The 55725-nt window shown below is 71.0% G+C and carries 51 protein-coding genes, 1 tRNA gene and 1 pseudogene (1 of these 53 only partly in view); 24 read left to right on the forward strand and 29 right to left on the reverse strand.

The window, feature by feature from the left end; genetic code table 11:
- Positions 1 to 353: 353 nt before the first annotated feature.
- Positions 354 to 527: a hypothetical protein gene (locus tag ACWGJY_RS00345; protein ID WP_453258557.1), complete on the reverse strand. Its 174-nt coding sequence runs from the start codon at positions 525 to 527 to the stop codon at positions 354 to 356.
- Positions 528 to 771: 244 nt separating this feature from the next.
- Between ACWGJY_RS00345 and ACWGJY_RS00350 the strand changes: the two genes are divergently transcribed.
- Both ACWGJY_RS00350 and ACWGJY_RS00355 read left to right on the forward strand, forming a co-directional pair.
- Positions 772 to 1311 carry a hypothetical protein gene (locus ACWGJY_RS00350; RefSeq protein WP_453258558.1) on the forward strand — a complete coding sequence of 180 codons (540 nt, stop codon included), beginning with the start codon at positions 772 to 774 and terminating at the stop codon, positions 1309 to 1311.
- A 180-nt stretch (positions 1312 to 1491) separates the two neighbouring features.
- Positions 1492 to 2112: a hypothetical protein gene (locus ACWGJY_RS00355; RefSeq protein ID WP_453258559.1), complete on the forward strand. Its 621-nt coding sequence runs from the start codon at positions 1492 to 1494 to the stop codon at positions 2110 to 2112.
- Here ACWGJY_RS00355 and ACWGJY_RS00360 read toward each other — a convergent pair.
- Both ACWGJY_RS00360 and ACWGJY_RS00365 read right to left on the reverse strand, forming a co-directional pair.
- Complete coding sequence (locus ACWGJY_RS00360; protein WP_453258560.1) at positions 2090 to 3058, reverse strand: recombinase family protein; 969 nt, start codon at positions 3056 to 3058, stop codon at positions 2090 to 2092. The genes ACWGJY_RS00355 and ACWGJY_RS00360 overlap by 23 nt on opposite strands.
- A gap of 117 nt (positions 3059 to 3175) precedes the next feature.
- Positions 3176 to 3436, reverse strand: coding sequence for a DNA-binding protein (locus ACWGJY_RS00365; RefSeq protein WP_453258561.1), 261 nt, complete (start codon positions 3434 to 3436; stop codon positions 3176 to 3178).
- A 152-nt stretch (positions 3437 to 3588) separates the two neighbouring features.
- On the opposite strand from ACWGJY_RS00365, the gene ACWGJY_RS00370 reads away from it, so the two are divergent.
- Positions 3589 to 5214 (forward strand): tyrosine-type recombinase/integrase, encoded by a 1626-nt coding sequence (locus ACWGJY_RS00370; protein WP_453258562.1) that lies wholly within the window; start codon positions 3589 to 3591, stop codon positions 5212 to 5214.
- A gap of 104 nt (positions 5215 to 5318) precedes the next feature.
- On the opposite strand, the gene ACWGJY_RS00375 is transcribed toward ACWGJY_RS00370, so the two are convergent.
- The 3 genes from ACWGJY_RS00375 to ACWGJY_RS00385 all read right to left on the reverse strand — a co-directional run bounded on the left by ACWGJY_RS00375 (position 5319) and on the right by ACWGJY_RS00385 (position 6045).
- A tRNA-Arg gene (locus tag ACWGJY_RS00375) sits at positions 5319 to 5391 on the reverse strand.
- A gap of 169 nt (positions 5392 to 5560) precedes the next feature.
- A complete protein-coding gene (locus tag ACWGJY_RS00380) occupies positions 5561 to 5884 on the reverse strand; it encodes a hypothetical protein (RefSeq protein WP_453258563.1) in 324 nt (107 codons plus the stop codon).
- Positions 5881 to 6045 (reverse strand): hypothetical protein, encoded by a 165-nt coding sequence (locus tag ACWGJY_RS00385; RefSeq protein ID WP_030986377.1) that lies wholly within the window; start codon positions 6043 to 6045, stop codon positions 5881 to 5883. The genes ACWGJY_RS00380 and ACWGJY_RS00385 overlap by 4 nt, the downstream gene beginning before the upstream one ends.
- 103 nt (positions 6046 to 6148) lie before the next feature.
- Between ACWGJY_RS00385 and ACWGJY_RS00390 the strand changes: the two genes are divergently transcribed.
- Positions 6149 to 6820, forward strand: coding sequence for a TetR family transcriptional regulator (locus ACWGJY_RS00390; RefSeq protein ID WP_453258564.1), 672 nt, complete (start codon positions 6149 to 6151; stop codon positions 6818 to 6820).
- Between the two features lie 280 nt (positions 6821 to 7100).
- On the opposite strand, the gene ACWGJY_RS00395 is transcribed toward ACWGJY_RS00390, so the two are convergent.
- On the reverse strand, positions 7101 to 8348 hold the full coding sequence (locus ACWGJY_RS00395) for a M6 family metalloprotease domain-containing protein (RefSeq protein WP_453258565.1): 1248 nt from the start codon (positions 8346 to 8348) through the stop codon (positions 7101 to 7103).
- A 464-nt stretch (positions 8349 to 8812) separates the two neighbouring features.
- Between ACWGJY_RS00395 and ACWGJY_RS00400 the strand changes: the two genes are divergently transcribed.
- A complete protein-coding gene (locus ACWGJY_RS00400) occupies positions 8813 to 9475 on the forward strand; it encodes a TetR/AcrR family transcriptional regulator (RefSeq protein WP_453258566.1) in 663 nt (220 codons plus the stop codon).
- 192 nt (positions 9476 to 9667) lie between these two features.
- On the forward strand, positions 9668 to 11224 hold the full coding sequence (locus ACWGJY_RS00405; RefSeq protein ID WP_453258567.1) for an MFS transporter: 1557 nt from the start codon (positions 9668 to 9670) through the stop codon (positions 11222 to 11224).
- A 127-nt stretch (positions 11225 to 11351) separates the two neighbouring features.
- On the opposite strand, the gene ACWGJY_RS00410 is transcribed toward ACWGJY_RS00405, so the two are convergent.
- Both ACWGJY_RS00410 and ACWGJY_RS00415 read right to left on the reverse strand, forming a co-directional pair.
- Positions 11352 to 11849 carry a MarR family winged helix-turn-helix transcriptional regulator gene (locus ACWGJY_RS00410; protein ID WP_453258568.1) on the reverse strand — a complete coding sequence of 166 codons (498 nt, stop codon included), beginning with the start codon at positions 11847 to 11849 and terminating at the stop codon, positions 11352 to 11354.
- A gap of 454 nt (positions 11850 to 12303) precedes the next feature.
- Positions 12304 to 13353, reverse strand: a complete 1050-nt coding sequence (locus ACWGJY_RS00415) for a questin oxidase family protein (RefSeq protein ID WP_453258569.1) — start codon at positions 13351 to 13353, stop codon at positions 12304 to 12306.
- A gap of 27 nt (positions 13354 to 13380) precedes the next feature.
- On the opposite strand from ACWGJY_RS00415, the gene ACWGJY_RS00420 reads away from it, so the two are divergent.
- A complete protein-coding gene (locus tag ACWGJY_RS00420; protein WP_453258570.1) occupies positions 13381 to 13845 on the forward strand; it encodes a pyridoxamine 5'-phosphate oxidase family protein in 465 nt (154 codons plus the stop codon).
- An 84-nt stretch (positions 13846 to 13929) separates the two neighbouring features.
- Here the strand turns inward: ACWGJY_RS00420 and ACWGJY_RS00425 are convergent, their stop codons facing one another.
- Together ACWGJY_RS00425 and ACWGJY_RS00430 are read right to left on the reverse strand one after the other, a co-directional pair.
- Positions 13930 to 14505: a hypothetical protein gene (locus ACWGJY_RS00425; protein WP_453258571.1), complete on the reverse strand. Its 576-nt coding sequence runs from the start codon at positions 14503 to 14505 to the stop codon at positions 13930 to 13932.
- Positions 14506 to 14789: 284 nt separating this feature from the next.
- A complete protein-coding gene (locus tag ACWGJY_RS00430; RefSeq protein WP_453258572.1) occupies positions 14790 to 15389 on the reverse strand; it encodes an N-acetyltransferase family protein in 600 nt (199 codons plus the stop codon).
- A gap of 185 nt (positions 15390 to 15574) precedes the next feature.
- On the opposite strand from ACWGJY_RS00430, the gene ACWGJY_RS00435 reads away from it, so the two are divergent.
- The 6 genes from ACWGJY_RS00435 to ACWGJY_RS00460 all read left to right on the forward strand — a co-directional run bounded on the left by ACWGJY_RS00435 (position 15575) and on the right by ACWGJY_RS00460 (position 22008).
- Positions 15575 to 16576 (forward strand): sigma-70 family RNA polymerase sigma factor, encoded by a 1002-nt coding sequence (locus tag ACWGJY_RS00435; RefSeq protein WP_453258573.1) that lies wholly within the window; start codon positions 15575 to 15577, stop codon positions 16574 to 16576.
- Between the two features lie 478 nt (positions 16577 to 17054).
- A complete protein-coding gene (locus ACWGJY_RS00440) occupies positions 17055 to 17837 on the forward strand; it encodes a DeoR/GlpR family DNA-binding transcription regulator (RefSeq protein WP_453258574.1) in 783 nt (260 codons plus the stop codon).
- Positions 17834 to 18781: a 1-phosphofructokinase gene (gene pfkB, locus ACWGJY_RS00445; RefSeq protein ID WP_453258575.1), complete on the forward strand. Its 948-nt coding sequence runs from the start codon at positions 17834 to 17836 to the stop codon at positions 18779 to 18781. The genes ACWGJY_RS00440 and pfkB overlap by 4 nt, the downstream gene beginning before the upstream one ends.
- Before the next feature lie 57 nt (positions 18782 to 18838).
- Positions 18839 to 18982, forward strand: coding sequence for a hypothetical protein (locus ACWGJY_RS00450; RefSeq protein ID WP_453258576.1), 144 nt, complete (start codon positions 18839 to 18841; stop codon positions 18980 to 18982).
- A 180-nt stretch (positions 18983 to 19162) separates the two neighbouring features.
- On the forward strand, positions 19163 to 21286 hold the full coding sequence (locus ACWGJY_RS00455) for a fructose-specific PTS transporter subunit EIIC (protein ID WP_453258577.1): 2124 nt from the start codon (positions 19163 to 19165) through the stop codon (positions 21284 to 21286).
- Positions 21287 to 21423: 137 nt separating this feature from the next.
- Positions 21424 to 22008 (forward strand): hypothetical protein, encoded by a 585-nt coding sequence (locus tag ACWGJY_RS00460; RefSeq protein WP_453258578.1) that lies wholly within the window; start codon positions 21424 to 21426, stop codon positions 22006 to 22008.
- 161 nt (positions 22009 to 22169) lie between these two features.
- Here ACWGJY_RS00460 and ACWGJY_RS00465 read toward each other — a convergent pair whose 3' ends face one another.
- The gene (locus ACWGJY_RS00465; protein ID WP_453258579.1) at positions 22170 to 22961 is read right to left on the reverse strand and encodes a TetR/AcrR family transcriptional regulator C-terminal domain-containing protein; all 792 of its coding nucleotides are present in this window, start codon (positions 22959 to 22961) and stop codon (positions 22170 to 22172) included.
- Between the two features lie 204 nt (positions 22962 to 23165).
- Here ACWGJY_RS00465 and ACWGJY_RS00470 point away from each other — a divergent pair, with 204 nt between their 5' ends.
- Positions 23166 to 24809: an MDR family MFS transporter gene (locus ACWGJY_RS00470; RefSeq protein ID WP_453258580.1), complete on the forward strand. Its 1644-nt coding sequence runs from the start codon at positions 23166 to 23168 to the stop codon at positions 24807 to 24809.
- A gap of 89 nt (positions 24810 to 24898) precedes the next feature.
- Here the strand turns inward: ACWGJY_RS00470 and ACWGJY_RS00475 are convergent, their stop codons facing one another.
- Both ACWGJY_RS00475 and ACWGJY_RS00480 read right to left on the reverse strand, forming a co-directional pair.
- Positions 24899 to 26230, reverse strand: coding sequence for a L,D-transpeptidase (locus tag ACWGJY_RS00475; RefSeq protein WP_453258581.1), 1332 nt, complete (start codon positions 26228 to 26230; stop codon positions 24899 to 24901).
- Positions 26231 to 26311: 81 nt separating this feature from the next.
- Positions 26312 to 27565 (reverse strand): CaiB/BaiF CoA transferase family protein, encoded by a 1254-nt coding sequence (locus tag ACWGJY_RS00480; protein WP_453258771.1) that lies wholly within the window; start codon positions 27563 to 27565, stop codon positions 26312 to 26314.
- A 412-nt stretch (positions 27566 to 27977) separates the two neighbouring features.
- On the opposite strand from ACWGJY_RS00480, the gene ACWGJY_RS00485 reads away from it, so the two are divergent.
- Positions 27978 to 28310, forward strand: a complete 333-nt coding sequence (locus ACWGJY_RS00485; protein WP_453258582.1) for a hypothetical protein — start codon at positions 27978 to 27980, stop codon at positions 28308 to 28310.
- A 30-nt stretch (positions 28311 to 28340) separates the two neighbouring features.
- On the opposite strand, the gene ACWGJY_RS00490 is transcribed toward ACWGJY_RS00485, so the two are convergent.
- On the reverse strand, positions 28341 to 28964 hold the full coding sequence (locus ACWGJY_RS00490) for a YIP1 family protein (protein ID WP_453258583.1): 624 nt from the start codon (positions 28962 to 28964) through the stop codon (positions 28341 to 28343).
- Between the two features lie 84 nt (positions 28965 to 29048).
- Between ACWGJY_RS00490 and ACWGJY_RS00495 the strand changes: the two genes are divergently transcribed.
- Complete coding sequence (locus tag ACWGJY_RS00495; protein WP_453258584.1) at positions 29049 to 29765, forward strand: VIT1/CCC1 transporter family protein; 717 nt, start codon at positions 29049 to 29051, stop codon at positions 29763 to 29765.
- Positions 29766 to 29769: 4 nt separating this feature from the next.
- Here ACWGJY_RS00495 and ACWGJY_RS00500 read toward each other — a convergent pair whose 3' ends face one another.
- The 5 genes and pseudogenes from ACWGJY_RS00500 to ACWGJY_RS00520 all read right to left on the reverse strand — a co-directional run bounded on the left by ACWGJY_RS00500 (position 29770) and on the right by ACWGJY_RS00520 (position 33832).
- A complete protein-coding gene (locus ACWGJY_RS00500) occupies positions 29770 to 30912 on the reverse strand; it encodes a P1 family peptidase (RefSeq protein WP_453258772.1) in 1143 nt (380 codons plus the stop codon).
- A complete protein-coding gene (locus ACWGJY_RS00505) occupies positions 30905 to 31738 on the reverse strand; it encodes a L,D-transpeptidase family protein (RefSeq protein WP_453258585.1) in 834 nt (277 codons plus the stop codon). Before ACWGJY_RS00505 ends, ACWGJY_RS00500 begins: the two co-directional genes overlap by 8 nt.
- A gap of 440 nt (positions 31739 to 32178) precedes the next feature.
- Complete coding sequence (locus ACWGJY_RS00510) at positions 32179 to 32400, reverse strand: hypothetical protein (RefSeq protein ID WP_453258788.1); 222 nt, start codon at positions 32398 to 32400, stop codon at positions 32179 to 32181.
- A gap of 61 nt (positions 32401 to 32461) precedes the next feature.
- Positions 32462 to 32680: pseudogene (locus ACWGJY_RS00515) on the reverse strand (low temperature requirement protein A); the annotation flags it as partial.
- Between the two features lie 120 nt (positions 32681 to 32800).
- Complete coding sequence (locus ACWGJY_RS00520) at positions 32801 to 33832, reverse strand: methyltransferase (protein ID WP_453258586.1); 1032 nt, start codon at positions 33830 to 33832, stop codon at positions 32801 to 32803.
- 243 nt (positions 33833 to 34075) lie between these two features.
- Here ACWGJY_RS00520 and ACWGJY_RS00525 point away from each other — a divergent pair, with 243 nt between their 5' ends.
- Together ACWGJY_RS00525 and ACWGJY_RS00530 are read left to right on the forward strand one after the other, a co-directional pair.
- Positions 34076 to 35416, forward strand: coding sequence for an amidohydrolase (locus ACWGJY_RS00525; RefSeq protein ID WP_453258587.1), 1341 nt, complete (start codon positions 34076 to 34078; stop codon positions 35414 to 35416).
- A gap of 337 nt (positions 35417 to 35753) precedes the next feature.
- Positions 35754 to 36863, forward strand: coding sequence for a MerR family transcriptional regulator (locus ACWGJY_RS00530; RefSeq protein ID WP_453258773.1), 1110 nt, complete (start codon positions 35754 to 35756; stop codon positions 36861 to 36863).
- 148 nt (positions 36864 to 37011) lie between these two features.
- On the opposite strand, the gene ACWGJY_RS00535 is transcribed toward ACWGJY_RS00530, so the two are convergent.
- From ACWGJY_RS00535 to ACWGJY_RS00545, 3 genes are all read right to left on the reverse strand, one after another.
- Positions 37012 to 38226, reverse strand: a complete 1215-nt coding sequence (locus tag ACWGJY_RS00535) for an FAD-dependent oxidoreductase (RefSeq protein WP_453258588.1) — start codon at positions 38224 to 38226, stop codon at positions 37012 to 37014.
- An 82-nt stretch (positions 38227 to 38308) separates the two neighbouring features.
- Positions 38309 to 39382 (reverse strand): sulfite exporter TauE/SafE family protein, encoded by a 1074-nt coding sequence (locus ACWGJY_RS00540; protein WP_453258589.1) that lies wholly within the window; start codon positions 39380 to 39382, stop codon positions 38309 to 38311.
- Positions 39367 to 40167 carry a GntR family transcriptional regulator gene (locus tag ACWGJY_RS00545; protein WP_453258590.1) on the reverse strand — a complete coding sequence of 267 codons (801 nt, stop codon included), beginning with the start codon at positions 40165 to 40167 and terminating at the stop codon, positions 39367 to 39369. Before ACWGJY_RS00545 ends, ACWGJY_RS00540 begins: the two co-directional genes overlap by 16 nt.
- A gap of 341 nt (positions 40168 to 40508) precedes the next feature.
- On the opposite strand from ACWGJY_RS00545, the gene ACWGJY_RS00550 reads away from it, so the two are divergent.
- The 4 genes from ACWGJY_RS00550 (at position 40509) to ACWGJY_RS00565 (ending at position 45346) form a co-directional block, all read left to right on the forward strand.
- The gene (locus ACWGJY_RS00550; protein ID WP_453258591.1) at positions 40509 to 41987 is read left to right on the forward strand and encodes an MBL fold metallo-hydrolase; all 1479 of its coding nucleotides are present in this window, start codon (positions 40509 to 40511) and stop codon (positions 41985 to 41987) included.
- Between the two features lie 563 nt (positions 41988 to 42550).
- Positions 42551 to 43084, forward strand: coding sequence for an AMP-binding protein (locus ACWGJY_RS00555; protein ID WP_453258592.1), 534 nt, complete (start codon positions 42551 to 42553; stop codon positions 43082 to 43084).
- A 1253-nt stretch (positions 43085 to 44337) separates the two neighbouring features.
- Entirely contained in the window at positions 44338 to 44907 is a 570-nt protein-coding gene (locus ACWGJY_RS00560; RefSeq protein ID WP_453258593.1) for a MepB family protein, read from the forward strand.
- A gap of 190 nt (positions 44908 to 45097) precedes the next feature.
- Entirely contained in the window at positions 45098 to 45346 is a 249-nt protein-coding gene (locus ACWGJY_RS00565; protein ID WP_453258594.1) for a hypothetical protein, read from the forward strand.
- 46 nt (positions 45347 to 45392) lie between these two features.
- On the opposite strand, the gene mscL is transcribed toward ACWGJY_RS00565, so the two are convergent.
- From mscL to ACWGJY_RS00590, 5 genes are all read right to left on the reverse strand, one after another.
- Positions 45393 to 45896: a large conductance mechanosensitive channel protein MscL gene (mscL, locus tag ACWGJY_RS00570; RefSeq protein ID WP_453258595.1), complete on the reverse strand. Its 504-nt coding sequence runs from the start codon at positions 45894 to 45896 to the stop codon at positions 45393 to 45395.
- Between the two features lie 743 nt (positions 45897 to 46639).
- Entirely contained in the window at positions 46640 to 47473 is an 834-nt protein-coding gene (locus ACWGJY_RS00575; protein ID WP_453258596.1) for an S-methyl-5'-thioadenosine phosphorylase, read from the reverse strand.
- Positions 47474 to 47685: 212 nt separating this feature from the next.
- A complete protein-coding gene (locus ACWGJY_RS00580; protein ID WP_453258597.1) occupies positions 47686 to 48045 on the reverse strand; it encodes an FmdB family zinc ribbon protein in 360 nt (119 codons plus the stop codon).
- Between the two features lie 112 nt (positions 48046 to 48157).
- Positions 48158 to 49459 (reverse strand): MFS transporter, encoded by a 1302-nt coding sequence (locus ACWGJY_RS00585; protein WP_453258598.1) that lies wholly within the window; start codon positions 49457 to 49459, stop codon positions 48158 to 48160.
- Positions 49460 to 49780: 321 nt separating this feature from the next.
- The gene (locus ACWGJY_RS00590; RefSeq protein WP_453258774.1) at positions 49781 to 51301 is read right to left on the reverse strand and encodes a potassium/proton antiporter; all 1521 of its coding nucleotides are present in this window, start codon (positions 51299 to 51301) and stop codon (positions 49781 to 49783) included.
- Positions 51302 to 51481: 180 nt separating this feature from the next.
- Between ACWGJY_RS00590 and ACWGJY_RS00595 the strand changes: the two genes are divergently transcribed.
- Positions 51482 to 54196, forward strand: coding sequence for a penicillin acylase family protein (locus ACWGJY_RS00595; protein WP_453258599.1), 2715 nt, complete (start codon positions 51482 to 51484; stop codon positions 54194 to 54196).
- Positions 54197 to 54355: 159 nt separating this feature from the next.
- On the opposite strand, the gene ACWGJY_RS00600 is transcribed toward ACWGJY_RS00595, so the two are convergent.
- Positions 54356 to 54988: a 5-formyltetrahydrofolate cyclo-ligase gene (locus tag ACWGJY_RS00600; RefSeq protein ID WP_453258600.1), complete on the reverse strand. Its 633-nt coding sequence runs from the start codon at positions 54986 to 54988 to the stop codon at positions 54356 to 54358.
- Between the two features lie 87 nt (positions 54989 to 55075).
- Between ACWGJY_RS00600 and galU the strand changes: the two genes are divergently transcribed.
- Positions 55076 to 55725, forward strand: the 5' portion of a protein-coding gene (gene galU, locus ACWGJY_RS00605; protein WP_453258601.1) for a UTP--glucose-1-phosphate uridylyltransferase GalU. The gene runs 253 nt beyond the window's last position; 650 of the gene's 903 nt are visible here — the first part of the coding sequence; its start codon is at positions 55076 to 55078; its stop codon lies off the right edge, out of view.

Raw genomic sequence — 55725 nt, forward strand, 5'->3', positions numbered from 1 at the left:
TGTTTTTTTTTTTTTTTGTCGACCCCTGGGGGGCGCGCCCCCCGGGGGGGCGGCCAACCCCACCCGCCGTGGGGTTCTGTGGGGTGCGACCCCGTGTCCCCCCGCCACGGCGATACGCCGTGGCGGGCTCACTCCCACACGCACCCCAATGGCCGCACCGATACGGCCGGCTCCTCGCGGGCGGGGCGCGGGGGGTCGGCCACCCGCGAGGAGCAGGGAAGGACGCCACGCAAGGCGGCGTCGCCAGCGCAAGCCCTGCGGCTGCCGTGCTTGCGTCGGCGAGTCAGAACGTACCGCAGCGAATCAAGAATGTCACCTATCTCGCGCCCCGGGGAGGTGATGCCGCCGGTGCATCAACCACCCGAATCCTCCGGGGTGCTCCCCTCCCGCTGCTCGCAATTCATCAGGGCCTGCTGCTCCAGGAGCTTCCGCGCCTCGACGAGCGCCCCCGGACCTGCCACGCCTCGGAGTACCCGCGGGGGTTCCTTCGCCAGTTCGGCGATCCTCCGCTCATCAACCTCGGACATGTGATCCCTCCGGTGAACGGCGTGCGCGACGCCATCACCCGCCCAGATGTGGACTCCCCTTCGCGCCCGCCCAAGGCAGGCACGGGTGCACCGACATTCCGCCGCACACTCGCCGGCGCACCCCTGAGGAAACTGTCCGACGTATCTTATAACCCTCGCCACCTGGAGGTACGGTGGAGGGCAGGAAGATTGTGACCGGGTAGACACTCGCGGCGAGCCTACGACACAGCCAGGGAAGACGGACATGGCAAACACTCCAGACCGGCTCCAACCACTCAACCTGCGCTCGAAGTTGCTCGCTCTTCTGCGCCTCCGGCGGGATGCGGGCGGGTTCACTCCCAGCGCGCGGGATGTCTCGGTGGCAACGACTCCGGAAGGCCAGCGAAAGCCGCTTCTCTCGCACGGTCAGGTCAACAGCCTGATGAACGGGACCAGTAGCAACCCCACGGCGTCCACGGTTGTTGCTCTCGCTGCGGCGCTCGACGCTCCGGCCGCGTTTCTTCTCCCCGGAGAAGAGTGGGATGATCTCGCGGCGCTCACGGTGTACCGGGAGCGGCCCGAGGCACGTCAAGCCCTGCGTTTAATGAGGGGACTTGAGGTGCAGGACATTCTTGAAATCTGCACGATGCTCCGGGAGGCTCGTCGTCGTGCGGGACTGCCTGAAGACGTCTCCTCGATCCCCGCACCTCCCCCCGGTGTCGACCAGCCACGCGAGGGCCGACCTCGCCGACTGAGCCTGAACGAAGCCGCTGAGCGAGCAGCTGATGATTTGGAAGGACGTTGACTCTTGGCTGGCCTCATATTCGGCGTGTGTGCCGTGCTCATAGCTGTCAGTTCCGCCGCATATCTGGCTTGCGCTTCCCAGCCTCGCCGCCAGGAGGCGTTCTACACCGCTCGCCGCGCGAGGGTATGGGCTTTCACCGGCTGCTTCGTGGGCTCCCTGTTGACGGTCCCGTCTGTCGCCGTGACCGTCGATGCGTTCGTGGGACGCAACGGGATTGCTACCCTCGGGGGCAACCTCTCTGCGATCCTCGCGACGTTGAGCTTGGCGATCGTTAGTGTGAACTGGACGCACCCAACCACCCGCATACGCAGGGCCGTTGTAGGCCGCATCTTCGTTGTCGGCTGCGTCATGGCGACGTTGACCTGGGAGTTCCACCTCACCAACGTGACGTCGGCCGAGCTTGCCTCCATGTCCCCCAGCAGCGGCAAGGTGGCTGGCTATATGCTGACCCACCTTTGCTACATCGCCGCCGCAGCCACGGCAATCACGGTCCGCTACGCTTCGCTGGCTCGCGCTGCCTGGGTACGTCGACGTGTTGCCGCTGCCGGTCTCGCAGTCACCGCTGTTGGGACGCTGAGTGGCGTGGCGTACGCGGTAAGCCGCGCAGGAGCTGCCGTCGCCCACCTTAACGGGCGCGACTGGCCACCACTGATGGAAATGTACGTCGTGCCCGCCGCAGGTGCCCTCGCAACGCTGTTCATCACCATTGGGCTTTCGCTGCCCATGATTCGGCAGCGGGTCATCCTGCCCCTCCACCGATGGGTAACGGCCTGGAGGACTAAGCAGACTGCTCGCCCGTAGCGACTTCCGCATCCCAGAGTCGCCACTTCAACGCCACCCTGTCCGCGTCCACACGACGAGAGCCCCTGGCCACAGCCGGGTACACGACCACCCGCTCCAGCAGGAGGACCATAACGCCCCTCTTCGCCTTCATCGGCGTGTGCTTCCACCAGCGCACGAGATCGGGGATGGCACCCACAGGTACGTGCCTGACCTGCTCCAGGAACCGGGCCTTCACGTCGCTCTCGCTGATCATCTGCTTGAGCTCGTTGTCGGCCGTTTTGAATGCCTTGAGCGACATCTCCGGCAAGCGCGCGTAGTCCTCTCCCAGCTCCTTCTGCCGGCGGCGAGCAGCGGCTGCCTCCTTGCGCAGACCGGCAGCCTGGGCCAGCAGTTCATCGCGCGCCTGATCCATCAGCGTGCTGACCTCAGGCTTGGCCAACTCCGCCAGCACATGTTCAGCCACATACGTCTCCAACAGGTCAGCGTTGATGCGTACCTTGCCGCACCCGCCCGGACGCTGCGCCGTGCTCGGCATGCACCGGTAGCCGCGACTGCCAGCGTTCGATGGAGAGGCGCCGAGCGGGCCCCCGCACAGGCCACACACACCAGTCGGGCCGGGAATCAGGTACTCGCGCTGCTCGGCCCGCGGCTTGTCGCGGCGCATGGCACGGATAGCCTCGAAGTCCTCCCGAGGGATGATCGCGGGGCCGCCCCTCTCGACAAGGCTGCCGTCCTCGTCCTCCTCCAGGCCAGCGATGGCCGGGTGGTCGAGCACGTTCGCCACGACATCCGGCCTCCACGGGCCACCGCGCGTCGTGCGGTACCCCGCTTCGTTCATCCACTCCGTGATGGCGTTGTAGCTCTGCTGGAGCAGCCGCCGGGAGGCGGCAGCACGAATGCCCTCCGCCTCCCCCTCGCGCACCCGTCGGTACGCCATGTCCTCAAAGCCATACAGCCGCGGCATCTGCTGGTCTCCTCGCCTCTGAGCCGACCCCCTTACATTGCCCAACCCTATCCGAGATAGGTCACATCATTGAAAAGCAACCGAACACCTCGAAAAGACACGCATCGCCTGCATCGATCACGTACCGACCTCCGCTTCCCGCCGCCGCTCAACGCCGAGAACCTTCCAAAGCTCCGCCGTCGGCACGCGGACCGTGCTGCCCAGCAGGAGCGTCCGCACAGGAAAGTTCCCCTTACGGATCAGCTCATACGCCTTGTCTCGGCCAATACCCAGAGCCCGTCCGGCAGTTGTCACATTGACCGTGGCCGGAAGGGCCAGCAGCTCTTCCAGACCCATCGCTCCGGCCGAAGCCTGTCCGCTCTCTTCCTGAGCAGTCATCTCGTTGGTCGCCGTCTCCCCCGCGCCAACTTGAAACTGACTTTACAACACTGTCCGACAGCCCCCGGAAGATCGAGACAGATCGCGCAGCGCGATCACAGAGAAGGAACCGGCAGCACCCGGATCACGGGTGACGAGGGCGAGGGGCAGCAGTGTTCGAGGACAAGACCTACAAGCGGTGCGCCTGCAAGGGGCCCCTGGTGGACAAGGAGGGCAAGCCAGCCCTCAAGGAGGACGGCACACCGAAGATCGGCTACCTGGAGAAGCGGTGCCCCAAGCTGAAGCGGCGTGACCACGGGTCGTGGTACTTCTCGATCGAACTGCCACCAGGCCCTGGCGGCAAGCGCGAAACCGCCAAGAAGGGCGGCTTCCGCACCCAGAAGGACGCGGCAACTGCGTGCAAGGAGATCTGGGAGCTTGCCCAGGGCGGCGTACAGGTCAAGTCGAACGAGACCGTCGCTGAGTTCCTCCGCCGCTGGTTCGCCAAACGCGTTGACCTGAAGCGGTCCACACGCAAGGGCTACCAAGACCACATCGAACGGGTCTTCATACCAGCCCTGGGTCACCTGAAGATGCGCGACCTGCGCACCAGGCACATCCAGGACATGTTCAAAGCGATCTGGGCGGACAACAAGATCCACCAACAACACCGCGAGGCAGCCGATGAAGCCCTTGCAGCCGAGCGCGCTGCCCACAAGGCGTGGCGCATATGCACGATCCGCCCCCGGTCGCCCGAGCTGCGCCAGAACTGGAGCGCCGCCAAGGCCGCACTCCGAACAGCGCGCAGCAAGCCGCGCCACATCACCGGCCCCGGCACCCAACTCAAGATGAACAACACGCTCAGCGCCGCTCTCGAAGACGCGCTCACCGAGAAGCTGATCAGCGAGAACTGGGCCAAGAGCGTCGTCCTGCCGAAATACGTTCGCCCCAAGCCAGTGGTGTGGACCGAGGAGCGGGTCGCCCGCTGGCGGGCCACCGGCAAGAAGCCGGGCAAGGTCATGGTCTGGACACCCGAGCAGACCGGAACGTTCCTCGACGCCGTTGCTGAGCACCGGCTCTACCCGATGTTTCACCTGATGGTCTTCCGGGGCCTGCGCCGCGGCGAAGTCGCCGGACTGCCCTGGGGCGAGACCAACTTGACGATCGGCACCGTCCACATCAGCGAACAACTCGTCGCTGCCTCGTACGACGTCTGGGAAGACACCCCCAAGAGCGAGAGCGGAGCGCGCACCGTCTCCTTGGACTCACAGACCCACGAACTGCTCAAGCTGTGGCGGCAGCGCCAGCAGGTCGAGTGCGAGGAATGGAACCGTGCTTACGAGCTATGGCAGCAGCACCGCACGTCCCAGCCCGAGGAGACAAGCCGCAACGCCCCGAAGGCGCCGTGGAAGGACACCGGCCTGGTCTTCACGTGGCAGGACGGACGTGCCTACCACCCCGAGTACCTGTCGCAGGCATTTGACCGACTGATCAAGAAGCTGGACCTGCCTCCAGTCCGGCTCCACGATCTCCGGCACTGCGCTGCCACGCTCTCCCTGGCCGCCGGCATCCACATGAAGAAGATCCAAGCTCTCCTCGGCCACAGTAGCTACTCCCTGACCGCCGACACCTACACCTCGGTGTTGCCCCAGTTCGAGAAGGCCGAAGCCGAAGCTCCGGTCGCCCTGGTGCCGCGAGCCCAGAAGGAGCAGGAGCCGCCTGGGGAGCCCGAGGTTCCCAGCGATGTCCCCGGAGAGCCCGACGTTCCCAGCAATGAGCCTGGGGAGGCAGCCGCCTGACGGCATGTTCCCAGCGCGTTCCCATTCGACATAAGAAGGCCCTCCGTGATCTTCACGGAGGGCCTTCGTTACGCCAGCACAGGGTCTGACCTGGTGTTTCTCTGTGCCCCCGGCAGGATTCGAACCTGCGACACCCGCTTTAGGAGAGCGGTGCTCTATCCCCTGAGCTACGGAGGCATGGGCTTGGACCCCTGACAGGGTAGCTGATGCGTTCGCTGTAGTTCGCTTCTGTGGGGGATGGGGGTGGCGGGCGTTCCCTGGAGGTGGGCGGGGGCGCCGAACGGCTGGGTGGGATGTGCTGGTTGGGGGTGATGGCCGGGTTTTGCGACCGTGGCCCGGGGTGGTGTCAGCCGCCGATGTGCCAGCTGACCGTGCCGTCCGCTGTGGCGAGGAGGGCCAGGAGGAGGAGGTCGGCGGCGCCGAGGGTGATGCCCAGGAGGGCGCGGCCGCGGCGGGTGGTGCCGCGGGCCAGGGACAGGCCGCCGAGGACCAGGGCGCAGGGGCCGAGGAGGACGTTGAGGACCAGGGTGCCGAGCAGGCCGAGGATGAAGGAGGCCACGGCCATGCCGTCCGCCTGTGAGCGGAGGGGGGAGGCGGGCCGGTGCGGGGCCCGGGTCGGGGCGGCCGGCGCGGGCGAGGTCGTCCGCGGGGCTTCGCTGAGCGTGGTCATCGGGAAGTCACCTCGGCGTGGTGGCGGCGTTCGCGGAGGAAGAAGACGAGCAGCCAGCCGGCGATGACGGCGGCCGCGACGAGGGTGACGGGGACGGGGAGGTGTGCCGCGGTGCCCAGCATGATCCCCATCAGGAGGAGGGCTGCGACGAGGAAGAGCATGATCTTCCTTTCCGGTTCCAGAGGACAGTTGTTCACTCAGTTCTCTCACTCTACGACCGTCCTTGGGTGGAGTACTTCAGAGAACGGTTGTTTACTGGATGACATGAGTCACAGTCTTGGAGTGCGGCAGGCCCAGAAGCAGAAGACCCGTCAGGCGTTGCTCGACGCGGCGCTCGGCCTGCTGGAGGAGCAGAGCCTGAGCAGCCTGGGATTGCGTGAGGTGACGCGGATGGTGGGGATCGCCCCGACCGCGTTCTACCGGCACTTCCGGGACATGGGGGAGCTGGGTGTCGCTCTGGTCGAGGAGGCGTTGGGGAATCTGCATGTGATGGTGCGGGCGATCCTCGCCGAGCAGGAGGGGGCCGAGGAGCGCATCGACCGTACGGTCGCGGTCGTGGAGCAGCATGTGCGCCGGCATCCGCTGCACATCCGTTTTGTGGCGCGCGAGCGGCACGGCGGCGTACGGGCCGTACGGCAGGCCATTGCGGATGAGCTGGACCGGTTCGCGGCGGAGGTCGCGGCGGCGCTCAAGTCCCAGCCGGTGTCGGAGGGCTGGCGCGATGACGAGGTGCGGATGCTGGCGGAGTTGTATGTGGACCGGCTGGTGACGACCGCGGCGGCATTGCTCGACGCGGAGGCGGACGGGGCGGAGGGCGCGGCCGAGCAGGTGGTGCGGGTGGCGCGCCGGCAGCTGCGGCTGATCAGTATTGGACGGCGGCACTGGCGGGAGGAGGGGCGGGGCCCGGCGGCCAGGGGCGGCGACGGGGGAGAGTAGCGGGGGAGGGCGGAGAGTAGTGGGGGAGGGGGAGGGGGCGGCTCCCGCTCGTACCTGTCAGGTGCGTGTGTGACAGGTGCGTGTGTGACAGGTGCGTGTGGCAGGTGCCTGCGCCGGGCGTGTGTGTCGGGGCACCCGTACGGGATGGGGCTGTCTTACGTGCCTCCCGGGCTCACTCGTACGGGATGCGAGCTGTCTCGGCCGCGTCCCGGGGTCACCCGTACGGGATGGCAGCTGCCTCGCGGTGTCCCCGGGGTGCCCGTGCGCGACGGGGGCTGTCTCAGTCGCGTGCCGGGGTTACCCGTACGCGATAGGTGCCGTCCCGGTTTTCCGTCAGGACGGTGACGGCGGCGCCGCTGTGGTGGTCCGTATAGGTCTCGCCGGGGAGGAAGGTGGCGTCGGTCAGTTCCGGGTCGACGTATTTGTTGTCCCGGTAGCAGCCGCCGCTGTGCGGGGTGGCGTCCACGATGCGGAGCGGGCCGCGGCCCGAGGGGACATGGGTGGCGACGCGGTAGATGAGGATGCCGGGCCGGCAGACCGTGGGGTCGAGCAGGGCACGGGTACGGGCCTCGACGACCAAGGCGGTGCGCGGCGAGGTCGGGATGACGACCATCTTTGTGCCGCCGGGGGTGGAGACCGGGGTGAGGGTGTGTTCGCCGGGCGTCCCGTGGCGTGGTGCGCAGTGCACCTGATCGGCGGACAGCCAGCCGAGTTTCCACTTGTGCCAGCCGACGAAGTCGTTGCTCGGCCCCCAGTCCTCGTCCATCGGGTCCCAGTGCCCCACCGGGGGCGGGGCGTCGCGGTCATCGGTGAAGTAGAGGTCGGGCAGGCCGAAGCTGTGGGCGTTCTCGTGGTTGAGGACGCGGAAGGCGCTCACCCCGGTTTGCCGGCTCCAGATGAAGGACGCGTTCCGGAACGGCACCCCGTCGGCGGTCTTCAGTCCCATGTCGCCGCCGCTGAAGGTGACCGACAGGACCGTGCGGGTCGCGGGCGGGCCCGCGTTGGGTGTGGCGATGACGTTGATGACGTCGTAGTCACGGAAGTCGACGATCGGGTCGACGGCCCGGACGACCTCCCGGGAGAGGGCGTGATAGCCGCCGTCCGAGGCCGGGTCGAAGCCGGCGCCCCGCTGGATGCCGTATGCCGCGAGCGGCCGTGACATGCGGATCCACTGGAGCAGCGGCATCGGCTGGTAGGTCAGCCTGCCGTACGAGCTGGTGCGGAAGTAGTTCGTCGCGGCCGGGAAGAACTCGGCGAAGCGGGCGCTGGGGGACATCGTGGCGTGGGCGTCCGGGAAGTCGATGAAGAGGGTGAGCGCCCGTACGACGCCGGAGGAGCGGGCGAAACCGGCGGGGGTGTCGGTGGATTCGGCGACATCGTCGCTGATGCCGCGCAGTGCGCACGGGCCGCTCGGTGAGACGCCGGGCCCGGTAGGTATGGCGACGGCGCTGGGCGGCGAGCCCAGCGCTATGGCCGCGGCCGCGATGGCCGCTCCTGCGGCCAGGACCGCGGATACCTTGTGCTTCATATCGATCACCTTGTGGCGATAGGTGATCGCTCGCGCGCGGAGTTACATCAACTGGAGTCATGGCGGGGCCGGGTGGGTCGGGGGCCGGGTGGGTCGGGGTCCGGGTAGGTCGGGGGGCCGGGTGGGGTCGGGGTCCGGATGGGCCGGGGTGGTGTGCCCCCCTGACCCTTGTTCCTTTGCTTCGCCCCCTCCTTCCCGTCAGCGAGGGGAAGTGGTTCAGGTCACAAGGTGGCGTGAAATATCCGGGGAGGGTCTCCCCGTTTAACCAGACGTCCGGATGAACCGGGGAGCGTCTCCCCGGTTCGTGTCTGTCCCGGCCGGCTCCGGCCGGCCGCCCGGCGAGGTCGCCCGTGAGGTCACCCGATCGGGCGGGCGGGGCGACGTCCGGGAATCCGGTCTTCGGGTTCGACGTCCGGGAATCCAGGTCTTCGGGAAGTGCCGAGAACAGAGGGGAGTGAGCTGCCGTGACCGCCGTCGCCGCATGCGCGAACACCGGGACGAAGGGGCAGCAGCCCCGTCTGCGGGCCGACGCGCTGCGCAACCGGGAGCGGCTCATCGCGGCCGCCCGCGAGACGATGGTCGAGTTCGGGCCCGAGGTCCCGCTCGATGAAATCGCTCGACGCGCGGGTGTCGGCAATGCGACGCTCTACCGTCACTTTGCGGATCGCCTGGAGTTGATCCACCACGTCACGCTCTCCGTCATGTCCCGAACCGCGGACCGCGCGGAGCGTGCTCTTGCCGAGGAGTCCGATGCTTTCCAAGCGCTGAGGCGCTTCGTCCATGCCGCGGTGGAGGAGCGGATCGGGGCGTTGTGCCCGTTGCTCTCCGACGGCATCGACCGAGACCACCCCGATCTGCTCGCGGCGCGCGACCGTCTGGAGGCGGCTGTCGAAGCCGTCATGGGTGCCGCGCGCGACAGCGGCCAACTGCGCACCGACATCGCCGTCGGTGATCTGATGGTCGCGATCACCCAGCTCACCCGGCCGCTGCCGGGTAACAGCTGTACGCACTTCGACCAGTTCGTGCACCGTCATCTGCAGCTGTTCCTGGACGGCCTGCAGGCGCCCGCACGCTCCGAACTTCCCGGTGCCGCCGCCACTTTGGGCGATCTGAGGCGCCGCTCGTAGAGCGGACTCCGCAGCCGTAGCGGCCCGTTCGTCCCACGCAGTCCACGCAGTCCACGCAGTCCATGCAGTCCACGCAGTCCACGCGGTTCACGCAGCCCACACATTCCGTTTTTCGCTCTGCAAGGTCTTTTCGCTCGTCACGTCCCGTTCTTCGCTCTTGTTCGCTCACTGCACCACTAGGTGGATCCCGCCATGTCTGAAACCGCCACGTACGTCGATCCCCGGCGCTGGAAAGCGCTGATATTCATCGCTCTCGCCCAGCTGATGGTCGTGCTCGACGCGACCATCGTGAACATCGCGCTGCCCTCCGCGCAGCAGGATCTCGGTATCACCGACGCCAACCGGCAGTGGGTGATCACCGCCTACGCGCTGGCCTTTGGCGGTCTGCTGCTCTTCGGCGGACGCGTCGCCGACCTGTGGGGCCGGAAGCGGACCTTCATCATCGGGCTCGTCGGCTTCGCGGTCGCCTCCGCGCTCGGCGGGGCCGCGGCCGACCAGGGGATGCTGCTGGGCGCGCGTGCGCTCCAGGGTGTCTTCGGTGCGCTGCTGGCGCCGGCCGCGCTGTCGCTGCTGGCCGTGACCTTCACCGAGGCCAAGGAGCGCGCCAAGGCGTTCGGGATCTTCGGTGCGATCGCCGGTGGCGGCGGCGCCGTGGGGCTGATCCTCGGCGGGGTGCTGACCGAGTACATGAACTGGCGCTGGACCTTCTTCGTGAACATCCCGTTCGCCGTGGTGGCCGCGACCGGTGCCTTCCTGGTGATCCGCGAGCCCGCGGGGAGCCGTAACCCCTCCCGTCTGGACGTCCCCGGCGTCATCCTGGCCACGCTCGGCCTGGTCTCGCTGGTCTACGGGTTCACCCGCGCCGAGTCCGACGGCTGGCTGGCCGGTTCGACCGTCGGCCTGTTCGTCGCGGCGGCCGTGCTGCTGCTGGCGTTCGTGCTGGTCGAGTCCAAGGTGAAGGCGCCGCTGCTGCCGCTGCGGGTGGTCGCGGACCGCAACCGTGCCGGTATCTATGCTTCGCTGGGCCTGGCCGTGATCGGCATGTTCGGCCTCTTCCTCTTCCTGACCTACTACCTGCAGATCGTGAAGGGCTACACGCCGGTCACGACCGGTCTGGCCTTCCTGCCGATGATCGTCGGCATGATCACCGGCTCGACGCAGATCGGCGCCCGGCTGATGACCCGGGTCCGGCCGCGCCTGCTGATGGCGCCCGGTTTCACGGTCGCCGCGCTCGGCATGCTGGTGCTGACCCAGATCGACCTGGACACGTCCTACCCGACCCTGATCCTGCCCGGTTTCCTGCTGATGGGCCTCGGGATGGGTACGGCGTTCATGCCGGCCATGTCGCTGGCCACCTACGGGGTCCAGTCGCGGGACGCCGGCGTCGCCTCCGCGATGGTCAACACCTCGCAGCAGGTGGGCGGCGCGATCGGTACGGCCCTGCTGAACACGATCGCGGCCAGCGCCAGCACCGCGTACGCCACCTCGCACGCGGCCGGCGCCCGCTCGCTCGATCTGCTCAAGCTCCAGTCGATGGTGCACGGCTACACCACCGCCATCTGGTGGGCGGTCGGCATCCTGGCCCTGGCCGGCGTGATCGCCTTCACCCTCATCAACACCGGGCGGCCGGGTGGCGGTTCGCCGGTGGCCTCCTCCGGTGAGGGCGAGGGCACGGCCGTGGGTTCGTCCGAGGACGAGGGCCGGGGCGAGGGCCAGAACGAGGTCCAGATCCCGGTGATGGTGCACTGAGCTGAGCTGAGCTGCGGCGGGCGGCGGGAGCCGTACGTACCCCGGGCCGGGGCTGCGTACGGCTGCCGCCGCCCTGGCGCGTGGCGGGCGCGCAGGGGCGTCGGCCTCTTCCGGCTTCGCTGATCCGTCAGCGGAGCCAGGGGAGGTCGGCGCCTTTCGGTTGCAGTCCTTCCGTCATGACCCGGCAGATCTCGGCCAGTTGGCCGACCTGCTCCGGGGAGAGCCGGTCGAAGATCGCGGCGCGTACGGCGGCGACATGTCCGGGGGCGGCCTTCTCCAGAACCCGCATTCCCTCGTCCGTGAGGTGGGCGTTCTGGCCCCGCTTGTCGGACGAGCAGTTCTCGCGCCGCACCCAGCCGTTCCGCTCCAGGCGCGCGATCGCATGCGAGAGCCGGGAGCGGGTGATCTTGGCGTTCTGAGCCAGCTCGGTCATCCGCATCCGGCGCCGAGGTGCACGGGAGAGCTGCACCAGCAGGCCGTAATAGACATGCGGCATTCCGGCGTCCCGCTGCAGCTGACGGTCGAGGTGATCCTCCAGGAGCGTGGTGGCGTGGAGGTAGCACTGCCAGGCGAATTGCTCCTCGTCGCTGAGCCAGCGCGGCTCGGCTGCGGCTTCGATGCTCATACCATCCACTCTCTCACCACTCGGAGAGTTATTTAAATGTTAACAACGTCGGATTGCTTCGGATTGCTTCGGATTGCGTCGGCTTGCGTTGGATCGCGCCAGGTTGGGTCAGGTTTAATGCTTGAAAAGCGAGCATCTGTCCGGGTGTGCTGACTGCTCGCACACGCCGGCTACTGCCAAGTGTGACGCCGTGGAGTGGCGATTTCCGTAATGTCGGCTCTCTATTTCGGTCAAGGGCCACCGTCGCACGACGGCGACCCACGGCGACCCACGGTGGCTGGCGACCCACGGTGGCTGGGGGTGGCTGGGGGTGGCCAGCCCCGCGGGCCGCCGGGTCCGCGGGGCTGGCCACCCCCAGGCCGAGCTGATCGTCTCCGCGTACCGGGAAGCGAGCCGCGAGCCGCGAGCCGCGAGCCGTCCGCCGTAGGGCGCAAGCCGCCCGTCGGCCCCTCCGTCAGTCGTCCTCGTCGATCAGTACGAGGGCTTTCAGGGCCGCTGACAGGGCGCGGGTGTCGCCGTCCTCGGAGGCTGCCGCGACGTCCAGAGCGGTGTCCGCGAACTTGATCGCATGCTCGTTGCCGTTGGTGACCGCCCGTGCGAAGACCTCTTCGGGCGTGGCCGGGGCGGCGGGCGGCGCGGGGCGCCGGGTGTCGGCGGCGTAGATGGCGGTGACCGCCGATGACGCCGCCCAGGCCGCCGCGAACGAACTCGCCCACAGCTCCCGGGGGAGTGCGGGCAGGGTGCGCAGCACCGCGTTCGGTGCGGTGGCGGCATGCACCAGCATGACGCCGTTCCCATGGCCGTAGTCCGCATAGTTGAGGGTGGCGGCACGCACGAGCGCGGTCAGGCACGCGCGTGCGGCCTCGGGGTCCTCGGGGGCGTACAAGGACTCGGTGGTGCTCAACCAGCCTGGAGTGTCAGGGAGTTGGGCGTAGCCCTTTACCGGCGTGACGCGCTGGTCGGCGATCCGGGGGAGGGCGGCCAGCGCCTCGGACGGGGTGGCGCCGCCCGTGGGGCGCACAGCGGCGGGCAGGGGTAGATGGCGGGCGGCCCAGTAGCCGAGGGCGTGTGCGAACTCCGCGATCCGTGCGGTGTCCTCGCCATCCGCCAGGAGACTGCGTACGGCATGGCCCATCCGGATCGCCGGATGGGTGGCGGCGCCCGCGATGCCTGGCAGCAGGCGCGGCCACCACTCGGCGAGGAGTTCGCGCCAGGGTCGTTCGGCGACCTGGCCGGTGAAGTACGCGGTCCAGTCGGTCACCCGGCTCGAATCGCCCAGCGCCTCCCGCCAGTTGGCGTCGGTGATGCGGGCGCGGGCACTCGGGGTGACCTCCAGTTTGTTCGCGTAGCGGTCGAGCCAGCGGTGGACGGTGTGGGCCTGGCCGTTGTGGACCATGGCTTCGACGGCCATCGGTCCGTGGTTGCTCAGATAGCCCCTGAACTCGGGGCCGGAGGCGTGCAGGCGCAGTAAGGCTTCGTCGAGTGTGCCGCTCGTCGTATCCATGGCTGGAGGCTAGGTCGGCGGGGCGGCATGCGTAACGGGCTTTTGCCCTACACCGCTGGTCGTACGGCCGCAGGCGGGGCAGGTGGGGGCCGTTGTCGGGTTGTCGGCGGGGCGGGTTTTCGCTTCGGATCCGTATCTATACCGGACAGAGGATGTCGGGTATTGGGGGGGAGGGGCTCGCGCAAGGTGCTTGACCTGCGGCGCGACCCCCGTTTCTCGCTGCATGCCAATCCGGGGCCGGGTGCCGATCTGGCCGGCGGCGACGTACGGGTGTCCGGGCGGGCCGTGGAGGTGACCGGTCCCGAAGTGATCGCGCGCTATGCGGCGGTGGTGAAGCCGCCGGAGCCGTTCCATCTCTTCCGGGCGGAGCTGACCGAGGTGGTGCATACGTCCGTCCAGGACCCGTATGTGGTGCTGGAGAGCTGGGCGCCGGGGCGGCCGCTGCGCACCATCCGGCGGAAGTCCGACGATGCGGCGCTGTGGGTGGCATGACGGGCCCGTCGGTATGCGTACGGGCGCTGAGGTGCGGGCGTGCTGAAGTACGGGCACTGCTGAAGTACGGCCGGGTGGCTCGCCTCAGTGGGTGGCCACGGGGAGGCGGTGTTCTCGGTGGGGCTTGTGAGGCTTGTGGGGTCGGTGGATGCCGTGTGGCTCGCGGACGCGATGGGTGCGGAAGACGTAGAGGGCGGCGACGAACATCACGGCGCCCATGGTCAGGCCGAAGGCGGACGACTTGAGGATCGCTTCTCCGCCGAGGCTGTAGACCCAGCCCAACGCGCAGCCGAAGAGCGTGCCGTAGGCGGCCGCCCTGGTTTCGGTGATCATGGACGACTGGAAGTGGGCCACCACCAGCCCCAGCGCACCGGTCACCACGGCCCCGGCCAGCCCGTACAGCATGGCCGGGCCGCCCTTGGTGCCGTCGGTGTGGGTGCGGAAGATGGTGAAGCAGCCGAAGGCGAGTGCCGTGATGATCGGCAACGACACGGTCGGCGGGATGTGCCTGGCCCTCGCCGCCATTCCCGCCATGCCTTCCGGTCGTGGGGCCGGCTGTCGGCCACGGGCCTGAGCGTTCGCCGTCGCGCCGTGTTCGACGTCCACGGTGCCGTGTGAGCGGGCGGCCCTTGCACCGTGCGGGTGAGCGTGCTGGTCCATGACGGGCTCCTCTCGATCGCCTCGCTGTCCCGTTGCCCCGCCCTGCTGTTCCGCTGTCCCGCTGTCCCGCTGTCCCGCTGTCCCGCTGTCCCCCTGTCCTGCCGTTCCTCCTGTCCAGGCCACACCCGGGTACCGCCGGCGTCAACCGGAGCAGCGGACGCCGGGAGCGGGGAGGCGGGGAAGCGGGGAAGCGGGGACTGGGGAGCTGGAGAGGAGCGGGAGTGCCGGTGAGGAGTGGGAGCGCGGGTGAGGAGCGGGAGAGTGGGTAGGCGGCGAGGAACGGATCAGGTCAGGTCCTTTTGGTACCAGGCCACGTCCCAGTAGCGGCCGAACTTGCGTCCCACCTCCGTGTACGTACCGATGTGCCGGAACCCGAAACGGGTGTGGAGACGGGTGGACGCCTCGTTCGGCTGGGTGATCCCGGCGTAGGCGCGGTGGACGTCCTCGTCGGCCAGTGCCTTGAACAGGGCTGTGTAGAGCAGCGTGCCGACGCCGCGGCCGGCGGCGTGCGGCGCGCAGTAGACCGTGACCTCGACGGAAGGGGCATAGGCCGCCTTCGGGCGGAACGCGCTGCTGGTCGCGTAACCGAGCAACGCGCCTCCGTACGGGACGGGGGTCCCGGGCGCCGCCCCGGCGCGCAGGTCGCCCACCGGCCCGTTGTACGGGTTTTTCGACCGTTCTGTCGCCTCCTGGGCAACCAGAAGGCGGTGCGGTCCGTCTTGGGGGTGGGAGAGCAACCACGGGCGACGCTCGCCAGGAGTGAAGGGCTCCAGGTCGAACGTGATGCACGTCTCACGGATGTAGTGATTGTAAAGATCCGTAAGAGCCGGGAGGTCCGCTTCGGTGCCCGCCCTGACCTGCAGTTCCCCATGCTCACGCGGCATACGACCTCCCTGGGTGGGGGCGCAGGGTACTGCATGATCAGAAAAATAGAGGGGCAGCGTGGGAATTCTGTCCGGATTCCAGCCGTTGTTTCCTTCGGACGGGCCGCACGGTGAGCATCGGTTTTGATGCCCCATCCGGTCCGCCCACCGTCCCGCGACCGACTCATCGCAAAGGGAGCACACGCATGGCAACCCGTGCCGTCGCCCGACGTCAGGAAAGCAGCAAGGGTTCTGACGGGGCCAACAGTGTTCGCGCCGTAGGCGGGGAGATCGCCGACCGCGACCTGGTCGGCATGTACCTCGACGAGATCGCGCGTACGCCCCTGCTCGACGCCGCCAAGGAGGTCGAGCTGTCCCAGACCATCGAGGCGGGTGTCTACGCCCAGCAGATCCTGGACGGCGAGGTCACCGACGGCAACGCCGCAGGTGCCGGCCGCGAGGAGCTCGAGGCGCTGGCCGAGGAGAGTGCCAAGGCCAAGGACATCTTCATCCGCTCCAACCTCCGCCTCGTGGTGGCGGTGGCCCGCCGCTATCCGCGTGCCGGGCTGCCCCTGCTGGACCTGATCCAGGAGGGCAACGCCGGTCTGGTGCGTGCCGTGGAGAAGTTCGACTACGCCAAGGGCTTCAAGTTCTCGACGTATGCGACGTGGTGGATCCGTCAGGCCATCACCCGCTCCATCGCCGACCAGTCGCGCACGATCCGGCTGCCCGTGCACCTCGTCGAGGAGCTGGGCCGCATCCGCCGGGTGCAGCGCGAGTTCAACCGTGAGAACGGCCGTGACCCGGAGCCGGCGGAGGTCGCCGGCGAGCTGGGCTCCACGCCCGCCCGTGTCACCGACGTACTCGACTGGGCCCGCGACCCGGTCAGCCTCAACATGTCGGTGGACGACGACGGCGACACCCAGTTCGGCGATCTGCTGGAGGACACCTCCGCGGCCTCGCCCGAGCAGTCCGTGCTCACGCTGCTGCGCAGCGAGGAGCTGGAGGATCTGATCGACCGCCTCGACCATCGCACCGCCTCGATCATCAAGGCCCGGTACGGCATAGATGACGGCCGTGAGCGCACGCTGACCGAGGTCGGCAAGCAGCACGGCCTGACCCGTGAGCGGATCCGGCAGATCGAGAAGCACGCCCTGCTGGAGCTGAAGCGGATGGCGCGTGACACGGGATTCGACGCGGCAGCGTAGCGGCGGGCATGGCGGCGGGTATGGCGGCGGCGTAGCGGCCGCATGAGGGCGCGCGCTCCGGCGCGTGCCCGATGTCCCGGGGCGGATCTGTGGCTGCGGCTGTGCCTGCGGCTTGTGGCTGTGGCTTCCTGTTCCCGTACGTGTGCCCGTGTCCGTGTCCGTACCAGTGCCTGTACTTGCTCCTGGCGAGGCCTGTCGAGGCCTGGCGACCACGAGCCCCGGTGCCCTTCGTGGCGTCGGGGCTCTTTTGTGTCCCCAGGGCCTGTGTCCGCTGGGTGTGCGTCCGCAGGGCGTGGCTCCGGGTGGGTGTGGCTCCGGGTGGGTGTGGCTCCGGGGGGTGTGGCTTGGGTCCGCCCCGGAGCCAATGTGATGTCCGTTTGGGTCTGCTGGAAGTCCATTTACGTTTACTTCGCGGAGGTGCGGGCGTAGCATCGCGCTGAAACCACAGGTTCGGGCATGGAACGGACACAACACGCTGATGTATGCACCGGAGCGCCAGCAGGAGATGCTGCGGCTCGCCCGTGAGAGCGGGCGGGTCGATGTGCTCTCCCTGGCGGAGGAGTTCCAGGTCACCGCCGAGACCGTGCGGCGCGATCTGAAGGCGCTGGACCGGGCCGGGCTGGTGCGCCGGGTGCACGGCGGGGCGATCCCGGCCGGCCGGCTGGACTTCGAGCCCGACCTCGCCGAGCGGGACGCCGTCGCCGCCGACGAGAAGCAGCGCATCGCTCGGGCCGCACTCGCCGAGCTTCCCGGCGGCGAAGGCGCCGCCGCCGGCCCCGGGAGCGTGATCCTGGACGCCGGCACGACCGCCGCCCGGCTCGCCGCCGAGATCCCGCTGGAGGCCGAGCTGACCGTCGTCACCCACGGCCTGCCGGTCGCCGCGCGGCTGGCCGACCACCCCGGGCTCACCCTCCACCTCGTAGGCGGCCGGATCCGCCGCCGTACGCGGGCCGCGGTCGACGACTGGGCGCTGCGCGCCTACCGCGAGATCAACGCCGATGTGCTGTTCCTCGCGACCAACGGCTTCTCGCTCGACGGCGGCCTGACCACGCCCGACCTCGCGGAGGCCGCCGTGAAGCGGGCGCTGATCGCCGCCGCGCGCCGGGTCGTCCTCCTCGCCGACTCCGCCAAATTCGGGCAGCAGCACTTCGCCCGGTTCGGTGAGCTGTCGGATGTGGACCTGCTCATCACCGACACCGGCCTGAGCCCCGACGACGCCCTCGCCATCGAGCGCGCGGGCACGGAAGTAGTACGCGCATGATCCTCACCGTCACCCCCAACCCCAGCCTGGACCGTACGTACGAGATCCCGGCGCTGGACCGCGGGGCCGTGCTCCGGGCCACCGCCGACCGGATCGACCCCGGAGGCAAGGGCGTCAATGTCTCCCGGGCGGTCGCCGCCGCCGGGCACCGGACCCTCGCCGTACTGCCCCTGGGCGGTCCGGCGGGGGCAGCGCTGGCCGGGCTGCTGGGCGCCGAGGGCATCGAGGTGGCAGGGGTCCAGGTGGCCGGACAGACCCGTTCCAACATCTCCGTCGCCGAACCCGACGGCACCCTCACCAAGATCAACGCGACCGGGCCCGAACTCACCGCCGACGAGTCGGAGGCGCTGCTCGCCACGGTCGGCGAGCGCTCCGCCGGCGCCGACTGGATCGCCTGCTGCGGCAGCCTGCCGCGTGGTCTGGCGCCCGAGTGGTACGCCGAGCTGGTCGCCCGCGCCCACCGCGCCGGCGCCCGGATCGCCCTGGACACCTCGGGCCCGTCGCTGGCCGCGGCGCTGCGCGAACGCCCGGACGTCGTCAAGCCGAACGCCGAGGAGCTGGCGCAGGCCGTCGGCCGCCCGCTCACGACCCTCGGCGATGTGGTCAAGGCCGCCGAGGAGCTGCGCGCATGGGGAGCCCGCGCAGTATTGGCCTCGCTCGGGGCGGACGGCCAGCTCCTGGTCGGCGAGGAGGGCGCCTGCTTCGGCAGCGCCCCGGTCGCCGCCGTCCGCAGCAATGTCGGCGCGGGCGATGCGTCGCTGGCCGGCTTCCTGGCGGCGGGCGGTACGGGGCGGAGGGCGCTGGCCGCGGCGCTGGCGCATGGCGCGGCCGCCGTCCAGCTGCCCGGCAGCCTGATGCCGACACCGGCCGATCTGGACGCGGCGGCGGTCACCACCACCGATGCGGTGCCGCTCAACCTCGTACTGACGGAGCCGGTGTCATGAGGGAGGCGCGGCGATCCGGTCGGGTGGTGACCGCCGTGCGCGGAACTGCTGCTTCGGTTGCGGCCGTGTGCGGAACTGCTGTTCCGGTTGCTGCCGCGCGTCGAGTTGCTCCGGTTGCTGTCGCGCGCCGAGTTGCTCCGGCTGCTGCCACGCGCCGAGCTGCTGTTCCTGCTGGTCTCCTGGTCGCTTGCGTCCTCTTGAACCGGCTCTCCGGCCCACGCCGGGAAGTCCCGCCGTCCGCCGTGGGTCCCCCGGAGAGCCCGTCCTCCGGCCCATGCCGGGAAGTCCCGTCCTGCGGCCCGTGCCGAGCGGCACCCCAGCCGCCACCCCCCGTTCCGTCCCACCGCCCCCATGGCGGTACCGCGCGCAAGGGAGCCCGCGATGCGTGAGCTGATCACCGCGGAACTGGTCGACCTCGACCTGTCCGCAGAAACGAAGGACGCCGCCGCACGGTCCCTGGCCGAACGGATGGCCGCCCACGGGCGCGTCACCGACCTGGAGGGCTTCCTCGCGGATGTGGCCGCACGCGAGGCGCAGATGCCGACCGGCCTCGACGGCGGGATCGGCATTCCGCACTGCCGCAGCGCGCATGTCACGGCGCCGACGCTGGCCTTCGGGCGCAGCGCCTCCGGCATCGACTTCGGCGCGCCGGACGGTCCGGCCGACCTGATCTTCCTGATCGCGGCCCCGACGGGCGGCGACGCGGACCATCTGTCGATCCTCTCGACCCTCGCCCGGCGTCTGATGGACGAGTCCTTCACCGGCGCGCTGCGGTCCGCCACCGAACCGGGGCGTACGGCGGCACTGATCCGCGGAGACGAGCCGGCGGGGGAGCCCTCGGCCGACGCGACGGAAACCGATGCACGGCCGGTAGTCGACGCACGGCCGGATTTGGAAGCACAGCCGGCGTCTGCAGTGGAGCCGACGTCTGCCGTGGACCCGGCGTCTGCCGTGGAGTCGGCGCCTGAGCCGGAATCCATATCCGTACCCGGCTCGGAGGCTCCTCGCGAGACCTCCGCCGCAGCCGCCCCCTTCCGTATCGTCGCCATCACCTCCTGCCCCACCGGCATCGCGCACACCTACATGGCCGCCGAATCCCTGGAGAAGGCCGGGCAGCAGGCCGGCGTCGAGGTGTTCGTCGAGACCCAGGGCTCGGCCGGGTTCAAGCGGCTCGACCCGCAGCTCGTCGCGGACGCGGACGGTGTGATCTTCGCGCATGACGTCGAGGTACGGGAGAAGGAGCGGTTCGCCGGGAAGCCGACCGTCGACGTCGGGGTGAAGGCGGGCATCAACCGCCCCGCCGAACTCATCGCGAAGGTACGGCAGAAGGCCGAACGCGGCGAGGCATCCGCCCCCGCGCGCGCCGCCGCACCCATGGACAAGGGCGCCGAGGCGGGCGACGGCTTCGCCACCCGCCTCCGTAAGTGGTTGATGACCGGCGTCAGTTATATGGTCCCGTTCGTCGCCGCGGGCGGTCTGCTCATCGCGCTCGCCTTCGCCATCGGCGGCTACACGGTCAACAAGGCGCCGTCCGTCGCCGACCACTTCCTGTGGACGGACTCCACGAGCTGGGCGGCGCTGCTCTTCCAGATCGGCAGCGTCGCGTTCGGCTTCCTCGTCCCGGTCCTGGCGGGCTTCATCGCATACGGCATGGCGGACCGGCCCGGCCTCGTCCCGGGCTTCGTCGGCGGCGCCATTGCGCTCACCGTCAATGCGGGCTTCCTCGGCGGCCTGATCGCCGGTCTGCTCGCGGGCGCCGTGGTGATGGCGATCCAACGGGTCCGTGTCCCGGCGCCGTTGCGCGGCATCATGCCCGTCGTCGTCATACCGCTCATCTCCGCCGCGCTCGTCGGCTTCCTGATGTTTCTCGTGGTGGGCAAGCCGATCGCTGCGCTGCAAAAGGGTCTGACCGACTGGCTGTCCGGCCTCACCGGCGCCAACGCGATCATCCTGGGCATCATCCTCGGCCTGATGATGTGCTTCGACCTCGGCGGCCCGCTGAACAAGGTTGCCTACGCCTTCGCGGTCGGCGGCCTCGCCAACCCCAACGAGGGCAGTCTCAAGGTCATGGCCGCGGTGATGGCCGCCGGTATGGTCCCGCCGCTGGCGATGGCGCTGGCCACGACCGTCCGCGGCCGGCTCTTCACCAAGGCCGAGCGGGAGAACGGCAAGGCGGCCTGGGTGCTCGGTGCCTCCTTCATCACCGAGGGCGCGATCCCCTTCGCCGCCGCCGACCCGCTGCGCGTCATTCCCTCCGCGATGGCCGGCGGCGCGGTCACCGGAGCCCTGTCGATGGCCTTCGGCTGCACCCTCCGCGCCCCGCACGGCGGCATCTTCGTCGTCCCGCTGATCGGTCAGCCGTTCCTCTACCTGCTCGCCATCGCCGCGGGTACGGCCGTCAGCGCAGCCCTGGTGATCCTCCTCAAGGGCCTGCGCACACCGCCGCACACCCGCGCCGCGGCCTCACCGGCCGACGACGAGGCCGAGGCGACGGTCGCCGCCTGACCCTTCCGCTTCACCCGAGCGTGTTCTGAGGGACGTAAGGCATGGTTACTCGTGCGTTAGTCGATCCTTAGCCGGCGCGACGAGAGTCATGAGTGTCACGCCGAAGGGCACCAGTCACCAGCTCGGGGGAATTCCTCATGCCGCTCGCCACCACCACCCTGCGTCGTGGTCGTCGTCTCGCGGTCGCCTCGGTCGTCGCGGCGGCGGCGCTCTCGCTGACGGCGTGCCAGGACGGAGGCGACAAGGCGTCGGCCGCGCCCTCCGGCGCGGGTTCGTCCACGGAGTCGTCCGCCACGGGCGGGCAGACGGGCGGTAACACCGGGTCCGCAACGGGGAAGGGTACGTCGCGTACGGGCACGAACGGGGGCCAGGTGTCGACGACGGGCGGCGCCGGTGGGCAGGGTGGTGCCTCCGCGGGCCGTAAGGGCGTCAGCGGCACATGGGCCGGCAGGCTGAACTGGCTCACCGAGGACAAGCTCACGGTGGCCCAGGACAGCGGTATGGAGCAGGCCTTCTTCATCCTCAACAGCACCAAGGTGCTCGGTGCGGCCGCGCTCTGTGAGGCCCCCGACGGCCGCGTCCACCTGGACAGCTCCGGCTACGGCACCACCCCGTGCACCCTCGCCGACCTGCGCAAGGCGGCCAGGACCGGCAGCGTCGATGTCCGGGTGACGGTGGAACACGGCGCCGCCACGAAGATCGTCGAGCACTACCACCCGTAAGCCCTCCGCAGGGTCCTCCAACGGGATCCCCACGTGCTCCTCAACCGAGCCCTTACGGCCCTTACGGCCCTTACGGGCCCCACGAGCCCCTACGGGTCCCTCAAACCGGTCAGCGGCCGTCGGAGTGTCCGGCGGCCGCTGAAGCAGTTTTTGGCGGCCGCTCAGATTCCCAGCCGGGCCGTGATGCCGTCGAGGACGCTGTCCAGGCCGGTTTCGAAGCGCCATTGCGGGTCGTCCTTGCGGGTGGCCTCGCGGAGGTAGCGGTGGTAGGTGGGGTAGCGGCCGGTGCTCATCAGGTAGCGCATCTGCGGGGCGAGGGCGAGCCGCACATCGTCGGGGCTGGCCCAGCCCTGCTCCCGCATCAGGCTGTGCTGGGCAACCTCCGCCGAAACCGCGCCGTGCACATAGGAGTTGACGGTCCCGAGGACGGCCATCATCGCGTCGATGCCGAGGCCCAGCCCGTCCAGAGCGGAGAGCGCCCGCTCGGCCGCAGCCATCCGGTGGGGGGTGAGCGCGCGCAACGACTGCGGTGAGGAGATCTGGATGAGCCAGGGGTGGCGCAGCACGATCTCCCGGCTGCGCAGCGCGTTGGCGCGCATGACGTCGCGCCAGTTCTCGACGTCGTCGGGGAGCGTGAGGTCCGCGTAGACCGCGTCCGTCATCAGGTCCAGCAGATCGCCCTTGCCGGAGACATAGCGGTAGGCCGCCATGGGGGCGACGCCCAGTTCGGTGGCCAGGCGCCGCATGGTCACGGCGTCGATGCCGTCGGCGTCGGCGATCCGTACGGCGGCTGTGGCGATCTTCTGCGGAGTCAGGGTGGCGCGGGGAGCCGGGGCCGGCCGGTCCAGGCGCTCCCAGAGGGAGACCGCCGCCGGGTCCGGCGCGTCCGTGGTGGATTCGGACGGCTGTTGGTCCTTGGCTTCGGCTCGCTTCTTGCCGGCGATGAGGCTCACTTCCTTCCTGGATCCTCCCGGAGCGTTGCGTACAACGTATCAGCAGTAGACGCTGTACACGCCGATGTGTACGTTGTATTCGCTCGATACGGCGTACACGCGCAGTGTGGTGAGGGGACGTCATGCCCCGTTGCCGCCAAGAGGCGGAGCCACGGAGTCACGGAGCCACGGAGTCACGGAGCCACGGAGTGAGGGGGCGCAATAATGACGACCAATGGCACGACGGGAGCGGTCGGCCAGGCCGGAGGGGCGGACCGGGCAGAGAGGGCCGGCGCGACGGGTGCGACAGGCACGACGGGCAAGGCCGGCGCGACGGGCGCGACGGGTGAGGCGGCGCCGACCGGGGAGCGGCCGACGCGGTCGTGGTACTTCGGGGTGTTCGGGCTGCTGCTCGGGATGTTCCTGGCGATGGTGGACGGTCTGATCGTCGGGACGGCGCTGCCCACGATCGTGGGGGAACTCGGCGGCCTGGATCACCTGTCGTGGGTGGTGACGGCCTATCTGCTCACCACCGCCGTGGCGACACCGATCTGGGGGAAGGCGGGGGATCTCTACGGCCGCAAGGGCACGTTCATGGCGGCGGTCGTGCTCTTCCTGGCCGGATCGATGCTGTCCGGGCTGGCGCAGGACATGGGGCAGCTCATCGCATTCCGGGCCCTGCAGGGGCTGGGGGCGGGCGGGCTGATGGTCGGGGCGCTGTCGATCATCGGGGTCCTGGTGCCGCCGCGGCAGAGCGGCCGGATGCAGTCGATGATCGGCGCCATGATGCCGGTGGCGTTCATCGGCGGGCCGCTGCTCGGCGGCTTCCTCACGGACCATCTGAGCTGGCGGTGGGCGTTCTACGTCAATGTGCCGATCGGGGTCGTGGCGCTGGTGATCGTCGGGGGGTGGATCCGCCTGGGCCGCGGCGGGCGGAGCACGGCGCGGATCGACTACCCGGGCGTGCTGCTGCTGTCCGCCGCCATCCTGGCGCTGACCCTGCTGGCCAGTTGGGGCGGCGTCCGGTACGGGTGGGCGTCACCGCAGATTCTCGGGCTGGCGGCGGTGAGTGTGGTGGCGTCGGCCTGGTTCGTACGGGTCGAGCGGCGGGCGGCGGAACCGGTCATCCCGCCCCGGCTGTTCCGCAGCCGCAACTTCACCGTGGCGCAGGTGCTGAGCTTTCTGGTCGGTGCGGTGATGCTCGGCGTGACCAGCTATCTGCCGCAGTACATGCAGTTCGTGCAGGGGCTGTCGCCGACGGCCGGCGGTCTGCTGTTGCTGCCGCTGATGTTCGGGATGCTCGGCGTGCAGCTCGGCACCGGGGCGCTGATCAGCCGCAACGGCCGCTACCGGTGCTACCCGATCCTCGGGGGCGGGGTGCTGACCGTGGGCCTGATGATCCTGCTGCTGCTCGGTACGGACACCGCGACGGCCCTGGCGTCCGCGCTCACGGCCGTCGCCGGAATGGGCATCGGGTTCGTCATGCAGAGCACCATGATCATCACCATGAACAGCGCGGAGCCCCGTGACATGGGCGCCGCCGGCGGCACGGTCACGCTGCTGCGTACGGTCGGCGGTTCGCTCGGCGTCGCCCTGCTGGGCGCCGTCTTCACCGGCCGGCTGCACGACGGGCTCGCCGGCCGGCTGGGGGAGGGTGCCGCGCGCCGGCTGACGGCGGGGGCCGGGCAGTTGACGCCGCAGGTGCTCGACGGGCCGGCCGCGCCGGTGCGGGACGCCTACCGGGCGGCGGTGACCAGCGGGCTGCACGGCGTTCTGCTCGGCGCCGCGGGGCTGGCGGTCCTCGGCTTCGCGGCCGCCTGGTTCGTACGGGAGGTGCCGTTGCGGAACACGGTGGATCCGGACGGCTGAGGGGGAGCGGAGCCCCGTACACAAGGCGGTGGCCGGTCCCGCCCGGGACCGGCCACCGCCTTCGCGCAGTTGTGCTGCGGGCGCCGTCGTCAGACCGCGCTGCCCGCCTGCCACTCGGACCAGGACAGGTTCCAGCCGTTGAGGCCGTTGTCCGGCTGGACGGTCTTGTCATGCGAGTTCTTCACGATGACGACATCGCCGATCAGCGACTCGTTGAAGAACCACTTGCCCGGGGTGTCGCCACCGCCGCCCTTGCTGTCCTGGAGACCGACGCAGCCGTGGCTGGTGCCGGAGTTGCCGAACACGGACGAGGAGCCCCAGTAGTTGCCGTGGATGAAGGTGCCGGACGACGACAGACGCATGGCGTGCGGGACGTCCTTGATGTCGTACTCACCGCCGAAGCCGACCGTGGAGCCGTCCATCCGGGTCTGCTCGAACTTCTCCGAGATCACCATCTGGCCGTTGTAGGTCGGGTGATCGGCGCTGCCGCCGGAGATCGGGATGGACTTGTAGGTCTTGCCGTCCCGCTTGACCGTCATGGTCTGGGTGTTCATGTCGACCGTGGAGACCTGCGAGCGCCCGATGGTGAAGGAGGCGGTCTTGGACTGCACACCGGTGATGCCGGCGCCGCCCTTCACCCCGTCCAGGTCGATCTTCATGGTGATCTTGGAGCCGGCCTTCCAGTAGTCCTGCGGCCGGAAGTCCAGGCGCTGGGCACCGAACCAGTGGCCGACGACCTGCTGGCCGCTGCTGGAGGTCACCTTGATGTGGGACTGGACGTCCTTCTTGTTGGTGATCGCCTTGTCGAAGTTGAAGGACACCGGCATGCCGACGCCGACGGTCTTGCCGTCGTCGGGGGTGTAGCTGCCGATGAAGCTGTTGGCCGAGGAGACCGTCGTGAAGCTGGCGTTCTCGGTGGCGGGCCGGCCCTTGGCGTCCTTCGCGTTCGCCACGATCTTGTACTTGGCGCCCCGGTCCAGCTGGGCGCCGGGCTTCCAGGACATGCCGTCGGCCGATATGGCACCGGCGACGGTCTTGCCGGAGTCGGCGGCGATGAGCTTCACATCGGTCAACTTGCCACCGGTGACCTTCACCCCGGTGTCGTTGATGCTGGCGTTGGTGGCGCCGTCCTCCGCCGAGACCTTGATCTTGGCGTCGGAGGCGTCCTTCTTGGCCGCGGCATCCGCACCGGCCTGACCGTTCTTGCCGTCGTCATTGCCGCCGGCCGAGGCGTCCCCGCCACAGGCGGACAGGGCGAGCGCACCCGCCGCGAACAGGGCGGTGACGGCCAGAGTGCGGCGCATCCGACGGCTGGGGCGCGGTGCGCCGGACACCGGCTGCTCGGCTGGCTGGAGCAGCTGGTGCGGGGTGCGGGACCGAGCGGGCGCGGGGTTGTCCGGCGATGTCACGAGCTGCTCCATACAGGGGTGTTGTGAATCCGTGCTGTTAAACAGCACCTACGGGCGGATTTGGTTGCGGGTACGGCCCTGGTGTGGCGAAGGTCACATTCGTGAAGGCAGGGGGTGGTCGGCCGGTCCCGATAGCCAGGTTCGCAGTGACGTGCCATGTTCGTCCAGGCGGGGTGGAGCGGAGGGTTGGGTCACCGGGGTCCCCGAGAGGCGGAGTGGGCTGGTGACTTGGGGGATGCGGCCCTCGCCGACGGGGGTCACCGGATCGAGGCCGAGCCGCGCCGCCAACTCCAGCGCCTCGGAGAGGGTGTTGACCGGGCCGCAGGGCACCGACGCGTCGGCCAGCCGTCCGGACCAGGCCTGCGGGGTGTCGGTGGCCAGCTTCGCTTCCAGCGCTTTGATGAGATCTGTGCGGTTTTGCACCCTGTCCTGATTGCGGGCGAACCGGACGTCGTCGGCAAGTTCCGGTGCGCCCAGCGTCTTCGCCAGCGCCCGGAATTGACGGTCGTTCCCCACCGCCACGGCGAGCAGCTGCCCGTCCCGGCAGACCAGCGTCTCGTACGGCGCGATGCTCGGATGGCGGTTTCCCATGGGGCCCGGATCGCGGCCCGTGGCCAGGTGGCCGGAGGCCTGGTTCACCAGTGAGCCCAGCAGAGAAGAGAGCAGATTCACTTCCACCAGCTGCCCCCGGCCGGTGCGGGCGCGGTGGTGCAGGGCCGCGAGGATGCCGGTGGCGGCGTCCTTCGCGGTCAGTACGTCGACCAGGGCGACCCCCGCCTTCAGCGGAGTGCCGCCGGGCTCGCCGGTGATGCTCATCAGTCCGCCGACCGCCTGCACCACGAAGTCGTAGCCGGGCAGCCGGGCGCCCGCGCCGGACCCGAAACCGGTGATGGTGCAGTGCACCAGGCCCGGGTTGGCGGCGCGGGTGGCGGTGTGGTCCAGGCCGTACGGGGCGAGCGAGCCGGGGCGGAAGTTCTCGATCAGTACGTCCGCCCGGCGCGCCAGCTCACGGGCCGCGGCCGCGTCCTTTGGGTCGCCGAGGTCCAGGGCCAGACCGCGCTTGGAGCGGTTCGCCGCGTCGAAGTACGCGGCGGTCCCGTCGGCCGCGAACGGCGGGCCCCAGGCACGGGTGTCGTCTCCGGTGCCCGGCCGCTCCACCTTGATCACCTCCGCGCCGAGGTCGGCGAGCGTCGCGGCCGCCAGCGGTCCGGCCAGCACCCGGCTGAAGTCCGCGACGAGAATGCCGTCCAGGGCGCGGGCGGGCGGCTCTCCGGGCGGGGCGGCGCCCGAGGGCTCGGCGGTGGCGGGCTCCGTGGTGGTGGCGGGCTCCGCGGTGCCGGCCGCCATGGCGGTGGCCTCCATGGCGGTGGCAGTGGTGTCGGCGTCGGCGGCCGGCCGGGGCTGGGGCCGGTGCGGCTGGGGCACGTGCGTACTCCTCATGTCGCGGACGAAGTGCCGTCATCGTCCGGGACGATCTTCGCCGGGGGAAGCCTCCGGAGCGGACAACCGGGCGGGGCGGACCCTGCCGCGTCGGCCTCTTGGCGGCCTCCTGGCGGCCTCCTGGCGGCCCCCTGGCGTCCTCTTGGCGGTCTGCGGCGGCCTCTTGGGAGCCGCTGCGCGACGTCGAGACGGGAATCTGGCGAAATGTCATAGGAGATGCGTCACTTCAGGACTTAAGTCCCAAGATCCCCTGTCCGAAGGACTGACGCGTGGTGTCTACTGGCTCTGCCCCAGCGCCTCATCCGTCCGGGAGGACCGCATGCTCCCCTCCGCTTCGATTCTGCAGCAGATCGGCCTCGGCGTGCTGCTCGCCGTGGGTATCGTCTGGGTCGTCGGACTGGCCAGACTCCTGCGCCGGGGGCGGTACGAGGCGGCCATGTGGCGTGACCAGCGGGAAATGCGGGCACGGTACGCGCCGCGCGGGCGGTTCGCGCCGCCCGGCCCGATGGCGCGGCCCGCACACCCGGAACGGCTCGGTTGTGTGCCGCGGCAGACCGGGCCGGCCGGGCCGCCCTCGGAGTGCGTGGAGCTGAGCGCCGCCGAACGCGCGGCGTTCGAGGGGCTCGTACGGCAGTTGACCAGCCGCAGCTGACCGGACAGCCGGCCGGGGAACGGCCCGGTCTCAGTGGACCGGGCCCAGCCTCAGCACGGCCAGGGCCGTCAGCATCTGCACCGATACCGCGGCCGCCGACTTCCACGTCGGCAGATGGTGCTGGCCCCGTATGAGCAGTACGGCGAGGACATAGCCGAACCCCCAGGTCGTCCAGGTCGCGACCTGCACGAAGGTGGCATCGGTCGGCAGCCAGGCCGCGATCGCCATCCGGGGCAGATCCGTCACCCAGAACAGCACGATGAACAGGCTTGCGGTCGGCGCGAAGCGGCCTATGCCGCCGAGCGTCCGGGCGATGGCGTGCGCGACCGCGCCCAGCGCGAGACTGGCCGCCAGTACGCCCGCCTCGGCCAGCCCGAGCAGCTTCAGCGCCTCGGTGGGGGCGACGGCCCACTGGGTGTGGAACGCGTCCACGGACAGCACCCCGATGCCGCCGCTGATCAACGACAGCAGCACCGCCGCACTCCAGGCACTCCGGTCCCGCGCCTCGTCCAGCACCTCCACGGGGCGGTACCAGAGCCCGAATATCAGTCGGTGCCACCACAGGCGGCGGGGCGCGCCCGGCTCGCGGGGGGCTCGCTGGACGAGCGTGGGTGGTGGCGGCTGGGGAGGCAGGGAGGGGGGTGGTGCGGACATGAGCCGTTTCTACCACCGGCCCGTGCACGGCGAGATGGGGGCGTCGGGCCACGGTACGGCCGGTGCGGATGAGACGCTCTCCCGGTGACCCTGCAGACACCGGAGCACGACGAGGCGCACGGCGGCGGGCTCGGCAGCCGGCTCAACTGGCTGCGGGCCGCAGTCCTCGGCGCCAACGACGGCATCGTGTCCACGGCCGGACTGGTCGTCGGAGTGGCCGGAGCCACCGATTCCCGCAGCGCCTTGCTGACGGCGGGGCTGGCCGGACTGCTGGCCGGTTCCATGTCGATGGCGGCCGGCGAATATGTCTCGGTGTCCACCCAGCGCGATTCGGAGAAGGCCGCGCTGGCCCAGGAGAAGCGGGAGCTGGCGACCGAACCGCAGGCCGAGCTCGTCGAATTGACCGAGATGCTGGAGGGCAAGGGACTCGACGAGCAGCTGGCCCGGGAGGTCGCCGAACAGCTCACCGAGCACGATGCGCTGCGCGCCCACGCGGAGGTGGAGCTGGGCATCGACCCCGACGCACTCACCAATCCCTGGCATGCGGCGGGTGCGAGCTTCCTCGCGTTCACGGCCGGGGCGTTGTTGCCGTTGCTGGCGATCGTGCTGCCGCCGGCCGCACACCGGTTGTGGATCACGGTGGTTGCGGTGCTGGCGGCGCTGGCGCTGTGCGGCTGGAGCAGTGCCCGGCTGGGCGCCGCGCCGGCGGGGCGGGCGGTGCTGCGGAACGTGGGGGGCGGCGTGCTGGCGATGGGCGTGACCTACGCCGCGGGGTCGGCGCTCGGGGCGGTCGGGGCGTGACCCGTCAGTGCCGCGGCCGGCGGCGGCCGTCGGGCCGGCCGGTCCCGTAGAGGTCTCGGTAGGACGGGAAGACGCCGCCGGGGCCGTCCACCGTTTCCGCTGCCAGGGTGGCCCGCACCACGGCGCGGGTCAGGACGTCCGCACCGGCGGACAGGATCTCGTTGAGCACACCGGCCTCGGCGTGCACGCCGAATGCCGGGTCGGTGGGGGGCTCTTCGGGGGTGAGCGGGCGGGCCGCGGTGGACAGCGCGAACACCGTGTCGCCGTCCGAGAGGAGATGGACGGGACGGATGGCGCGGGCCAGACCGTCATGAGCGGTCCCGGCGAGCTTGTGGGCCTGGGCGCGGGTGAGGGCGGCATCGGTGGCGACCACGGCGAGGGTCGTGTTGAGCGGCGGGCGGACGGATGCGGCCGAGCGGACCCGGGAGGTCTCCTTCGCCGCGGCCAGCCGGCGCAGGGCGGTGGCGTGCGCCTCGGGGGAGGGTAGGGCGGCGGGGCTCTCGTACAGCTCGCCGTAGAGGGCGCCGGTGCGCGGATCGGTGACGGAGCCCGCGGCATTGACGGCGGCCAGCGCGGCGACCGTGACGCCCGAGGGCAGGACCGCGCTCGCGGTGCCGATGCCGCCCTTGAGCCCGCCGGTCACCGCGCCCGTCCCGGCGCCGGTGTTGCCCTGTGCGACCGGGGCGCCGGGCCCGGTCTCCGCCGCGGCCGCGGCCGCCGCCCGGCCCAGCGCGGCGTCCGGGCGGGCCCGCCAGTCGCCGCCGCGCCCCAGGTCGAAGAGGGCCGCGGCCGGCACGACGGGCACGACCTGTGCGGGGTCGGGGCCCACCCTGAAGCCGCGGCCCCGCTCCTCCAGCCAGGCGGCGACACCGGACGCGGCGTCCAGGCCGAAGGCGCTGCCGCCGGTCAGCACGACCGCCTCGATCCGCTGGACGAGGTTGCGCGGGTCGAGCGCGTCGGTCTCCCGGGTGCCGGGGCCGCCGCCGCGTACGTCGACGGCCGCGATGGCGCCGCCCTCGGGGGCCAGGACGACGGTGGTGCCGGTCAGGTAGCCGTCGCCGGCCCGCCGGGCGTGGCCGACCCGGAGGCCGAGGACATCGGTCAGTGCGTCCTGCGGCCCCGCGGGGTGCGGCGGGTGCTCAGTAATCGGCCGGTCCCATCACGATGACCGGGTGCAGGTCGGGGTCGAGGGTGCGCAGCAGCTGCCGCATCACCTTGGGCTTGAGGCTCACACAGCCCTGGGTGGGGCCGTCGTGGTCGACATGCAGCCAGACGCCGCCGCCCTTGGCGTCGCCCCAGGGGCGCTGCGGGTCCAGGGGAGAGTTGCCGGGGTCCCGGTTGTAGTTGATGGCGATGACGTAGTCGAAGGCGCCGGCCAGCGGCTCGCCCTCCACACCGGTGCCCCCGGCGACAAAGCTGCCGTTGTGGTCGTAGGGGAGTTTGGTGCCCTCGGGGGCGCCGAGCAGACCGCCCGCGTCGGTGAGCGAGTAGACCCCGATGGGGGAGCGCAGGTCGCCGTAGTGGTGGTCGTCAGTCCAGCCGTGGGCGGCGTTGTGCGCGGGCCAGGTGGGGCTCGGCTCCCAGTCGTCCGAGCCCTCCTCGCGGGTGTAGAGGACGACACGGGACTCGAAGGAGTCCATGTCCTTCCCCGTGACGACCAGGACCTGTCGTGAGTTGGCCGGTATGCGCTTCCGGGCGGCGTCGCTGAGGCCCGGGATGGGCCGTCCGGCCGGGGGGTTCGGTGCGGCGTTCGGGGCGGATTTCGCGGCGGACACCCGGGTGCGTGGCGTGTCCGGGCCGGAAGCCGTCGTGGACGTGGTGCTCTTGGCGTCGGCCCCGCTGGTGTGGTCGTCGCCCGATGCCGGCCACGCCCACAGGGCGGTGCCGACCAGGGTGGAGAGGGCGAGACCGCCCACGGCCTTGCTGCGCCGGGACAGTCTCGGCCGCACGCGGGACTGAGCGTGGCGGGCCATGGCTGGCGTCTCCTCAGGTACGGACGGTGGTCGGTCCCGGGGTCTCCTGCGGTTCTTCCCCAGGGGAACCCCTGTCATAAAAAGGGCAATCTGCACCCTACCGCCTCCACGTCGACGCGCCTCCGCCGGCCCTGGTGAACAGCGGGGAACAAGGGCACGAAGGGGCGGGAAGTGGGGTCCATTGGTGGGTAATTGACGGGGTATGGGGTGACCGGTGGAGGTGGCGGCTCCGCTGGTGAGGGGCCGTCACCTGGAGGGGGGTGGGAGATGGCCGAATCTGATGCGGGATCAGGGCTGTTGCGGGGGTTTGCACGGCCGTTCGGCACACTTATGGGGGATGAGAAGAGAAGCCCGTGGGGGCGCCGCGGGAGGGCGTGTCGGCGCCCTTCCCGAGATCGGTGGCGGGGCGCTCACCGAGACGGGTGACGGGGCGGCTTCCGCTACTCCACCTGCGCGCCGCCCTGACGGGACGCGAGGGCGACGCCGGCCGCGACCGTGACGGATGCCACCAGGCCGGCTGCCAGGACCGCCCCGCGTCCGGCGAAGGTGCAGGCCAGGACCGCGAGCGACGACACCGGCAGCACCAGCTGCCGGGCCGGGCCGCGCTTTTGGTGCCGGGAGCGCATCAGCCGCACCGTCACCATGAACAGCGCGGCCGGCACCGTGACACAGGCGGTGCCGCGAACGCCGACAGCGGGGCCTTGCCGAAGGCCTCCGCCCGGTGTCGTACGCCGAGGCGAACCAGCTGAAGTTCCTCCACGCCCACCAGATGGCGAAGAGGAGCATCAGATACGCGGAGATGCCGTGCTCCGGGTGCCCCTCGGGCAGCGCGTGCGCCAGTTGGCGGCCGGCCTGGGCGATCGCCACGACGAAGCACAGGTCGAAGAAGAGCTCCAATGGGGTGGCGGTGCGGTGCTCCTCGTCGCGGGGGCGCGCCCGCATGAGGACCGGCACGTCAGCTCCTCTCGTCGGCCGGAGCGGCCGGCATCAGTACAGCGCGGGCGGGCGGTGCCGCCGATGAGGGGAGCGGGGCACGGCGTGTCGTGCCGTCCCGTGGGGCGGCTACTCGGCGACCGCCTCCACGATCGAGGAGAAGGCCGGTGTGGGCAGCACCCGCGTCAGCCGGAATCCGCCGGCCGACAGCAGCGTCGCGAACTCCTGTGCCGTCCGCTCCTGCCCCTCGAACACCGCCATCATCGCGACGTCCAGGGTCTTGCCGAAGTGCGGGGCGTTGCCCGGCGGCAGTACGGAGTCGATGACCAGCAGCCGGCGGCCGGTCTCCATGGCCCGGTGGCAGGCACGCAGGATGCGCAGGCAGGCCTCGTCCGGCCAGTCGTGCAGGACGTGCTTGAGCACATACACGTCACCGCCCTCCGGTACGGACGCGAAGAAGTCGCCCTCCTCGGTGCGCCAGCGGCCCTTCAACTCGTCGCCTTCCAGGAGGTGATGGGCCAGCGGCGGCGCCTGGTCGAAGAGCACACCCGTCAGGTGCGGGTGGCGGCGCAGCGCCGCGCGCAGCAGACCGCCGCGGCCCCCGCCGACGTCCACGACCGTGCCGGCCTCGGGGAACGGGTACACGGCCGCCACCGCCTCGTCGACCGGGGCGGACAGCGACGACATCCCGTTGTCGAAGAGCAGCCGGGCGGCCGGATCCGACAGCAGATGCTCGAAGAGCGGCGCGCCGAAGAGCCGCTCGAAGGACGCGCCGCCGTGCTGGACGGCCTCCGGGACGGCGGCCCAGGCCCGCAGGAACAGCTCGCCGGTCATCATCATGACGGCGGGGTGCAGCGAGTCGGGCGCGTCGGTACGCAGCAACGCCGCGGCCGGCGTCAGGTGGTAGGCGCCCGCGGTGTCCTCCCGGAAGATGCCGCGGGTGGCCAGATAACGCAGTATGCGGCGCAGATGCGGGGCGTGTGTGCCGGTGGTGGTGGCCAGCTGCTCGGCGCTGCGCGGGCCCTCGGCGAGATGGTCGGCGAGCCGGTGGTGCGCCGCGGTGCGCAGGGCCGCGGAGAAGAGAGGGCCCATGGCCTGTTCCATCAGATGAGCCGTGAGGTCCCCGGGCTTGCCGGCCGGTCGGTTGGGGGAAGTGGCCAATGTCAGCCTCCAGTCATCGGCTTGGATGTGCCGGCCCCGGTCGCAGTCAGGATGAGCCACGGTTGCAGTCGCGGGCTCCGGTGTCACCCACGGGCGGTGGAGCACCCGCGAAGTCCGGCCAGGGAAGGGCGAGTACCCCTGTGGGACGGCTCCGGGAAGGGCGAATACCCCTACGGGACGGGTCCGGGAAGGGTGGGGGGCCGTCGCTCGGCGCGGGGTGGTGATCCATGGTCGAATGCGTGTATGAGCGACAGCGACACGACAGGCAGGCCCCGCCCGACCGATGACGCCGAGCACCGCGACGACTGTGCCCCCGCCGCCGTCCTGGCACCCCTCGACGACCGCCTCGTGGACCTCGTGGCCCTCTACGAAGACCTGCACCGCCACCCCGAACTCGGCTTCCAGGAAACGCGTACGTCCGCCGAGGCCGCCCGCCGGCTGACCGGCTGCGGCTATGACGTCACCACGGGCATCGCCAAAACCGGCGTCGTCGGCATCCTGCGCAACGGCCCGGGTCCCGTGGTCCTGCTGCGCGCCGACATGGACGCGCTGCCCGTCACCGAGAACTCCGGCCTGGAGTACGCCTCCACGGTCCCCGGCCTGATGCACGCCTGCGGGCATGACGTCCATGTGACCTGTCTGCTGGGCGCCGCCGATCTGCTCGCGGCCGGCCGCGCGCACTGGTCCGGCACGCTGATCGTGCTCTTCCAGCCCGCCGAGGAGGCCGGCAGCGGAGCCCGCGCCATGCTCGACGCCGGCCTCTACAGCAAGGACCTGGTCCCCACGCCCGATGTGGTGCTGGCCCAGCATGTCGCGCCCTTCGGCGCCGGGCTGATCGCGTACTGCCCCGGCCCCTGCATGGCCGCCGCCGACAGCCTGGCGATCACCTTCCATGGCACCGGCGGCCATGGCTCGCGGCCCGAGACCACCGTCGACCCGATCCTGATGGCGGCGTCCTTCGTACAGCGGGTGCAGTCCGTGGTGGCCCGCGAGGTCGCAGCGGGGGACCGGGCGGTGGTCAGCATCGGCTCCTTCCACGCCGGGGACACCGCCAACGTCATCCCCGACCGGGCCGTCGTCCGGCTCAGCGTCCGCACCTTCGACGAGACGGTGCGCACGGCCGTGCTGGCCGCCATCGACCGCATCGCGCGCGCCGAGGCCGCCGCCTCCGGTGCGGACCGGGCGCCCGAGACCGAGGTCCTGGACTCCTTCCCCGTCACGGTCAACGACTCCGCGACCCTGCGGCAGGTCAATGAGCAGTTCACCGAACTCTTCGGTGAGCAGCGGCTGTTCGCCTACGGGCCGGCGACCGGCAGCGAGGACGCCGGACTGCTGGCGACCGCCGCCGGGGCGCCGCTCTACTACTGGTGGCTGGGCGGCTGGGACCCGGAGGAGTTCCGTACGGCACTGGAGGCCGGGCGGCTCGCGCAGGACATCCCGTCCAACCATTCGCCGCACTTCATACCGGTGGTCCGGCCGACCCTCACCATGGGCGTCGAGGCGCTGACCGCCGCCGCGCTCAACCAGCTGGCTCCGGCCGGCACGGACGCGGCGGAGCCGACGGACGCGACCGGCCCCGCGTAGACGGCGGGACGGGCCGGCTCGGGCGGCCCGCGGGACAGGCCGGGCCGGGCGGGGCGATGCGACGGGCGGTCCGGGCGGCGGGACGGGTCGGTCCGGGCGGGGTGACGGGCCGGTCGGGCGGGGTGACAGGCCTGGCCGGGAGGGGGCGGCAACCGTTTGACCTTGTGCCGGGCCGGCTCGGGCGGGGTGGCGGGACAGGCCTGGCCGGGCGGGGCGGCCGCAACCGTTTGACCTTGTCCTTGGGGGAAGCCCCAGCATCGGCTGTGCCGGGCGAGACGCCCGGCACGAGGAGGGCGGACGGGTGGACGGACGGGCCGGCGGACAGCTGAGCGGAGGCGTGGGCGGGGCGCCGTACGGGGGCGGTGAGCTGCTGACCATCGGAGCGTTCGCGCGGGCCTGCCGGCTCTCGCCGAAGGCGCTGCGGCTCTACGACGAGCTAGGCCTGCTGACCCCCGCCCGGGTCGACCCGCACAGCGGCTACCGCCACTACGCGCCCGCCCAGCTGGAGCAGGCGCGGCTGGTGGCCTGGCTGCGCCGGCTCGGCATGCCGCTGGCCCGCATCCGTGAGGTGTGCGAGCTGGCGCCCGCCGAGAGCGCCGCGGCGGTCGCCGCGTACTGGGCCCGGGTCGAGGCCGACACCGCCGCCCGCCGGGACCTGGCCGCCTTCCTCGTCGACCAGCTGTCCAGGAAGGACACCGGCATGACCGAACCGCGTACCCCCTTGACGATGCGCTGCGCCGCCCTGACCGATCAGGGACTGCTGCGCCCGGCCCACCAGGACGCCGCCTACGCGGGAGGGCGGCTGCTGGCCGTGGCCGACGGCTACGGCCCCGGCGGCGGCCGCGCCGCGACGGCCGCGATCGAGGCGCTCAAGGACCTGGAGCACCGGGACCTGACCTCGGCGGATCTGGTCGCCGTCCTGGAGGAGGCGGCCCATCGCGCCCATCGTGCCCTTCGCGCCGCCCCGCCGGCGGACGAGGCGAGCGGCAGCACCCTCACCGCGCTGCTCCGCTCCGGCGCGCAGCTGGCGCTGCTGCACATCGGCGACTCCCGCGCCTACGTCCTGCGCGACTCCGGCTTCTTCCGCATCACCCATGACCACAGCCTGGTCCAGTCGCTGGTCGACGAGGGCCGGCTCACCCCGGAGGAGGCGTCGTCGCACCCTCAGCGAGCCCTGCTGCTGCGCTCGCTCGAGGGCGGCACCGAGTTCGCCCCCGACCTCCAGCTCCTGGCGGCACGGCCCGGTGAGCGCTACCTGCTCTGCACCGACGGCCTGACCTCCGTGGTGCCGGCCGAGACGATCCAGGACGTGCTGACCACGGCCGACGCCCCCGACCAGGCCGTACGGCAACTGATCCGGCTGGCCCGCGAGGCGGGGGCGCCGGACAACGTGGCGTGCGTGGTGGGGGAGTTGGCGGTGTCCGGGGCGGTGGGGGCGGCTGCGTAGGGGGACACCCCTGGGGCGGGTCCGGGACCGCCGTGCCGAGCGGAGACCCGAACCCGCCCGTCCGGGCAGGCCTCAGGGGCGCGGTGGCCCCTGAGGGGTGACGCGGTGGCGGAGCCGGTGGCCCCGCCGCGTGCGGCCGTCGGCGGGCTCAGGCCAACCCCTTGAGCATCCCCTTGAAGTAGAGCTGCGGCAGCCCGTAGCGCTTGAGGAACCACATGTCGGTGCGCTCGCGGGTGGTGTCGATGAAGGGGATCGACGGGGTGGGCCGCAGGTCGTAGTCGAACTCGGCGAGCAGCATCTTGTGCCGGGCGGTGACCAGGGGGCAGGAGGTGTAGCCGTCGTAGCGGGCGGTGGCGGGGCGTCCGCGCAGTCCGGCGAGGAGGTTGGCGACGACGACCGGGGCCTGCTTGCGGATCGCGGCACCCGTTTTGGACGTCGGGAGGTTGGCGACGTCACCGAGGACGAACACCTGGGGGAAGTCGGGGTGTTGGAGGGTTTCCCGGTCGGCCTTGACGTACCCGTACGGGGAGTCGGGGTCGGCAAGCGGGCCGTCGGCGAGCCATTCGGGGGCGCGCTGCGGCGGTACGGCGTGCAGCAGGTCGTAGCGGACGGTCTCGGCCGTGCCGGTGGTGTGATCGGTGATCACCGCCTCGCGCGCCGCGCCGTCGAGCCGGGTCATCTCGGAGCTCAGCCGCACCTCGATGCCGTACCGCCGGGCCGTCTCCGTCAGCGCGCGGGAGAAGACCGGCACCTTGAACATCGCGGGCTCCGGGAGCACCAGGATGGTGCGGATCGCGCCCAGCACCCCGCGCTTGCGCCAGTGGTCGGCCGCCAGATACGCGATCTTCTGCGGGGCGCCGCCGCACTTCACCGGCCCGGACGGCATGGTGAACACGGCCGTGCCGCTGCGCATCCGGCGGATCAAGTCCCAGGTGAGCGGCGCGAGATCGGGCCGGTAGTTGCTGCTCACCCCGCCGTGCCCGAGGGCCGCGGACAGGCCGGGCACTCCGTCCCAGTCGAGCTGCAGGCCGGGGCTGAGGACCAGCCGCCCGTAGGAGAGGACCCGGCCGGACGCGGTGGTGACGGTACGGGCGGCCGGGTCGACGGCGGTGGCGCGGTCGCGCAGCCAGCGCACGCCGGGCGGTATGACGTCCGCCTCGGTGCGCAGCGAGGCGCGCAGTGGTGCCTGGCCGCCGCCGACCAGCGTCCACAGCGGCTGGTACCAGTGCGTCTCGGAGGGTTCCAGCAGGGCGATGTCCCGGATTCCGGCGCGGCGTAGCCGGGCGGCGACGGTGATGCCTGCGGTGCCGCCACCGACGATGAGGACCTGGTGGTGGGACGGGGCGGCGGGTGCGGGGGTCATGTGCTCCTCCTGATGGGTCGGTGGACAAGGGCGAGGGTGTGGTGGACGGCCGAGGGGCGGGAGCCGTGGGCCCCGGGGTGGGTCAGGGGGCCCAGAGGCGGGGCAGGGCGGTGGCCGCCATACAGATGGCCAGGACGGTGACGAGACAGGCGAAGGCCGTGGTCAGGGTCTGTGGGCGCAGGCGGGTGGTGAGGCGGTTCCCGAGGTGGCTGCCGACCGCCGCGCAGGCCGCGAAGCCCGCCAGCAGCGGCCAGTCCAGGGCTCCGGTGCCCGCCCTGGTGCCCAGTGCCGTCAGGGAGTTGATGAGGATGACGAGGAGCGAGGTGCCGATCGCGACCGGCATCTCCAGGCCCAGAACCAGAGTGAGGGCCGGTACGACGACAAAGCCGCCGCCGACCCCGAAGAAACCGGTGAGCAGCCCGACGGCGGAGGCGGTCATGGCGAACCGGAGGGGGCGGGTGGGGCGGGTGGGGCGGGCGGAACGGACCCGGCGGGCAGGCTGTGCGGGCTGTGCGGGAAGTGAGGACTGTGCGGTCGGTGCGGTCGGTGCGGTCTGTGCGGGATCCCGTAAGGCCACCGGCTTCACAAGGTCCCGTAAGGGCACAGCCCCAATGGAATCCCCAGGGGAAGCCTCTGCGGAATCCCCAGCGGAAAACAACCCTGCGGGACCCCCTGCGGAATCCCCTGCGGAATCCCCTAAGGACGCGCTCCCCGTGGGCTCTTCCAGCGACACGCTCCCCGCGGCCTCCCGCAAGGGGCCGCCGCCACGCGCCGCCACCCGCCATTCACGCAGTCCCCGCACCACCAGCATCGCCGCCACCACGAGCAGCAGACCCGCGAACGCCGCCATCAACATCGCAGGGTCCAGCGCCGCGCTCCACCGGGAGCCGAGATAGCTGCCGGCCGTACCGAGCACCCCGAAGACCGCACCGGCCGCCCACCGGACCCGTCCGGCACGGGCATGGCAGACCAGCCCGGTCACCGCGCCGACCGTGACGACGATCAGCGCGCCCGCGGTCGCCTCGTGCGGCGACTGCCCCAGCAGATAGACCAGCGCGGGCACCGCCAGCACCGAACCCCCGCCGCCGAGCGCGCCCAGCAGCAGACCGATCAGCAGTCCGCAGGGCAGCGCCGCGGCGGCTATGAGGACGGACATGAGGCCCGCGGCGCAAGGGCGACGGCCGGGCTTTCGTCGGACCACTCCGCGACGAAGGCGAACCGGTCGCCGCGGACCACCGTCTCGCGCCACTCCACCGGCCGTTCACCGGCGCGCCCCAGCCGCTCGATGGTGAACGCCGCCTCGCGGTCTGCCAGACCCAGCAGCCAGGCCTGCCGGATGTCCGGCAGGAACGGCTGGATCCGCTCCCGGCCACCGGTGACCTTCACCCCGCAGCGCCGCGTCAGCTCGCCGTAGAGCGAGGTGTGCCCGAAGTCCGTGTTCAGCAGCGGCTCGGCGACCTCGGCGGGCAGATACGCGGTGTCGTGGGCGAGCGGTTCGCCGTCCGCGAGCCGCAGCCGCTCCAGCACGACCAGTGGCGCATCCGGAACCAGCCCCAGCTGCCCGGCGATCGTCCCGTCCACGGTCCGCTCCAGCCGCAGCACCTCGCTGCGCTGCTCCACCCCCTGGCCCTCCAGCTCGCGGAAGAGGCTGTAGAGCGAGCCCAGCGGCTGCTGTATGCGACGGGTGTCCAGCCGGCTGGTGCGGCCGCGTTCGGCGATCACCAGGCCGTCGGCGCGCAGCTTGCGCAGCGCCTCACGGACGGTGTGCCGACTGACCTCGTACTCGCCGGTGAGCCGGTGCTCGGCCGGGAACTCCGCGCTGAATTCGCCGGCTTCCATCCGGCGGCGCAGATCGGCGAAGAGCTGCGCCCACAGGGGCAGCGGCGAGCGCCGGTCCAGGGGACGCGGGCCGTGCGCGCCGTCCGGCGGCTCGGTCGTCATGGTGGGTTCCTCCGCGGGCGTAACGGGGTGGACGGCGGTCCGTTTGGTGGTGCGGTTGGTGGTGCAGTTGGTGACGCCGAGTCAGCCGGGGTGAGGTCATGCGTGCCCCTTGGCGCGAAGTCGCAAGGGGCGCCTGCTGCCTTGTCACGTGTGACACCGGACGCGAGTCCACGCGCCTTCGCCTGATGTGACGTCACATGGGTGCCGGGCAGGCGGCCCCGGCTTGTCGCGCCGCCCCCCGGCTACCTAATGTACGTACATCCGTGCATCCGCACAACGCACTCCGCCCGAGCGGGCTCCAGCCGCCGCGCACGGGCCCCGCGCACCCCTGGAGGCCGACCGTGCACTTCGTGCAGTACTACCTCGACTGCCTCTCCCAGGCTTCGTATCTGATCGGCGACGAGACCACCGGCCGCGCCGTCCTCGTCGACCCACGCCGCGATGTTGACGACTACCTGTACGACGCGGAAGCCGCCGGCCTGCACATCGAACTCGTCATCGAGACGCACATCCACGCCGACTTCCTCTCCGGCCACCTCGAACTCGCGCGGGCCACCGACGCCGCCATCGCCTTCGGCGAAGCCGCCGAAACCGGCTTCCCCATACGGCGGTTACGGGATGGCGAGCGCCTCTCGCTCGGAGTGGACGACGGGGAGGGGGTCACCCTCACCGTTCTTGCCACCCCCGGCCACACCCTTGAATCCATCTGTCTGGTCATCCGGGAACACCCCGATGACGAGGTGCCGTTCGGCGTGCTCACCGGCGACACTCTCTTCGTCGGCGATGTCGGCCGCCCCGACCTGCTCTCCTCCGCCGGGCACACCCCGCAGGACATGGCCGCCCGTCTGCACCGTTCCCTGCACTCCAAACTCCTGACCCTCCCGGACGCGACCCGGGTCTTTCCCGCACACGGCGCCGGCTCTGCCTGCGGCCGCAACCTCTCCACCGAGACCAGCTCGACCATCGGCGACCAGCGCCGTTTCAACTACGCCCTGCAGCCCATGCCGGCGGCCGACTTCGTCCGCCTGGTCACCGCGGGACAGCCCGCCACCCCCGGTTACTTCGCGCACGACGCGGCCCTCAACCGCGACGGCCACCCTCCCCTGGAGCCCGGCCCGCCGGTCGCCCTCACCCTGGACGAGGCGCTCGCGGCCCGCGACCGGCAGGGCGCCGCCCTCCTCGACTGCCGCCCGCTGGCCGCCTACACCCGGGCGCATCTGGCCGGTTCGCTCCACACGAGCCTGGACACCCGCTTCGCGGAGTACGCCGGCAGCGTGGTCGCCCCGGGCACCCCCATCGTGCTGCTCGCCGACCCCGGAACGGAGCAGGAGGCCCGCCTCCGCCTCGCCCGTATCGGCTACGACCGCGTCCTGGGCCATCTGCCCGACCCGGCCGCCGTGCTGGACGCCATGCCCGCCCTCGCCCGGCGCAGCCACCGCGTGCGCCACGACGAATTGCCGCTGCCGCTGCCGCTGCCGCCGTCGCCGTCGCTGCCGCCGTCACCGTCGCAGAACGAGTTGCCCGGTGGACGGCCGGCCGATGCCCGGAAGCCCGATGGCGGCCACTCGTCCGGTATCCAGCTGATCGACGTCCGTAATCCGGCCGAGTACGAGGCGGGCGCGTTCCCCGGCGCCCGCAACATCCCGCTGGCCGGACTCCCGCATCGCATCAATGAACTGGACCCGGCCCGCCCGGTGGTCCTGTACTGCCGCAGTGGCAACCGGTCGGTGATCGCGGCGGCACTGCTGGAGGCGCACGGGTTCGGTGAGGTGTGCGATGTGGTGGGCGGATACCAGGCGTTGGCGGCGGGCGTGGCCTGAGTGCGCGGCCCGGTGGGCCGACGTCCCGACCGCGCCGGCCCGACCGACGGCGTACGCCTTCCGGTCCGCCCCCAATACGCACACGCTTCCCGGTAGGCACACGAGAACCCGGCGAGGGCCCGGCAGGGAGCGGCAAGGCGACCAGAGACGGGTGGGCGCGACTCCCGGTTCCGCCCGTCCGCCCGTCCGCCCGTCCGGGTGAGGTGAGGGCGACCCGCGCCGTGGCCGTCAGAGAAAACGTAAAAGGTGGAAGGAAGCAGAAGGAAGGAAGAAGGAGGGCGGGGAGGAGGATGGGCCGCGCCGGAAAGGGGCAGTAAGCCTGGGGGCAGGCGCATACGGCCGGAGGAGCCGGTGCGCGTGGCCGAAGGACATGGTGCGGTCGGCCTGGTGCGGTGAAGCGGGAACTCCCGCGATGCGGCGGTGGAGTCCGCTGGGGTGAGCCGGAGAGGCCCGGCGTGGGTGATGCCGCGCGGGGTGCGGGCGGGGCGGGCGCAGGCCTCATACAGCGGACGTTCAGCGAACGTTGATCGATGATCTACATCCTGATCCGCATGTTGCGCAGTATGACCTCAGAGTATGCAGATGACGCCCGGTACGTGAAGGAACCGGAGGCGTCACGGATCGCCCTCACCTGGAGCGGAGAGCCCGGACGCCACGAGGAGTTGACGCACGGCATGCTCCTCGACCAGGCCGAGCGGGCCGCCGCCGCGCTCACCCGCCTCGGGGTCCGGCCCGGTGACCGGGTCGCGGTGCATCTGCCGCTGGTGCCCGAGTCGGTGATCGCCACGCTCGCCTGCGGCCGCCTGGATGCGATACGCACCACGCTGCCGGTCTCGTTGACGGTGCCCGAACTGGTCGCACGGACGCGTGAGTCCTCGGCCCGAGTGCTGATCACAGCCGATGCGGCGTTCTGGGACGGGGCAGTACGGCCGGTGAAGGCGCTGCTCGACCACGCACTGGCCCGGGGCGCGGCCTCGGGGGGCGTGCCGGACCGCACCGTGCTGGTGGTGAACCGCTGCTCCCGGCCGGTCTCCTGGAAGCCCGGCCGCGACCTGTGGTGGCACGAAGCACTGGGCCCCCGGACCGCCACCCGCTGACAACAACTGCCCTGGGAGAGGCCTCCCACAGCCCCGGACTCACAGCCCCCGACTCACGGCCCCGGACTCACAGCCACGGACCCGAGCCGCAGACCTCGCAGCCACTGATCCGCGCTCGCGGACCCCAGCCCCGGCCCTTCAGCCACTGACTCGCACCCGCGGCACCGCACGCGCTCACCCGCAGTTACGGTCCCGGAGCCCACGCCCAACCAGGGGAGGCGCGGCCCTCGGCCGGCAAGAAACCACGGCCGTCTCCCGCTGGTGGGAGACGTGCCTCTCTCCTGCCGGTGGGAGACGAGGCCGGTGCCCCCTGACGGGATGCGGCACTCGACCCGCCCCGTAAGGGGAGATGCGGCCCGCAGGCCGCCCCTTTCGGAACATCGCGGCCCCGCACCCACCGACCTCTCCGACGGGAAGCACAACCGCGCCCCGCGAGAGGGCATCGAGGCCAGAGGGGCCAGCGAGGCCAGAGGGGTTAGCAAGGGACAGCGGGGCCAGCAAGGCCAGAGGGGCCAGCGAGGGCGGCACCATCACCCACTCCGGCACCATCACCCACTAAGGCCACAGAACGGGCCATGTGCCCCACCAGTGCCTAGCGTGGAGTGCGTGCCACCGCCATCAGATGTCTCATCTGTCCTATCTACCTCACCTCTCCCGGCCGCGGACCCGGCAGCACCACTGGCGCCGCCGCGGCCGAGGTCACCGGTGGTTCACGCGGCGCCGGTGGGCCCGGCCGGTGCGCTTCTCCTGATCGTCGCCCACGCCCTGGGCAGCCGCATGCGGCGGAACGTCCGTCCCGCACTGCGCCCCGATGCCGTGCTCACCGCCCCCTTCCGCACTCTCGGTGTCGCCCACCGCCCTACCGCCCGGGTCAATGAACCGGCCGCCCGTCGATTTCTCCGACCGGGCCGCCGCACCCTCCCCCGACCGGAAAGGCTGCTGTCCCATGGCCCGCCATGAGTACGCACACCCCCGCCACCCCCTGCCCGGCACCGACCGGAACCGGCCCTTCAGGCGCAGCCACGCCTCTCAGGGCCCGCCGACCCGTCCCCAGGACGGCCATCGCCCGCACCCCATACCCACCCACGACAAGGGGCGTTAGCAGGCGAGGACAAGAGCCCCTGCTGCGGCGGGCGTTCAGGCGGGCGTTCAGGCGGGCGGTACGGCGCCGCCGGCCAGGTCGGCCGGCCGGCCCGCGTGAGCACAGGTATCCCGCCGACCTGCACCACGGCCGGCAATGGCACGATGGCGCAATGGCGACACATCCCGCGGACTCTTCGGAACACCGCCCCGCAGATCCCGAGCGTTGGGCGGGTGGGGCATCGCTGCATGAGGACCTTCTCGCGGCGAAGACGCAGGTGTACGACCCGTGTGGGTTCATCTGCTCGCGGCCGGTGCCCGAAGCGGAGAGCGCCGAGTACGCGGCCCATGAATTCACGCTCGACGGCTCCGCCGTCAGGTTCCGGGTGGCCAAGACGACCCCGACGAAGGTCGGTCAGTTCGTGACGGTGTGGAAGCGGAGCCCCGGCGGGCCCATTCAGCCGTTCGACTCCGCGGACCCGGTCGATCTCTTCGTCATCAGCTGCCGCCAGGGCCGGGAGTTCGGGCACTTCGTCTTTCCGCGGGACGTGCTCGGTGAACGGGGCATCGTTTCCCGCAACGGCTCGGGCGGAAAGCGGGCGTTCCGCATCTACCCGCCGTGGGTCGAGACGACCAATCGCCAGGCCAGCAGTGCACAGGCGTGGCAGGTGGACCACTTCCTGCGGATCGGTGCGGACGGCTCCCTCGATGCGGTCCGCGCCCGGCAGCTCTATCACCCCTGACCGGCGGGGGACCGGTGCAGGGAAGGCCGCTGGTGCCAGGCCGTTGCGGCTCTGGCATCTCCCGCGGCCGCCGTCCGCCGGTGGAACGTGCACGGGGGGCGGCGCCACGCTGCGGCGGCCTACGGGGGAGAGGGCGCCGTGAGCCCGTGCTGACCGGCGACCGCGCCCGGCGCGCCCGTACCCTGGAGGGGTGAGCACCACCCCCGAACCCGAGTCGGCCCCCACGTCCCAGGACGCGTCCGAGGCCGCGCAGGCCCCCGCGCCTTCGCCGGCTGCGCGCCCGGCCCCCAAGCCCGCAGCGAGGCTGATCTTCGACGACCCGCTGAACCAGCAGTCCTCGGACGACACCGACCGTGGCTGGGGCGAGCGCCCGAACGGCAGTGACAGCGCCGCCGACCTCGCGCGCTTCCTCGACGAAAAGCCGCCCCACCACCTCTGAGCGAGGCGAGAGGGCGGCGCGGACCGGCCGCCGTCGGCGCCTGCTGCTACTCCTGAGTCTTCTGTGTGCCGATGGTGCCCGTGTGGCGATAGGGCACGGACGGCGAGCCGTTGCGCTGCGCGAGCAGTGCATCGCGGATCTTGATGAGCAGCTCGACCTCGGTCGGGTCGACGGGGGCGTTGTCGACCGGCTTCCTGGCCGCCTGGCGTTCCTTCCACTTGTTGATCGGAAGGATCATGAGGAAGTAGACGACCGCGGCGGTGATCAGGAAGGTCAGGGCGGCGCTGAGCACCGAGCCCCACAGGATGTAGATGCCGTCGGTGAATGCGCCGGTCTTCTTGTCCGCGTGGCACTCGGTGAGACAGGCCTTGTAGTTGTCGAGGTTCTGCGAGCCCAGCGCGCCGATGATCGGGTTGATCACGCCCTTGACCACTGCGTTCACAATGTTCGTGAAGGCAGCACCGACGACGACCGCAACCGCGAGTTCGATGACGTTGCCGCGCATCAGGAATTCCTTGAATCCCTGCAGGACGCCCTTGCTCTCGCTCACCAGACAGCCTCTTTCCACGCTCACTACGGATGGTGCACCAACAATCAGCACCGCAATTTACGTCAGGGCGGGGTGGAGGTGTCCAGTCGTGGACCATGAACCCGCGGTCGGCCGGAGCGTCGGTGCGCGTCCGGCGGAGGGCGTCTTTCCGACGGACGCCGTGGGCATGGACCGCGGTACCGGTGCGGTGGGCGCGCCCCCATTGGCGCGCGGCGGATGCCCCGCCACCCGCAGCAGTCTCGCGTGCGGGGAAGGCAGATGCCACTTGATCTTGGAGCATCGGTTACCGCCCTCCCGCGGCCGTTGCCGACGGGCAGCCCGGGGCGGGAGCGGCTCGTACGGCACCGTACGACGCCCCGCCGGCCAGTACTGCGGCGGTCATCGCCAGGGCGGCGGTCAGCATGCGCCGCCGCCCGCCCCGTCCGTCACGGCCCCGGCCGCCGCCGGCTCGTACGGGAGCGAAGTGCGGCACTTCACAGGGCGGGGGAGCGGGGAGCGGAGGGGGTAGGAGGCCGGGGCCGGGGCCGGTATAGGCGTAGGGAGGGGGAACGGACGAGGCACGGGGCATGGTGGGCACCGCCTGTGGTGAGGGCTTCGGACGAATCGGTGCTCACCACCGTGCCGGAATCCGCACCGGCCCGCTCCGGGCTGTGGACGGCCCCGTCCCTGTGGACAACCCGGCCACCCGGAAGGGGGAGGCCGGGCCATCCGCCGGGCCATCCGCCGGGCCATCCGCCGGGCCGTTACGGCAGGTCGATGCCCAGGTCCCAGCCGGTGTGGACCTCGGTGCACAGGCAGTTGCGGGCGGCGTTGTCGGGGAGCGCGGAGACGGTGTCGAACAGGATCTCGCGCAGCCGGCCCACATTCTCGGCGAAGACCCGGAAGACTTCCTCGTGGGAGACGCCGTCGCCGGTCTCGGTGCCCGCGTCCAGGTCGGTGACCAGCGCCAAGGACGCGTAGCACAGGCCCAGTTCGCGGGCCAGGACGGCTTCGGGGTGGCCGGTCATGCCGACCACCGACCAGCCCTGCGCGGCGTGCCAGCGCGACTCGGCGCGGGTCGAGAAGCGGGGGCCTTCGACGACGACGAGGGTGCCGCCGTCGACCGGCTCCCAGTCCCGGCCACGGGCCGCCGTGAGGGCGGCCTGCCGCCCGGCGGGGCAGTACGGGTCGGCGAAGGTCAGATGGACGACGTTGGGGATCTTTCCGTCGGGGAGCGGCTCGCCGTCGAAGTAGGTCTGGGTACGGGCCTTGGTGCGGTCGACGAGCTGGTCCGGGACCAGGAGCGTGCCGGGGCCGTATTCGGGGCGCAGGCCGCCGACCGCGCACGGGGCGAGGACCTGGCGTACGCCCAGCGAGCGCAGCGCCCACAGGTTGGCGCGGTAGTTGATGCGGTGCGGCGGGAGGTGGTGGCCGCGGCCGTGCCGGGGCAGGAACGCGACCTGGCGGCCGGCGATCTGCCCCAGGAACAGCGAGTCGCTGGGGCGTCCGTAGGGGGTGTCCACCGTGATCTCGGTCACGTCGTCGAGGAAGGAGTAGAAACCCGATCCGCCGATAACGCCAATCTCCGCGTCAGCCATGCCGGTCACACTATCGGGGCATGGCGGCCGGAGGCGGCCGGGTCGCGGAGGCGAAAGGAAGCCGTAAGGCGCGGCGAGAGCCGTAAGGGACAGCGGAAGCCGCAAGGCACGGCGAGAGTCGCAGGACGCGGCGGAAGCCCTAAGGCACAGCGGAAGCCGTAAGACGCAGCAGGCCCCGCCGTCGGTGACGGCGGGGCCCGAAGTGCTGCGGGTCAGGCTGCGGAGCTGGTGCCCGAGCTGCTGCCGGAGGACGACGCGGCGGCCGGGGCGGAGGACTTGGTGTCCGAGCTGCCGGACGAGGAACTCGACGCATCCGACGAGGAGCCCGACGAGTCCGACGAGGACGTCGTGCCCGACGCGGAGGAGTTCTTCGCGGGGCTGCTGCTGGACGACGAGCCGCGGCTGTCGTTGCGGTAGAAGCCGGAGCCCTTGAAGACGATGCCGACCGCGGAGAACACCTTCTTGAGGCGTCCGTTGCAGGCGGGGCACTCCGTGAGCGCATCGTCGGTGAACTTCTGCACCGCCTCGAGGCCCTCGCCGCACTCGGTGCACTGGTACTGGTAGGTCGGCACTTGTCTTCCTCCTGGCACTCTCACTCGATGAGTGCTAACGACGCTCCATATTGCAGTATTCCCGCCCGCCAGTCCACCGTGACCGGCGGACGGTGACCGACTCCACGTCCGCTCAGGCGCGCGCCAGCTCCCGTTCCCGGTCGTCGGAGGCGGCCGGGAACGGGGTGTCCACGCCGTGATCGGGGGCCTCGGCGGGCCCGGCCGGCGTGCGCGGCAGCAGGTGGGCGCGGAGCGCCAGCAGCACCGTCAGGGCCAGCGTCGTACCGGCCAGCGGCACCAGGAACCCGGTACTCGGCCCGAAGCGGTCGGCGAGCTGGCCGGCGGAGGTGGCCGCGGCGGCCTGGCCGAGCGCGACCGCGCCGGTCAGCCAGGTGAAGGCCTCGGTACGGGCGGCGGCCGGCACCAGCGACTCCACGAGGGTGTAGCCGGTGATCAGCGCCGGGGCGATGCACAGGCCGACCACCAGGCCGACCGCGCCGAGCAGCGGCACCGCGGTGACCGCCCACAACGGGGTGGTGGCCAGCGCCAGCAGCCCGTAGGCGACCAGCAGCCGGCGCCGGGGGCCGACCTTCCAGGCCAGGGCGCCGCAGACGATTCCGGCGAGCATGTTGCCGCCCGCGAAGATCCCGTAGAGCACACCGTTGATGCCGGGCTGCCCGATGTGCTGGGTGAAGGCGGTCAGCGAGACCTGCATGCCGCCGAAGACGGCGCCGATGCCGAGGAATGCCACGATCAGGACGCGTACGCCGGGCACCGACAGCGCCGAGACGCGCGGCCGGCCGCCGGCCCCGTGCCGGTGCACCGGCGGCTGGCTGCGCTTGCGGGAGGCGAACAGCAGCCCGCCGGCCAGCGTCAGCGCGGCCTCGGCGACCAGCCCGGCGGCCGGGTGGATGCCGGTGCACAGCGCGGTCGCCAGCACCGGGCCCACGACGAAGGTGAACTCGTCGGTCACCGATTCGAAGGCGGCGGCCGTCGGCATCAGCGGGCTGCCGCCGAGCCGGGAGGCCCAGCGGGCCCGCACCATCGGGCCGACCTGAGGCGTCGAGGCGCCCGTGGGGACGGCCACCGCGAACAGCGCCCACAGGGGGGCGTGGGTGAGGGCGAGGGCGATCAGGGCCAGGACGCCGGTGACATGCACCAGGACGCCGGGGATCAGCACCGCGCGCTGGCCGAAGCGGTCGGCGAGCTTGCCGCTCTGCGGGGCGAACAGGGCCATCGAGACACCGGTCGCGGCGGACACCGCGCCCGCGGTGCCGTACGAGCCGGTGGTGGATTCGACGAGCAGCACGATGCCGATCGTCAGCATGGCGAAGGGCTGCCGGGCCAGAAAGCCGGGCAGCAGGAATGTCCATGCACCAGGGGTGCGGAGCAGTGGTCCGTAACCGGAACGGGAGTCCTTGACCGCGGATGCCACGGCCGGGCCTTTCTGCCGCCTGGTAGCGCGCCACCCACGAGGTCCTCACGGGTACGCGCCGAGAGCTGTCCTCTCGCGCAGGACCGAGTGATACCGCGTGGTCCGCACCGGGGAAGGTGGCTGCGCGTGGCAGGGGGACCGCGGCCGCCGAGCGGTCGCGCCAGCTCTGCATCAGGCAGAGTTGGTTCGTCGATGTTGCGTTTTTATAGTACAGGCCGCCACGCGTGAAGCCCTGGGATAGGCCAGGGCTTCACGTGAATTTCCTTGGGATCCGTGGAGATTTGCCGCACATTGCCCGCTCCGGGCGGGCCCGGCCGGACGTCAGTGGGGGCGGTGGCCCCGCCGCCCCGAGGGGCCGGCCGTGCCCAGCCAGCCGGCCAGCTTGCCGCCCTGGGAGACCGCCTGCAGCCGCCGTTCGGCCGCGTCGCGCACCGGGTCGGTGGCGACCACCAGCAGCTCGTCGCCGCGCCGCAGCACCGTCGCGGGCGACGGCACGAAACTGGAGCCGTCCCGGACGATGAGGGTGACCGCGGCGCCGGCGGGCATCCGTAGTTCGCCGACCTCGACGCCGTGCATCCGGGAGGCCGGACCGATGGACGTGGACAGCAGATGGCCGCGCAACCGCTCCAGGGGCGCCGACTCGATGCCCAGGTCCGCGGCCTCCTCGCCGTCGCCGAGCCGCAGCCGCCTGGCGAGCCAGGGCAGGGTCGGCCCCTGGACGAGGGTGTAGACCACGACCAGGACGAAGACGATGTTGAAGACCCGTTCGCTGCCGGGGACCTCGCCCACCATCGGGATGGTGGCCAGCACGATCGGCACCGCGCCGCGCAGCCCGGCCCAGGACAGCAGGGTCTTCTCCCGCCAGGGCACCCGGAACGGCAGCAGCGCGAGGAAGACGGACGTCGGCCGGGCCACGAGCGTGAGGATCATGCCGATCAGCAGCGCGGGCACGAAGTCGTCGAGCAGGTTGTGCGGGGTGACCAGCAGGCCGAGGAGCACGAACATGCCGATCTGGCCGATCCAGCCGAGGCCTTCGGCGAAGCCGCGGGTGGCCGGCGCGTGCGGCAGTCTGGCGTTGCCGAGGACCATCGCGGCCAGATAGACGGCGAGGAAGCCCGAGCCGTGCGCCAGCGCCCCGGCCGCGTAGGCGGAGACCGCGATGGCCATGACGGCGATCGGGTACAGACCGGACGCCGGCAGCGCCACATGCCGCAGGCCGTAGGCGCCGAGCCAGCCGATGGCCAGTCCGACGGCCGCGCCGATCGCCAGCTCCAGGGCGATCTCGCCGAGCAGGACATACCAGTGTTCGACCGGTCCCGCGGTGGAGAAGGCGACGACGAGGATGACCACGGGGGCGTCGTTGAAGCCGGACTCGGCTTCCAGTACACCCGTCAGCCGGGCCGGCAGCGGCACGCTGCGCAGTACGGAGAAGACGGCCGCGGCATCCGTGGAGGAGACCACGGCGCCGATCAGCAGCGCCTGGCGCCAGTCCAGCCCGGCCAGATAGTGCGCTCCGGCCGCGGTGACCCCCACGCTCACCGCGACGCCGACCGTCGACAGCGCCACCGCCCGGGGCAGCGCCGGTTTGATCTCTTTCCACTTGGTGCCCAGGCCGCCCTCGGCGAGGATCACGACCAGCGCGGTATAGCCGAGGAGTTGGGTCAGCTCGGCGTTGTCGAAGACGACGCCGCCCAGGCCGTCCTGCCCTATGGCGATGCCTATCCCCAGGTAGATGAGCAGGCTGGGGAGCCCGCTGCGCGAGGAGAGCCGTACTGCGGCAACCGCGATGAGCAGTACGAGCGAGCAGATCAGCAGGAGTTCGTTGAGGTGGTCGACAGACAGGAGCTGGTCCTTCCTCGCACGGGTTCCGGAGGTCTTTCCTTACCGTATCTAGTTACTGAGACTAACAATTTACCATTGCTTGAAGGTTGAAGGTGCTGGCGGTGACTCCGCATAGGGGTCGCCGAACCCGTGCGCCTATGGTTGCTCCAGCACGCCCACCCTGCCCCTCGAAGGACAGAGATGCCCGCCAACAAGTCCGGCCCAGTCCCCAGGAAAAAGAAGGGGCGGCGCGGCCGTCTCGTCGCGATCACGGTCGTGCTGCTGCTCGTGGCGGGCATCGGCTTCGGCGCGTTCTGGGGTGTCAGTACCGTCCGCGCCTCGCTCCCGCAGACCACCGGCTCGCTCAAACTCCCGGGTCTGAGCAACCCCGTGGACGTCGTCCGCGACGCCAACGGCATTCCGCAGATCTACGCCGACACCGACGCGGACCTCTTCCGCGCCCAGGGGTACGTCCAGGCCCAGGACCGTTTCTGGGAGATGGACGTACGGCGCCACATGACCGCCGGCCGGCTCTCGGAGATGTTCGGCAAGAGCCAGGTCAAGACCGACTCGTTCCTGCGCACCCTCGGCTGGCACGAGGTGGCACAGAAGGAGTACGACACCCAGCTGTCGCCCAGCACCAAGAAGTACCTCCAGGCCTACTCCGCGGGCGTCAACGGCTACCTCAAGGACCACGAGGGCTCGGCGGTGTCCCTGGAGTACGCGGCGCTGGACTTCCAGAACGACTACAAGCCCGAGAAGTGGACGCCGGTCGACTCGGTGGCCTGGCTCAAGGCGATGGCCTGGGACCTCCGCGGCAACATGCAGGAGGAGATCGACCGTTCCCTGATGACCAGCCGCTTCACCCCGGCGCAGATCGCCCAGCTCTACCCGGCGTACCCGTACAAGCGGCACAGGCCGATCGTCGAGGGCGGCACGGTCGACCCCGCCACCAAGAAGTTCTCGCCCAAGGGTTCGGCGAATGCCACCCCCGCCGGCGCGACCGCGGGCCTGCAGTCGCAGCTGTCCTCGCTGTCCAAGACGCTCGACAAGGTCCCGGCCCTGCTCGGGCCCAACGGCAACGGCATCGGCTCCAACTCCTGGGTCGTCTCCGGCGCGCACACCACCACCGGCAAACCGCTGCTCGCCAACGACCCGCACCTGGCACCGCAGATGCCCTCGCTCTGGTACCAGATGGGCCTGCACTGCCGTACCACCGGCCCCAAGTGCAACTACGACGTCTCCGGCTTCACCTTCTCCGGTATGCCCGGCGTCGTCATCGGCCACAACCAGGACATCTCCTGGGGCATGACCAATCTGGGCGCCGATGTCACCGACCTCTACCTGGAGAAGGTCAATGCCAACGGCTACCTCTACGACAACAAGCAGCAGCCCTTCATAACCCGCAAGGAGACCATCAAGGTCGCCGACGGCGACAGCCGCGAGATCACCGTCCGGTCCACCAAAAACGGGCCGATCGTCTCCGACCGCGACGGCGAAATGGCCAACGTCGGCAAGGACGCCCCGGTCGGCAACACCGCACCGGACCGCGGCGACGGCTACGCCGTCTCGCTGCGCTGGACCGCGCTGAACCCCGGCAAGTCCATGGACGGCGTCTTCGAACTCAACCGCGCCAAGGACTGGAACGGCTTCCGCAAGGCCGCCGCCCACTTCGAGGTCCCCTCCCAGAACCTGATCTACGCCGACACCAAGGGCAACATCGGCTACCAGGCCCCGGGCCGGATCCCGGTGCGCGGCAAGGGGGACGGCCACTTCGACGGCACCTACCCGGCGCCCGGCTGGGACCCGAGGTACCAGTGGACCGGCTACATCCCGCAAAAGGCCCTGCCGTACGAGTACAACCCCCAGCGCGGCTACATCGTCACCGCCAACCAGGCCGTCACCGACGAGAAGTACCCCTACCTCCTCACCAAGGACTGGGGCTACGGCTCCCGCAGCCAGCGGATCAACGACCTGATCGAGTCGAAGATCCAGGACGGCGGGAAGGTCTCCACCGACGACATGCAGGCCTTCCAGAAGGACAACAGCAGCGAGATCGCCCGGCTGCTGACGCCCTATCTGACGAAGATCGACATCAAGGACAAGTACGTCCGCGACGCCCAGCAGCTGCTGGAGGGCTGGGACTTCACCCAGGAGCCCGACTCCGCCGCGGCCGCCTACTTCAACGCCGTCTGGCGCAACACCCTCAAGCTCGCCTTCGGCAACAAGATGCCCAAGGAGCTGCGCCCCGACGGACAGTGCCTGACCGTCCGCCCGGCCGACGAGACCGGCCCTGCCGATGAGAACGACAAGTACATCCGCGAGTGCGGCGAGCGGGCCGGCGACACCGCCCAGCCCGACGGCGGCGACCGCTGGTACGAGGTCGTCCGCGGCATCCTGGACGACCCCAACAACGCCTGGTGGCAGACCGAGGACCGGCCCGGCCACCCCGGCGACAAGAACCGCGACCAGCTGCTGGCACACGCCATGAAGGACGCGCGCTACGAGCTGACCTCCAAGCTGGGCAAGAACATCGACAACTGGAGCTGGGGCCGCCTCCACCAGATGTTCCTGAAGAACCAGACCCTGGGCACCGACGGCCCCGGCATCCTGCAGGGCCTGTTCAACCGCGGCCCCTGGAACGTCGGCGGCGGTGAGGCCGCGGTCGACGCCACCGGCTGGAACGCCGCCGGCGGCTACCAGGTCACCTGGGTCCCGTCGATGCGGATGGTGGTCAACCTCGCCGACCTCGACAAGTCCCGCTGGATCAACCTCACCGGCGCCTCCGGGCACGCCTACGACGCCCACTACTACGACCAGACCGACAAGTGGGCCAAGGGCGAGCTGCTGCCCTGGGCATACAGCGAGAACGCCGTCAAGAAGGCGGGCAAGGACACGCTGACCCTGTCGCCGTAGGGGCGGGCGGCGCTCCCGCCGCCGTCAGGTGATCGCTGCGCCACCGGGCGGGCCGGAGACCTCCGGCCCGCCCGACGCCTTTCCGGCCGCGCTCCGGCCGCGGCACTTCCCGGCTCCGCTCCGGCCGCCGGCTCCCGGACCGCCCGTAGGGGGCCCGCTTCAGCCCTCCGTACGGGCCCCCGGCGCCGTGAACCGGTGCACCGCCGACGGGGTCACCGCGGCATGCACATGCCGGTCGTGCGGCTCGGCCGGCACCTCGGCCAGCACCTCCGCGTCGTAGAGCAGCACCACCAGCGACGCCCGCGCCCCGGCCCGCTCCAGCCGGGCCAGCACCCGGTCGTAGGAGCCGCCGCCGCGCCCCAGCCGCAGCCCGGCGCGGTCCACCGCGAGCCCCGGCAGCAGCACCACATCCGCCGCCGTGACGGCCTCGGGGCCCAGCCGGGGCCCGTCCGGTTCCAGCAGCCCCCGGCCGGCCCGTACGAGCCGCCCGGCGCCCTCGTAGAGCGCCCAGTCCAGATCGTTGTCCGCCAGCAGGACGGGCAGCAGCACCCGCACCCCGGCCGCCCGCAGCCGGTCGAGCAGGGCGCGGGTGGCGGGCTCGCCGCCTATCGAGACATAGGCGGCGACGGTCGGCGGGGGGCCGGGCCGCGGGGGGACGGGCGCGGCCAGCTCGTCCAGCTCCAGCGCCCTCCGTGCCAGCGCCTCGCCCGTCGCGGCGACGACATCCGCCGGCAACGCCCTCCTCACCTCCAGGAGATCCTGCCGCAACCTGCGCTTTCTCTCGTGATCCATGCTCACCGTGTGCCCTTGCTCCCGCTCTCGTGCTCTCTTCGCCAGACCCTCATCATCGTTCCGACAGGGCCGGTTATGGTGTCGCGCATGACCCCATCGCACACACGGATCAGCAAGGCTGTCATCCCCGCAGCCGGCCTCGGCACCAGGTTTCTCCCCGCCACCAAGGCCACCCCCAAGGAGATGCTCCCGGTAGTCGACAAGCCCGCCATCCAGTACGTGGTGGAGGAGGCGGCCGCCGCCGGACTCTCCGACGTGCTGATGGTGACCGGCCGCAACAAGCGCCCGCTCGAGGACCACTTCGATCGCAATTACGAGCTCGAAGAGGCCCTGCACCGCAAGGGTGACGAGTCCCGGCTCGCCAAGGTGCAGGAGTCCAGCGACCTGGCGACCATGCACTACGTACGGCAGGGCAATCCCAAGGGCCTGGGCCACGCGGTCCTGTGTGCCGCACCGCATGTGGGCGACCAGCCCTTCGCGGTCCTCCTCGGCGACGACCTGATCGACCCCCGTGACCCGCTGCTGGCGCGCATGGTCGAGATACAGGAGCAGTACGGCGGCTCCGTCATCGCCCTCATGGAGGTCGACCCGGCGCAGATCCACCTCTACGGCTGTGCGGCCGCCGCCCCCACCGAAGACGACGACGTCGTGGTCGTCTCCGACCTGGTCGAGAAGCCCGACCCGGCAGAGGCGCCCAGCAACCTCGCCATCATCGGCCGCTACGTCCTCGACCCGGC

This window comes from Streptomyces sp. NPDC054765 (assembly GCF_053612065.1).

Excerpts from the sequence above, each read along its gene's own strand:
- ACWGJY_RS00525 (WP_453258587.1), top strand. The coding sequence starts at position 34,076 with ATGAGCGACAGCGACACGACAGGCAGGCCCCGCCCGACCGATGACGCC.
- ACWGJY_RS00455 (WP_453258577.1), top strand. The coding sequence starts at position 19,163 with ATGCGTGAGCTGATCACCGCGGAACTGGTCGACCTCGACCTGTCCGCA.
- ACWGJY_RS00545 (WP_453258590.1), bottom strand. The coding sequence starts at position 40,167 with ATGACGACCGAGCCGCCGGACGGCGCGCACGGCCCGCGTCCCCTGGAC.
- ACWGJY_RS00390 (WP_453258564.1), top strand. The coding sequence starts at position 6,149 with ATGAGTCACAGTCTTGGAGTGCGGCAGGCCCAGAAGCAGAAGACCCGT.
- ACWGJY_RS00535 (WP_453258588.1), bottom strand. The coding sequence starts at position 38,226 with ATGACCCCCGCACCCGCCGCCCCGTCCCACCACCAGGTCCTCATCGTC.
- ACWGJY_RS00485 (WP_453258582.1), top strand. The coding sequence starts at position 27,978 with ATGCTCCCCTCCGCTTCGATTCTGCAGCAGATCGGCCTCGGCGTGCTG.
- ACWGJY_RS00575 (WP_453258596.1), bottom strand. The coding sequence starts at position 47,473 with ATGGCTGACGCGGAGATTGGCGTTATCGGCGGATCGGGTTTCTACTCC.
- ACWGJY_RS00460 (WP_453258578.1), top strand. The coding sequence starts at position 21,424 with ATGCCGCTCGCCACCACCACCCTGCGTCGTGGTCGTCGTCTCGCGGTC.
- ACWGJY_RS00555 (WP_453258592.1), top strand. The coding sequence starts at position 42,551 with ATGACCTCAGAGTATGCAGATGACGCCCGGTACGTGAAGGAACCGGAG.
- ACWGJY_RS00380 (WP_453258563.1), bottom strand. The coding sequence starts at position 5,884 with ATGACCACGCTCAGCGAAGCCCCGCGGACGACCTCGCCCGCGCCGGCC.
- ACWGJY_RS00430 (WP_453258572.1), bottom strand. The coding sequence starts at position 15,389 with ATGCCGCGTGAGCATGGGGAACTGCAGGTCAGGGCGGGCACCGAAGCG.
- ACWGJY_RS00480 (WP_453258771.1), bottom strand. The coding sequence starts at position 27,565 with ATGGCGGCCGGCACCGCGGAGCCCGCCACCACCACGGAGCCCGCCACC.
- ACWGJY_RS00490 (WP_453258583.1), bottom strand. The coding sequence starts at position 28,964 with ATGTCCGCACCACCCCCCTCCCTGCCTCCCCAGCCGCCACCACCCACG.
- ACWGJY_RS00440 (WP_453258574.1), top strand. The coding sequence starts at position 17,055 with ATGTATGCACCGGAGCGCCAGCAGGAGATGCTGCGGCTCGCCCGTGAG.
- ACWGJY_RS00405 (WP_453258567.1), top strand. The coding sequence starts at position 9,668 with ATGTCTGAAACCGCCACGTACGTCGATCCCCGGCGCTGGAAAGCGCTG.
- ACWGJY_RS00365 (WP_453258561.1), bottom strand. The coding sequence starts at position 3,436 with ATGACTGCTCAGGAAGAGAGCGGACAGGCTTCGGCCGGAGCGATGGGT.
- ACWGJY_RS00360 (WP_453258560.1), bottom strand. The coding sequence starts at position 3,058 with ATGCCGCGGCTGTATGGCTTTGAGGACATGGCGTACCGACGGGTGCGC.
- ACWGJY_RS00470 (WP_453258580.1), top strand. The coding sequence starts at position 23,166 with ATGACGACCAATGGCACGACGGGAGCGGTCGGCCAGGCCGGAGGGGCG.
- ACWGJY_RS00420 (WP_453258570.1), top strand. The coding sequence starts at position 13,381 with ATGCGTAACGGGCTTTTGCCCTACACCGCTGGTCGTACGGCCGCAGGC.
- ACWGJY_RS00410 (WP_453258568.1), bottom strand. The coding sequence starts at position 11,849 with ATGAGCATCGAAGCCGCAGCCGAGCCGCGCTGGCTCAGCGACGAGGAG.
- ACWGJY_RS00345 (WP_453258557.1), bottom strand. The coding sequence starts at position 527 with ATGTCCGAGGTTGATGAGCGGAGGATCGCCGAACTGGCGAAGGAACCC.
- ACWGJY_RS00560 (WP_453258593.1), top strand. The coding sequence starts at position 44,338 with ATGGCGACACATCCCGCGGACTCTTCGGAACACCGCCCCGCAGATCCC.
- ACWGJY_RS00540 (WP_453258589.1), bottom strand. The coding sequence starts at position 39,382 with ATGTCCGTCCTCATAGCCGCCGCGGCGCTGCCCTGCGGACTGCTGATC.
- ACWGJY_RS00395 (WP_453258565.1), bottom strand. The coding sequence starts at position 8,348 with ATGAAGCACAAGGTATCCGCGGTCCTGGCCGCAGGAGCGGCCATCGCG.
- pfkB (WP_453258575.1), top strand. The coding sequence starts at position 17,834 with ATGATCCTCACCGTCACCCCCAACCCCAGCCTGGACCGTACGTACGAG.
- ACWGJY_RS00435 (WP_453258573.1), top strand. The coding sequence starts at position 15,575 with ATGGCAACCCGTGCCGTCGCCCGACGTCAGGAAAGCAGCAAGGGTTCT.
- ACWGJY_RS00505 (WP_453258585.1), bottom strand. The coding sequence starts at position 31,738 with ATGGCCCGCCACGCTCAGTCCCGCGTGCGGCCGAGACTGTCCCGGCGC.
- ACWGJY_RS00415 (WP_453258569.1), bottom strand. The coding sequence starts at position 13,353 with ATGGATACGACGAGCGGCACACTCGACGAAGCCTTACTGCGCCTGCAC.
- ACWGJY_RS00385 (WP_030986377.1), bottom strand. The coding sequence starts at position 6,045 with ATGCTCTTCCTCGTCGCAGCCCTCCTCCTGATGGGGATCATGCTGGGC.
- ACWGJY_RS00595 (WP_453258599.1), top strand. The coding sequence starts at position 51,482 with ATGCCCGCCAACAAGTCCGGCCCAGTCCCCAGGAAAAAGAAGGGGCGG.
- ACWGJY_RS00475 (WP_453258581.1), bottom strand. The coding sequence starts at position 26,230 with ATGGAGCAGCTCGTGACATCGCCGGACAACCCCGCGCCCGCTCGGTCC.
- ACWGJY_RS00425 (WP_453258571.1), bottom strand. The coding sequence starts at position 14,505 with ATGGACCAGCACGCTCACCCGCACGGTGCAAGGGCCGCCCGCTCACAC.
- ACWGJY_RS00350 (WP_453258558.1), top strand. The coding sequence starts at position 772 with ATGGCAAACACTCCAGACCGGCTCCAACCACTCAACCTGCGCTCGAAG.
- ACWGJY_RS00600 (WP_453258600.1), bottom strand. The coding sequence starts at position 54,988 with ATGGATCACGAGAGAAAGCGCAGGTTGCGGCAGGATCTCCTGGAGGTG.